The organism is Prevotella sp. P6B4 (assembly GCF_000619985.1).
Taxonomy (GTDB): domain Bacteria; phylum Bacteroidota; class Bacteroidia; order Bacteroidales; family Bacteroidaceae; genus Prevotella.
Genome location: NZ_JHVE01000012.1, coordinates 1 through 57671, shown reverse-complemented (window position 1 = coordinate 57671; position 57671 = coordinate 1). Strand labels below are relative to the sequence as shown.

Here is a 57671-nt window from a genome sequence, read left to right as displayed (position 1 = left end):
CACTTGCGGATAAGTGCCCCACCATACGGGGCCTCCAATGAAAACGGTATCGTAGCCGCTCATATCTACATCTCCTTCGTACTCTGGCAATTCGCCTTTCTTGGTCTCTTCCTTCGCCAGATTGATGAGTGGTGTATAAGCCATCCCGTCGTACTTATGCGTAACGATTTCAAACTGCTCTGCACCTGTCACTTCTGTGATGTAGTCTGCCACAATCTTCGTGTTACCTACCTCAATGTTTCCTACTGCGTAGTTGTCTCCCGCATGTGAGAAGAATACTACCAAACTTTTACCATCCTTGTTCATAACTTTCTCCTGTTTTGCGCCGCCGCTGCATGCTGTCGAGATGAGCAATACCAATGCGGCTGTGATGATACTTTTGATATTCATTTTAAATATACTTTTGAATCACGTTGCAAAGTTACGACGATTTCCTAATACTTTTGTTTCATAAATTACTTCACAATTTTCACTTTTTGCCTAAATCGTTCTTTTATATATAAAATAATGTGTAATTTTGCGCTGTAAACAGCGCGAAGTTGCTCACGCTCGGCAAAATGAGCAAGCTCTTTTGCGCTTGCTTAATCGCAACATTGCCTCATATGAAGATAGATTTTCAGTATTCCACAGACTTTTATGGGATGAATTCCCGTGAGTTGAGCCACACCTGCATGCATCTGCTTTGCTTGGCAGGTGAGGCAAGTTTTGTGTTCAACGAGCGATGCTACCATATCGTGAAGAACAACCTGGTGGTGATACCGATGCCTGATCGTGTCTGCAACCTTGCGGCACATGCAGACTTGCAGGTAGAATGGTTTGCTGCTGATTACAAGTTCCTGCAGAACCTGCTGCCGTCGAACAACTACAGCATCGGTGGCAGTATCTCGCTGAACCAAGACCCCGTTATCAAACTGACAAATGAACAAGCACGACATCTGCTTGATGACTTCCATCGTCTTCGTGACCGCAAGGACGACAACCATTTGCAGTTCTATCGCGAACTGATGGGCAGTCTCTGCCTGACGATGATGTACGACATCTTCGAGGCCCATGCCCAACGTGATGCAACAGACACCCATACCGACCGCACAGCCTACATCGTGAAACAACTGATGGCTCTGCTTGCTACTGGCATCAGCCGAACAGAGCGTGATGTGAGCTACTATGCCGAACGGCTGAACGTATCGCCCAAATATCTTTCTGCCACCATCAAACGTGTGACAGGACACAGTGTCACCTCATACATCGACCGACACACCGTACCTATATTGAAAGACTATCTGAATGATGAACGCCTGTCCCTCACCCAGATAGCCGACCTGATGAACTTCACGTCACTCTCTTACTTCAGCCGCTACTGCACCAAGCATCTTGGCCAGTCGCCCAGCGAATACCGTCTGAGTCTGCAACCAAAGCTTGATTTGTAAGACTCATTTATGTTATTCTGCAGTTAATTCGAAGAAAATTAGTAACTTTGTACCCGCAATGAAGTTGGATCTGTATATCAACGAGGCTAACGACTATGCACGTGACATTCGTGTGCCAATCCTACATCCCCACGTCGCCATTATCCATTACGACGAGGTGGGCGAGATACGCCATTCGCTGAACCGCATCGACTGCTACGGCATCTTCCTGCAACGCGAGTTCCCTGAGAACCTGACCTACGGCATAGGCATCTACCACGAGGGCGACGGCTCGCTAATTGCTTTTGCTCCGGGACAAATTGGGGGCAAGCGCGATGACGGCAGCAGGCGGCAGTATCACGGTTGGGTGCTGCTGTTCGACCCTGTATTCATCCACGGCACGGAGATTGAACGACGCATGAAGGACTACCATTTCTTCTCGTACAACAACAACGAGGCACTCTTTCTGAATACCGAAGAGAAGGACACGTTATCGGGGTTGATGGCGAACATTCGAAGGGAGCTGCAAACAACTGATGACGATAATGTACAGGACGACATCGTGCGAGACTACATCCTGCTTATTCTGGACTACTGTAACCGTTTCTATACCCGCCAATTTAAGGAGATGACAGCTGGCAGCAGCGACATCCTAGCCCGATTCCAACAGGTGCTTATCGACTACTACGACAAAGGCCGTCAGCGCACCGGGGGTCTCCCCAGCGTGAAATACTGTGCCAGCGAGCTGTGTCTGTCGCCTGGCTATTTCGGCGACATCGTGCGTGGTGCTTTGGGAGAGAGTCCGAAAGACTACATCAGAGGTTTCATCATCATGCGTGCCAAAAGTCTGATGCTTGGCGGCATGAGTATCACGCAAGTGTCCGATGCGCTTGGTTTCGAGTATCCTAACCATTTCACCCGCCTTTTCAAACAGCTAACAGGGCAGACTCCCTCACAATTTTTCGCCGAACAGCGCGAAAAATAAACAATCATCATTTTTGGTAGATTTATCCGTAATCCGTCTAAGCGGAGTATGGCTAAATCGTCGTACCTTTGCAGCGAATTTTAAAACAAACAAGAATGAGACCATACGTAATTTGCCACATGATGGCTTCGCTCGACGGCAGGATAGACTGTGCAATGACAGAGCAGATTGACGACACGAACCACTACTACGAGGCACTAAAACAACTCGATTGCCCTTCGACGCTGGAGGGCAAGACAACGCTGGCGATGCACTATGCACAGACTGGCGAATTCCAACCGCAGAAAGCGCATGAGAATGCCGGGCAACAGATTCATCGGGCCACAGAGGCCAACGGTTATGCCATCGGCGTTGATACTCGCGGCACGCTACTTTGGGACGACGACACCACGGAGCTGTTCGGGCGTCCGCTGCTGATGATACTATCGGAGCAGGCCAGTCAGGAGTATCTGAACTATCTGAAGCAGAAACACATATCTTATATTACCACGGGGCGCGATGGCATCGACCTAGCATCGGCTTTAGAGACGTTGCGCACAGTGTTCGGCGTGAACCGTCTGGCCGTGTTGGGTGGCGGACACATCAATGGATCGCTGCTCGACCAGGGTTTGATCGACGAGGTGAGCATAATGTACGGCTACGGCATCGACGGGCGCGAGGGCATGGCTGCTGCCTTCGACGGTAGAACGATGGAGCGGAACCCCGTCCGACTGGCCTTCAAGAGCGTGGAGGAGCAGGACGGAATCGTGTGGATGAGATACCAGGTCGTGAATTCATAATTGAAATTTGATAATTGCGATGAAACAGATTTTTATGATTTTAGCTGCGTTGCTTGTCATGTCATGCAGCAGAGACGAGATTCAAGCACAGACAACGAACTACGAGACAATGACAACAAAGATGTACATCACTATCGATGGAAGGACTGAGGCCGTCACGCTGACCAATAATAGTGCCACGCAGGCATTGGTCGCCAAATTGCAAGAGGCACCTGTCAGTATAACGCTCAACAGCAGCGGCGGCTTTGAGATATGGGGGGCACTGGGATTCTCGCTGCCTGAGAACGATCAGCAAACGACAGCCCAGCCGGGCGATGTCATCCTCTACAACGGCAGTAACCTCTGTCTCTTCTATGGCACCAATTCGTGGAGCTACACCCGCTTGGGCAAGATTGACGGCCTTTCGGAGAGCGAATTGCGCACTTTCCTGAAAGCTGGGGAAAGTAATATTGGCGTAGTTTTGTCGCTGGATAATTCCGTTGCCATCAAGGAGGTGAAGAGCAATGGGTCGGAAGATGGAACCTATTACTCGGTGAATGGTCAGCGGGTACAGAACCCTACACATGGCATCTATTTCAAGAACCATAAAAAAGTTATCTTATGAACGTCAACAAACCTATCAGTCGAAGAAAAGCACTCAAGGTCATGGGCCTTGGAATGCTTGCAGCCTGCGTTCCGACGCTTCCGTCGTTTGGAGAGTCCCCAAAGGAAAATGAGAAGAAGATCAAACGTCTGATCTTCTATTTCTCTGCAACCGGCAATAGCCTTTATATAGCCAGGCAGTTGGGCGGAGATGAAGCGACCTTGCTGAGCATCTCACAGGAAATTCACAACGAGCATCCTGATTATGAGGCAGAAGAAATAGGATTCGTGTGTCCCGTCTACTGTTTCATTCCTCCTGCCATTGTCCAGGATTTCATTGCTCGTTCATCTTTCAAGGCCGATTATTTCTTTACAGTGGGCACTTATGGAGCCCATAGCACGATATTCCCAGAGTTCGTTGATGACCTTGCCAAGAAGCACGGTTTTCAGATGAATTATATCTCCACCATCCAGATGGTCGATACTTACCTGCCGTATTTCGACATGGAAAGGGAATTGGCCGACCCCAAGCTTCAGCGTATTCCCGAAAGAGTTGCCACAGTTCTTGCTTCTATCAACAATCGCGAAAACTATATTCAGGAGGTTACAGAGCAGGACAGGATGATATGTGACGGATATTACCGCATGTCGGGACGCGACCGCCAGCGCCCGACTGTGACAAGATCGGAGAAGATTGTCTTTGCCACGGATGACTGCATCGGATGTGGAGTTTGTACTTCGGTTTGTCCGCATGGCTCCTGGAAAGTGATTGATGGTCATTCGGTTGCCAATGGGGAATGCGAAAATTGTCTGGCATGTGTTCACAACTGCCCGAAGAAAGCAATTTCAATCATTCCCACGCCTCCGGAACCCGAAGAGGCAAACAGGAATGCACGATATCGTAATCCGAATGTCAGCTTAGCTGATCTCATCAAGGCCAATAGTCAAAAATAATATGAAAGTAATTTTAGCCGCAGTACTGATGGGCGGATTGCTCACAGCCTGCACAAACCAAGAACAAAATAAAAAAGAAGAGAATATGACAACATTGAATCTGACACAGGAGTGGGACAAGGTGTTCCCGCTGAGCGAGAAAGTGAACCACAAGAAAGTGACGTTTGAAACCCAATATGGCCTGACGCTGGCGGCAGACCTCTACGAGCCGAAAGATGCAGAGGGGAAACTTGCAGCCATCGCTGTGAGCGGCCCGTTTGGAGCCACAAAAGAGCAATCGAGCGGACTCTATGCCATGCGGATGGCTGAGCGCGGATTTGTGACGCTGGCCTTCGACCCGTCGTACACTGGCGAGAGCAGTGGTGAGCCACATCGTACGGCATCGCCCGACATCAACACCGAGGACTTCATGGCAGCTGTCGATTATCTGTCGCAGTTGGAGAACGTCGATGCCGAGAAGATTGGCATCATCGGCATATGCGGATGGGGAGGCATCGCCCTCAATGCTGCAGCTGCAGATACCCGTATCAAGGCAACCGTTGCGAGTACGATGTACGACATGACACGTGTGAGCGGCAACGGCTATTATGATGCCAACGACAACGAGCCTGACCGTCATGCCGCACGCGAGGCACTTTCCAAACAGCGCCTTTCAGATCCGAAGGAAATGGCAGGTGGAGTCATCGACCCACTGCCTGATGATGCGCCACAATTTGTTAAGGACTACTATGATTATTATAAAACAGAAAGAGGCTATCATGCACGCAGCGGCAACTCCAACGATGGCTGGCGTGTCATCGGCACCCAGGCCTACGCCAATAGCCGCTTCCTATATTATATCAACGAGATTCGTTCGGCAGTCCTTGTGATGCATGGTGAGAAGGCTCACTCGCGCTATTTCGGCGAAGCTGCCTACAAATATATGGTCGAAGGGAAGGCCGAAGGTTACAACACCGTCGGCAAACCTAATCCTAATCCTGAGAACAAGCAGCTGCTCATCATCCCCGGTGCCTCGCACTGCGACCTCTACGACGGCGGATATACTGAACTCGTAGGTAAGGGCGAACCCAAGAATATGATTCCTTGGGATAAACTGGAGGAGTTTTTCAAAACGTATTTGAGATAGGCTTAGGTACAAGCCACACCAATAAGCATCTCCCAAATCGAAAAGATTTGGGAGATGTTTCGATATTTGTCCTTCAGAAATTTTGAGGCTGTTATTTCCAAATTGTTCTCAAATAGGGTTTTAGGCTTCTGTGAAGGTTAATCGTATCAATGTTTATATGTCAGTCACTTTAATATTCTCTGATATAATCGCGTTTGCTTCTTGTCAAGATTCGATATCTTTATCTGAACCTTGGTTGGGCGTGGCACGTCTTCATGTAAAGACGAAAGGAGTCTCGTTATAACCTGTTCGACGTTTGTAAATCCTGAGTCCTCGATTGTAGACACACGTTCACCACAGACGAATGCCTCTACGCGGATAAGATTGTACTTCGACATGCTCTCAAATGAGATATAAAAAAGAGACCTGTCCATTAGGGCAGGTCTCTCAGCAAATTATGTAAGAGTGATTATTACTCCTCAACGGCAGCCTGGGCGGCGGCGAGACGTGCGATGGGCACACGGAATGGAGAGCAGCTGGCGTAGTTCATGCCAATCTTGGCGCAGAACTTCACAGAGCTGGGCTCACCGCCATGCTCACCACAGATACCACAACGGAGGTCAGGACGTACCTCACGGCCTTCCTTAACGGCAAACTTGATGAGACGGCCTACACCCTTCTGGTCGAGTACCTGGAATGGGTCAACCTTCAGAATCTTCTTGTCGAGGTATACAGGCAGGAACGAAGCGATATCGTCACGGCTGTAACCGAAGGTCATCTGAGTAAGGTCGTTAGTACCGAATGAGAAGTACTGAGCCTCTGAAGCAATCAGATCAGCTGTCAGGGCAGCACGTGGAATCTCAATCATTGTACCAATCTCGAACTCAACCTCGATACCATACTCAGCGAATACCTCCTTAGCGGCATACTGGATGATCTCCTTCTGCTGCTTGAGCTCGTTGATAGTACCAATCAGAGGAACCATGATCTCTGGCATTGGGTTCTTACCCTCCTTCTTCAGCTCGCAAGCTGCAGAGAGGATAGCCTTGGTCTGCATAGCGGTAATCTCAGGGAATGTGATACCCAGACGGCAACCACGGTGACCCAGCATTGGGTTGTTCTCAGCGAGTGAGTCAACACGACGCTTAATCTCATCCAAGCTTACGCCCATCTCCTTAGCCATGGTCTGCTGACCAGCCAGATCGTGGGGAACGAACTCGTGGAGAGGTGGATCGAGCAAACGGATGTTAACTGGCAGACCGTCCATAGCCTCGAGGATACCCTTGAAGTCAGCCTTCTGATAAGGCAGCAGCTTAGCAAGAGCCTTCTCACGTCCGGCAACGCTGTCGGCCAGAATCATCTCACGCATAGCAACGATCTTCTGATCCTCGAAGAACATGTGCTCGGTACGTGTAAGACCGATACCCTTAGCACCGAAAGCGCGAGCTACCTGTGCATCGTGTGGTGTATCAGCATTGGTACGAACCTGCAGCTTAGTGTACTTGTCGCAGAGGTCCATCAGCTCCTTGAAGTCGCCAGAAAGCTCGGCAGCCTTTGTTGGAACCTCGCCAGCATATACCTGACCAGTTGTACCGTTCAGGGAGATGAAGTCGCCCTCCTTATATACTACGCCGTCGATCTCAACGGTCTTATCCTTATAGCTTACATTCAGAGCACCTACACCCGATACGCAGCACTTACCCATACCACGAGCCACAACGGCAGCGTGAGATGTCATACCACCACGAGCTGTGAGGATACCCTCGGCAGCAGCCATACCAGCCAGATCCTCAGGAGAGGTCTCGATACGTACGAGTACTACCTTGTGTCCGTTCTCGTGCCACTCCTTAGCGTCGTCAGCGTGGAATACAATCTGACCACAAGCAGCACCAGGAGATGCGGGCAGACCCTGAGCGATAACCTTAGCAGCAGCCAGAGCCTTCTTATCGAATACTGGGTGCAGCAGCTCGTCGAGCTTCTGAGGCTCGCAACGCTGGATGGCAGTCTTCTCGTCGATCATACCCTCGTGGAGCAGGTCGATAGCAATCTTAACCATAGCAGCACCAGTACGCTTACCGTTACGTGTCTGGAGGAACCAGAGCTTGCCCTCCTGTACGGTGAACTCCATATCCTGCATATCGTGATAGTGGTGCTCCAGCTTATCCTGGATACCATTCAGCTCAGCATAGATCTCTGGCATTGCCTCCTCCATTGAAGGATACTTGGCTACGCGCTCCTCCTCAGAGATACCAGCGCGCTCAGCCCAACGCTGAGAACCAATCTTTGTGATCTGCTGTGGAGTACGGATACCAGCCACAACGTCCTCACCCTGAGCGTTAACCAGATACTCACCGTTGAACAGGTTCTCACCATTAGCGGCATCACGGCTGAAGCATACACCAGTAGCTGATGTGTCGCCCATGTTACCGAATACCATGGCCATAACTGATACGGCTGTACCCCACTCGTCGGGGATTCCTTCCATCTTACGATACAGGATAGCGCGCTCGTTCATCCAAGAACGGAACACAGCACAGATAGCGCCCCAGAGCTGCTCGATAGGATCATTTGGGAAGTCCTTACCTGTGCGCTCCTTGATAGCAGCCTTGAACAGCTTAACCAGCTTCTTCAGGTCCTCTACTGAGAGGTCCTTATCCAGAACAACACCGCTCTCCTTCTTAACCTTTTCGATAATCTCCTCGAATGGATCGATATCAGTTTTATTTACGGGCTTCATCTCGAGCACAACATCGCCGTACATCTGTACGAAACGACGATAAGAGTCGTACACGAAGTGAGGATTGTTTGTCTTCTTAGCCATACCCTCGGCAACCTCGTCGTTCAAACCAAGGTTCAGGATGGTGTCCATCATACCAGGCATTGAGGCACGGGCACCAGAACGAACAGATACCAGCAGAGGATTCTGGGCATCGCCGAACTTACAGTTCATCAAATCTTCAATGTGCTTCACGGCAGCCATCACGTCGTCGTTCAGAAGCTCCATAATCTTCTGCTGACCAACCTGATAGTACTCATTACAACAATCTGTGGTGATTGTGAAACCTGGAGGAACAGGAACACCAATGTGGTTCATCTCAGCAAGGTTAGCACCCTTACCACCAAGTTCCTCACGCATCTTTGCGTTTCCTTCGGCCTTACCATTACCGAAGAGGTAAACTCTTTTCTGACTCATACGTAATTATTGTTTTGTTGATGATAAATTATTTTCGATTAGATTTTGCAAAATTACTAAAATTCCATCAAACCTACAAGAAAAATCGGCAAAATTTGCAAAGTCGACGTTACATTTTCACTTTTTTGGCATAGTTTTACTACAGGAAACATGGAATACAACGGATTTTTGATAGATTTTTTGTACCTTTGTGCCCAAAATCAAGAATAATATGGCAAGAAACAAGAAACCATTACCACTCCTCGAGGGTGTTGTAATAGAGGCTGCGGCTGCTGAAGGTAAGTGTCTGTTCCACTGGGACGACCTGGTGGTATTCGTACCTTTCTGCGTGCCTGGCGATGTGTGCGATGTACAGATCCGCCGCAAGAAGCACTCCTTTGCCGAGGGCGAGGTTGTAAGATTCATAGAATTAAGTAAGGTACGCGCGACCCCATTCTGCGCACACTTTGGTGTGTGTGGCGGTTGTAAATGGCAGAACCTGCCTTACGAGGAACAGCTGAAGTTTAAGCAGCAGCAGGTGTACGACCAATTACACCGTATCGGTAAAATCGAGTTGCCTGAGTTTATGCCTATTTTAGGAAGCGTACATACCCAGGCGTATCGCAACAAGCTCGACTTCGGATGCGCCAACAAGCGCTATCTGACCAAGGAGCAGATTCAGACACTGCCCAACGACGAGAGTCAGAGTCTGAAGGACGTGCCCGCTATCGGATTCCATATTACAGGTGCTTTCGATAAGATACTGCCTATCGAGAAATGCTGGTTGATGGACAATCTGCAGAACGAGATTCGCAACGAGGCACGCGACTATGCAATGGCCAACGGCTTATCGTTCTTTGACCTGCGTGCCCAAGTAGGACTGCTGCGCGATATCATCATCCGCAACAGCGCCAGTGGCGAGTGGATGGTTATCTTCCAGTTCCACTACGACCGTACATCGGCCGAGGCTCTGGCCCAGAGCGAGGAACAGGCCAAGGGACTGCTGCAGCATATCGCCGATAAGTTTCCACAGATTACCTCGCTGATGTACCTCGACAACCAGAAGTGCAACGATACCATTGGCGATCAGGAGATATTGGTATTCAAGGGTATCGACCACATCTATGAGTTGATGGAGGACCTGAAGTTTAAGGTTGGCCCCAAGAGTTTCTACCAGACCAACACCGAGCAGGCCTACCACCTGTACTCGGTAGCCCGTAATTTTGCCGGGCTTACTGGCAACGAGCTGGTTTACGACCTCTATACCGGCACAGGCACCATTGCCAACTTTGTAGCCAAGAAGGCGCGTAAAGTGATTGGTATTGAGTATGTGCCCGAAGCTATCGAGGATGCAAAGATCAACTCTGAAGTAAACAAGATCGACAACACCCTGTTCTATGCAGGCGACATGAAGGATATCCTGACAGAGGAATTCATTGCCGAGCACGGACGTCCGGATGTGATTATTACCGATCCCCCACGTGCTGGTATGCACCCCGATGTAGTGAAGACCATCCTTGGCGCTGCTCCGAAACGTATTGTTTACGTAAGCTGCAACCCTGCCACACAAGCCCGCGACCTGCACGATCTCGACGTAGATTATCGCGTGGCAGCCGTTCAGCCCGTTGATATGTTCCCCCACACACCACACGTAGAAAATGTGGTGCTACTGGAGCGCAGATAAAAGAATTTGGGGCAAATACTTGGAAGTTTCAATATTTTTTCATATATTTGCCCCAAGTTTAACTAAAAATATTTTTACAGATAACTACATTTACTAATTTTTTAATTCATACCACAATGAGAAAATTATTTTGGATGATGGCGCTGATGGCGTCGATGACAATGACTGCAAATGCAGAAACATTGCCAGAAGTAGAAGAGACACAGGCTACTCAGGAGAAGGCCACCGTTGAGGTACCTGCCTGGGTAAAGAACATTAAATTCAGTGGCTATGGTATGCTGCAGTATCAGGGTCAGGACAAAGAAGGCGATCATACTAACACCTTTAACCTCCGCTTGGCTCGTTTTATTCTCGATGGCAAGATTGGCGACTTCGACTGGCGTGCTCAGATTCAGGGCACCAACGCTAAGGGGCCAGGCGAGCCCACAGTACAGCTGGTTGACCTTTATGCTGAGTGGCGCAAATATCCTGAGTTCAAGATTCGTGCAGGTCAGTTCAAGCGTGCCTTCACATTCGAGAACCCCACACACCCCATCACCCAGGGTTGGAGAGGATATGCTGATGTAATCAACAACCTTTCTGGTTTCGGCGATCGTACTGGCGAGAAATCTTCAGGTGGTCGCGACCTTGGTATCCAGGTGGCTGGTGATATTCTGCCAAACGCAAGCGGACGCAAGTTGCTGCACTATCAGGTTGGTATTTACAATGGTGAAGGTATCAACATGAAGGACAAGGACAACAAGAAGGATATCATCGGTGGCATGTGGGTAATGCCTATCAAGGGGCTTCGTATTGGTGCCTTCGGATGGACTGGTACACGCGGTGAGATGGCAACTACTTATGTAGATCCCATCCTCGGCAGACAAACCATTACCCTTAAGAGTGTTCGTAAGAACCGTTACTGTCTCTCAGCTGAGTACGACAAGGATGAATACACCTTCCGTGCAGAGTATATCCATAACCAGGGATGGGGTTCTAATCTCGAATACGGCGACAAGGCTGATGGTTGGTACGCATTTGGTATTGTGCCACTCATCAAGGGCAAGCTCCACGCAAAGGCTCGCTACCAGACTTATCGCGTAGCTAAGGAATGGAATTCATCTGTAAACCAGGTAGAGTGCGGTTTGAACTACTTCTTCACCAAAAATCTGGAGATGCACGTAGAATACTCTCACGTTAACGACCGCAAGTTGGCTGAAGGAAAGCACAACTACAATCTGGTTGACGTAGAACTCGACTTCCGTTTCTAACTTTTGCGGAACCTGCGGGTAAGGGCCTGCCACAGATGTGTCTTCTGACGAAGAATCTGCAATGAATACAGGCCACTCGCCAAAACCACCAATAGTTCTACTACCCAGTAGACAATGCCAGTAAGCAGAATGGTGCAAGCGTAGGCGAGCCCACCTAAGGTAAACAAAACAAACGCATATTGAGATACGGTTACCGTCATTCGGTAGCCGTATTTTTTGTAGGCATAGACATGAATCATCATAAACTCGAAAGCGTGTGCCAGCGCGATGGCGAGACCTGTCCCCCACAAGCCCCACTGCTCGTAACCAATCACAATCAGCAACACCAGTGCCACGTAATAGGCCGACTCGAACGCCAGATAAGAGAGCGAATAGCCACGCGCCAACGTGATATAAGCCACAGGCAGCGTCAGCACCTTGAAAAACATAGCCAGCGCGGCCACTTGCGCCATAGGCACCACAGGCAGGAATTCGCTGGTGAACAGCTGCGGAATGAATACTGGCAACAGGGCTATCAGGGCAGTGAGCATAGGTGCCACAATGAGTAGTGAAACCTCCATCTGACGGTTAACAGTGAAGTTTGTAGCCTCTACATCCTGATTCACACCAGAGAGTCGTGGATAGTAATCCGTATCCATCGCAGAGAACACCAAACCAGCATAGGTGATAGTAAGCATATAGCCCGCATTATAGAAGCCCAGCATATCGAGATCGCCAACCACATTGAGGTAGGAACGGATGACCATCTCAGCTGCACTGCCCACAATACCCGCCAACGTAAAAGCCACGCCTAAGCGCACCATCTCCATTCCCTCGCCCAAGATACCACACATACCCCTTAACTGCAAAGGATAGAGGCGCAAGGAGAAGCGCAACGTAGCGCACATGGTGACAAACGCCATCAACACGATGACAGGCACAATACCTGCCTGCCAGAAGAAATAATAGATGGGTATTGATATCACCAGCGACGCCAAAGCCGAACATATCTGCACCAATGCCAACGCCCCCAGACGGCGCTGACCTTTTAGGATAGCCGTTTCGCCACCAGTAATCGCCAACATGCCGATGGCTGGCGACAAGAGGATGAAATGCAACGTATGGTCGCCCCATGCGAAAGTGGTATTACTAAGAAACGGACCTACCACTATACACAACAGCATGCCCAACAGGGCTGTAAGCAGGCACCAGCCACGCACCACTCTGACAAAATGAGCTGCGCGTTCAGTATCACCAGCATCGTAGCATTCTGAAATATGTCGGACCGCACTGAACGAAACACCCAAGTTCGTAGCCTGCGACAACAACTGAACGGTAGTAGTGAAGAGGGATACCAAGCCCATACCGCCAGGACCTAACAGCATGGCCACAAACTTATTGCGCACAAGACCTATCAACACATTCAGGCCCTGTACGCCTCCGAATACTCCCGTGTATTTCAACACGTGACTGTAAACTTCGTCGCGTTCCTGGTTCATATCTATATCATAAAACGCAATATTCAGGAAAATATTACGTTTATATAAACAAATATGGAAATAAGACATCAAGCACCAGCTCCGTTGGTCAGTTTCATCCTGACCTACTACAATCTGCCTGTCGAACTGCTCTGCACATGTATCGACAGTATTCTTGCTCTCTCGCTGCAACCCGGAGAGCGGGAGATTATCGTAGTGGACGACGGCTCAGAAACAAGTCCGATGAACGACCTTCTGAAGTATGGCGACGAGATTATCTACATCAGACAGAAGAATAGCGGTGTTAGCGTAGCGAGAAATACAGCAATGGCTATGGCCAAAGGCCAGTACATCCAGCTTATCGACGGTGATGACTATCTGCTGACAGAGCCCTACGAGCACTGTCTGGATATCCTACGCAATAACAGCGATGCCGATATAGTGATGTTTGATTTTACCCATCGACATGATCAGCCAGCCAGTGCCATCTGCTCCCCCATAAAAAAGAACGGCATCGAACTGATGCGCACAACAAACATTCATGGTTCAACCTGTTGCTGCCTGTTCCGCCAGGCTGTCAGAGGACAATTAGCCTTCACCCCAGACATTACATACGGCGAAGACGAGGAATTTACCCCCCAACTGCTGATTCGAGCTGAAACGGTCTATATCACAGAGGAAAAAGCCTATTTCTATCGTGAGCGTGCCACTTCTGCCATACACCAGAATGACGAGGCAAGCATCCAAAAACGACTCGATGATACCAAGAAAGTTATTCTTCATCTAAATCGATTAGCCGACACCAGTCCGCAGAGTGACAAAGTGGCCCTGCAACGCCGTGTGTCCCAACTGACGATGGATTATATCTACAACACGATTATGCTGACACGGTCGGAGGATAAACTGAAGGAAACGCTGGAAGAACTAAGCAAGGACGGACTGCTCCCCCTACCCAATCATCCATATAGCAAGAAATACATCTTGTTCCGCCGACTGATCAACAATACCATCGGGCGTAAGATTCTGCTATCCACACTTCCATTGATAAAAAAAGAAAGATGATGGAAAATATGATATCGGTTGTAGTAACCACCTATAATCAGGAGAATACGATAGCACGAACACTCGATTCTATCCTGTCGCAGAAGTGCCATCTGCCCATCGAAATCGTGATTGGCGAAGACTGCTCTACTGACAACACCCGCGCTATCTGTCAAACCTATGCCGACAAGTATCCTGTCATCATCCGTCTGCTGGCAAACGAACAAAACAAAGGGATTGTAGATAATTATTTCGACAGCCTGCTGCAATGCCGAGGCAGGTACATAGCCGATTGCGCAGGCGATGACTTCTGGATTGACACAGAGAAATTGGAAAAGGAAGTCAGGGTCATGGAAGCGCATCCCAACGTGACGATGGTCATCACCAACTGGCAGTTCTACGACGAACTGACCCGTACTACCTATCCCAGCCACCAAAGGCTGCACGCCCCTATCACAGCGGGCAATAAGCTGCTCAAAGATATCATCACACAGCGCAACATGAGTGTGTTTCACCTCTGCACATCACTCTATAAGGCCGAGGTGTTCAGAAAAGCCTATGAGGAGGATGCTGGCCTGTTTCGCCAAACAAACTACGTCAGCGAAGACATGCAGATAGCTTTCGTGATGGCTCAGCATGGCGACATTGCCTATCTGCAAGACATCACACTCAACTACAGTTGCGGAGGAGTATCGAACGCCACTGACGACATCAAACTCTTCGATTTTGTATACAAAACCACCCAGCAGATCCGTTATATGGCCAACAAAGCGCATCTCGATATACAGACTTTTCTTGCAGAACGTATCTTTGTATTAGGCATGCATGCCTTCCGTTCGCATCAGGCACCACTCTTCCACCAGACACTAAACTACGAACGGGAATGGCTGACTGACAGAGATTGGAAAATCAAGCTATTGTTTACTGTCATGCAGCACGAATGGCTGTGGCGGTTAGGACTCATGATACGTCACAGCTTTGTGGCTACTAAACGATTATTCCGTTAAACAAGTTTACCAGTTGCTGTCCTACCACTTTGGGCGAAGCCATCCGTTTAACAGCATCCGAAATGGCTTTACCATCCGTATTTCTTTCCTGTGCCACATGCTGCATTGCTGCTGCCAAGGCTTCAACATCGTCTATTGGCACAACTGTACAACCACCAGCTATCCGCTGGTTCTGGGGGGTACACTCAGTACCAATCACGGGAATACCTGTCGACATCGCTTCGAGCAGTACCAATGGCTGTACCTCGCTCCTACTGGCCAGCACCAGTGCATCGCTCTGGTAGAGCAATGTGCGGACACCTTCACGATCTATTTGTCCATGAGTAACGATCTGCGTCAGGCCTCTCTCTGCGATTGCCTGTTGGCAGGCTTTCCTATCTGTCAATCGACCTGCGATATGTAGTTCTATATCACAGCCTTGATCCTGTAACAGTCGGCAGGCATCCAACAGTACATCATAACCTTTCCGATAAGAGTAGTCAGCCACACAGCAGAATCGGAAGGGGCTGTCCGTTCTATAATCCCGCTCTGCATAATGGAAGAAATCGGTATCTATCACATTCGACAGATGCTGCCATCGGTAGTCTGTACCATAATAACAAGCGGTCTCAGCCACCAGTTCCTCAGATACCGGCAGCACCATCGCCGCCTGTTGATAAGCTTGTTTAAGCAGAGGTATCTGCCAGGCATCGCTGGGAGCCTTACCAAACTCATCCTCCAGACTCATCAGCGACAGATGTTCTGTAATCACATAGGGAATACCATATTGCCTGCAAATCTGCATCGCAGCATAGCCTGCCCATTTGGCGCAGTGAGCGTGGATGATATCGGGCTTACCATATCTGTAGACATAGGTGCGGAACATCGACTCTACGATGCTTACCCAGCGCATCGCATTATGATGCAACATGCGTGGGCAACCACGCTGGTACGACTGATAGATGGTGATACCCTCACGCTCGTGCTCAAAACGAGTGAAGGGAAGGACCATATAGTCCTTCCCTCCGATAGTAAATCCTAATTGTACATTACTCAATATACGAACCTCATGCCCCAAAGCCTTTAAAGCTTTGGCCTGTTCCAAACAGAATTCACCTCCATACGGGGTAAAGAACGAGGGTATCTCGAGTATATGCATAGCCAGCTTTATGCCTCAGCAGGAGCAGCCTCCTCAGCAGGAGTCTCTGCAGCAGCCTCAGCAGCGGCAGCAGCCTCGGCCTCAGCCTTAGCAGCAGCCTCAGCAGCCTTCTTGTCAGCTACCTTCTTGGCGATGGCCTCATTAACGGCCTTCTCTGCCTTCAGTGCGTTAGCAGCAGCATCCTTCTTAGCCTTAGCCTCAGCCTCAGCGATCTTGTTCAGACCGTTCTGCTTGTCAGCCTTCCAGGCGTCGAACTTCTTCTGTGCAGCAGCCTCATCGAAAGCGCCCTTCTTTACGCCACCACGCAGGTGCTTCATCAGGTAAACGCCCTCACGGCTCAGGATGTTACGTACAGTGTCTGTGGGCTGAGCACCTGTCTCTACCCAGTACAGTGCACGCTCGAAATTCAGGTCTACTGTGGCAGGATTGGTGTTAGGGTTATAAGTACCAATCTTTTCAGTGAAACGACCATCACGTGGTGCACGAGCGTCGGCGATAACGATGCTGTAGAAAGCATAACCTTTGCGACCACCGCGCTGCAATCTGATTTTTGTTGCCATTTTTTAATCTTTAATTTGTTGTTAATAATTTGAATTTCATGCTCTTATCTCGTAAAAGCGGGTGCAAAATTACGACTTTTCTATCAATCCACAAAATATTTTCATCTTTTTTTTGTATTTTTGCATCCAAAATGAGTGATATAACGTTATCGATACTGATTCCCACCTATCAGCAGGTGTGTGTAGAACTGGTGAACCGATTGCACAAGCAAGCGGTTGCTTTGGGATTACCCTTCGAGATTCTGGTGGCTGATGATGGCTCAACCGACCAGACATGTATTGCAGCTAACCGTCAGATTTCCACCCTCGCCCACTGCCGCTATATCGAGCGCAAGCAGAACACCGGGCGTGCCGCTATCCGCAACTTTCTTGCTCAAGAGGCTACGTACGCGTACCTATTATATATAGATAGCGATATGACGCTCATTCGCCCCGATTTTCTGCAACGTTATCTCGACTGTCTGCCTGCTCAGGTGGTTGATGGCGGCGTCAGTATCACTGCCGATTCTATAGAACAGCAGCAACTGCTGCGCTATCGTTACGAAAAGGCCGAAGAACCCCACCATACAGCCAGCGAGCGACAGAAAAAGCCCTACCAGCATCTGCATACCGCCAATCTGCTTATCGCCCGAGAAGTGATGCTCCAGCATCCATTCGACGAGCGCCTGCGCTATTACGGCTACGAGGATGTGCTATTGGGCAAGGCGCTGCAGCGCCATCGCATCCCCATCATACATATCGACAATCCGATGGGGTTCTGCACCTTCGAGTCGAATGCCGACTTTGTGGCTAAGACAGAGGAAGGACTACACACACTCTGCTCTTTCCGTCATGATCTGCGTGGCTATTCGCGCCTGCTCACCCTGGTATCGGGCATCCACATTCCAGCCATTCTGTGGCTCATCCGTCTGTGGCACCGATTATTTGGAAAAATAGAAAGGCGGAATCTCTGTGGATCCCGCCCTTATCTCTCTCTTTTTAAATTGTATCGCTTGGGGTATTACCTCAACTTACTCCACCTCGAGTGCAGAGAAGGTTAATTTCTCGTAACCTTCAAAGTCGTCGAACTGAATCTGGAAGTTAGCATACTGGTAATAGTTACCACCTGTATTGTGCGTATCCTTCAGCGAATTGCTCTTAGCCAGTGTATTCAGAATCTGATTGTAAACCACCTTATCGTTGTTGTCATCAGGAATCTGAATAGCCATAGAGGTTACGACACCGCCTACTACTTTATAGGTATAGTCACCTGCAGCGTAGAGCTGGAAATCGTCAGTCTCCAGAATCGTCTCAAGTTCGCCAACTTTCTCTACGAGTTCGTCGTATGTCAGGTTCACATGCGTGATGGGCACACGGTTCTCATCGAGTTTGATATAAGTGGTGTCACACTCGCTGGTGACTTGGTTCTCTTCAGCATAGCTCATGATTGGACCCATCATCAGGGCCATCAGCAAAATTGTTACTTTTTCTCTCATCTTCATATCAATTCATCTCCTTTTAACGCTGCAAAGGTAACAATTTATCATGTACCAGCCAAGGCTTTTTGGCTAAAAATTCATAAAATAACCACCTAAGGCCTACTTTTTGACTGAAATCAAGCCTTAGGTGGTTACATTTTGTTCTAAAAACGCCTAAATTCCGCTCATTTTATTTTTATCGGACGGATAGCGAATGTAAAATCATAGTCCTTATAAGGCATCAGATACTCCTCACGAGGCCATGCACCCCATGAGTTCACACAGCCCAGTCCCATCTGTCGCTGCTGGATGTGCACCTGTGTCTGGGCACGCTCCACGAGGTCGCCCGAGTGGCGGCCTATCTTCTTATCCTTGGTCACGCCGTCGTCCAGGTCTTCAGTCAGGAACTTCAGCGCACTGGCCTCCATAGGTGCATTGCTGTAAAACTCCAGTCCTTCGCCCTGGGTATTCATCACGCGGAACCAGCGTACATCGGTGTGGTTGCCCGACTCCTGCGGACGCACATATGGATAGTACTCCTGCTCTACCTTATTATTATAGATGCCCAAGAACTCACTCGAGTTACGGTCGATATAGTTCTCAACAGGGCCACGACCATAATAGCTGACAGCATCAAACTCCTTCGGCATCTGCAGCTGCATACCGTAGCGGAACATCGGACTCACCTGAGCCTCCTTGTCGGCCTTCAACTGCTCGCGTACAATCACCTCGCCTTCCTCGGTCAGCGTGTAAGTCATGGTCAGCGTAGCCTTTACCTCTGGCATGTCGAAAGTCGAGATAACAGTGTTGCCATCAATCTTCACATCCTTCACTATCATCTGTGGGTTCTTCCACACGCCAAACTTCTGCTGCATGCCAGCACCATAGTCATTGTCAGTAGGTGCGCGCCAGAACTCTGGCATAATCGACTCACGATCCTGCAGCATCTCCTTACCATCCACGTCGAGGTAGTCAATCCATCCACTCCATTTGCCAATGGTCAGTGTGGTACCAGCAACCTCTAATTTCACATAACTCTCAGTTTCCTCCTTCTGCACATTGGCTTTTTCGGCCTTCAGCTCAGGGTACTGGTAGCTGTTCAGGGCAAACTGCTGACGTGCCATCACCTGTCCCTTCTCAATCAGTGGCTGAGCCTCCTTGCTCTTGAACTGGAAGATGACAAACACTTCCATATCGCCGTGATGTCCTAACACACGCTCGATAGTCTTCTTCATGGCCTCGTCGGTAATCACCTTACGCTGCTGTGGAGCAATGCCACTGATATCGATCTTGCCACCATGTCCGAAGGTCATACCTGCAGGACGGTTGCCACCATGATGGTGTGCCTTACCAGCAGTAGCACCACCAACAAACCACTCCAACTCCAAGTCGTCGAGCGTCTTGAAGAAGTTCTCGTTGTACACCTCGAATCGGCCTTCCTTCAGTCCTTTGTCGCTCACCCATACGTTCTGGTAGTAGTAGCCCACCTCGTAGGCATGCGGGTTCAGTCTACGGTCGGGTGCGATGAGTCCGTTGCAGTTAAAGTTGTGGTCGCTGGCAGGATAGCGTCCGTAGTCACCACCATAGGTAAAGATCTCCTTGCCAGTGGTGCTGTTCTTGTCGCGCAGTCCCTGGTCCACAAAGTCCCAGATATAACCACCCTGGTATTTCGGATACTTGCGGATGATATCCCAGTACTCCTTGAATCCGCCCATCGAGTTACCCATGGCGTGCGCATACTCACACTGTATCAGCGGACGTGGATTGTCGCCCTTGGCATAGCGCTCGCAGTCCTCGTAGCCATAGTACATAGGACAGAAGATATCCGTCTTGCCGTTCTGTCGGGCCTGCTCAAACTGGCAGGGACGTGTCTTGTCATACGCCTTCACCCAGTCATAGGCCTTCTCAAAGTTAGGACCGTAGCCAGCCTCGTTACCCAGGCTCCACACAATGATGCTGGGGTGGTTCTTATAGGTAATCATATTACCCTCCTGTCGCTCAATGTGCATCTTCTCAAAGTCAGCACGCTTGGCGAGTGTGCCCTCACCATAGCCCATGCCGTGACTCTCCAGGTTGCTCTCTGCTGTCAGGTAGATACCATACTCATCGCACAGGTCGTACCAGCGTGGGTCGTCAGGATAGTGGCAGGTGCGCACCGCGTTGATGTTCAACTGCTTCATGATCTTGATATCCTGTATCATACGGTCCACGCTCACGATATAGCCACCGTCGGGGTCCAGCTCATGGCGGTCGGCACCCTTGATCAGGATGGGCTGTCCGTTAATGAGCAGCTGTCCACCTTTGATCTCGATATGACGGAATCCCACTTTCTTCTTCACCACCTCGAGGGTTTTGCCAGCCTGCTTCAGTGTCAGCTGCAGTGTGTAGAGGTTTGGTGTCTCAGCCGTCCAGGCCTTGGCGCCAGGCACGGTAGCCTTCAGTCCCTCAGCCACCAGGTTGCCGGCAGCGTCGAAGAGCTTTGCCTGCACCTGTGCCTTGCCGGCCAGCTTCACGTCCACGTTCAGCAAGCCGTTGCCCTGCACGTAGTCCTGTCCGATGGTGATATCCTGGATGTGCACCTTTGGTGTGGCATAGAGATACACCTCACGTGCGATACCTGTGAATCGCCAGAAATCCTGGTCCTCCAGGTAGCTGCCGTCACACCAGCGCATCACCTGCATGGCTATCAGGTTCTTACCGGCCTTCAGGTACTTGGTGATATCGAACTCAGCAGCCACCTTCGAGTCCTCGCTGTAGCCCACGTATTTGCCGTTTACCCATACTGCCAGGTTGCTGGTGGCACTACCCACGTGGAAGAACACCTGCTGTCCCTTCCAGTCCTTGGGCAGTTCGAAGGTACGTCGGTACGAGCCCGTATAGTTGTTCGTCTCACCGATATAGGGCGGTTCGCTCTTAAAGGTGGTACTCCAGGCATAGCCCATATTCTTGTAGATCTTGTCGCCGTAGCCTTCAATCTCAAAGAGTCCTGGCACGGGGAAATCCACCCATTCCGAGTCGTCGTACTTCAGGGCATAGAATCCCTGAGGTGCATCCTGATGATTCTTCACAAAATTGAATTTCCATTTTCCCTCCATTGAGAGATAGCGTGAGCTCTGAGCCTTGTCGCCATTAGCCTTGTCCTCGTCTTCAAAGGCAAAGAAGTGGGCTCTGCGCGGCTCGCGGTTCTGTTGGTTCACGCTGGCATCTTTCCAGACTGGTGTCTTCTGTGCATTCGCCATTGTGAACGCACCACACACCATACATAACAATAGTTTCCTAATCATACGGTCGTAATATAATAATTGATTTAATTAATAATCCGTGCAAAGATACGATATTTTTTATATTTCTCTAAGTACTTTTCACAAAAAAAGTACTTAGCGCGCAAAAAAACTGTAGGTACTTTTCAAAAAAACACAAATTTAAGGAAAACCATTAACAGAAAATGGAGAGTTTGCGCTTGCAAACCCTCCATGAATCTTTTGTGGAAAGAGGTAAATATTACTCCTTCTCGGCTGCAGGAGCCTCTGTAGCAGGAGCCTCTGTAGCAGGAGCAGCGGCAGCAGGAGCAGCAGCGTCCTTCTGCTGACTGGCACCGAAACCAGGCAGGTTGTTAGGATTGGTAGCAGGAGCCTGATAGTTCTCCATCACAGAAGTGGCACCATCGGCCTGAGGAGCTACGTAAGCGCAGCATACGCTAACCAACACCATGAAACCAGCGAGGAACCATGTGGCCTTCTCGATGAAGTCGGTAGTCTTGCGAACACCGCCAATCTGGTTATAACCTGAGAACTGAGAAGCCAGACCGCCTCCCTTTGATTCCTGGATGAGCACAATGCTAATCATAAGAAATGCTGCAACCACGATGAGAATTACAAATAATGTGTACATTTTTTTATTTATTTTTTTTGTTACTATTTACTATTAATTTCTCTAAGAAACGTATTTGATCTGCAAAGTAAGCATTTTTTTTCGGAATTTGCAAACTTAATCGCTGAATAATTTCCAAAGCTTTCGAATATCTACCTTGTTTGATATAAATTCGTGCCAAAGTTTCGGTAAAATACTCACTTTCAACCTCATTTTCATCATTTTGAGGCTCGGGAGCGGGCTCAGGATGGTACTCGGGGACCTCACGCAACTGGAAGCCGCCATTGTCATCATTTATGAATGAATCAATAAGTTCCTGACCAGGCATCTGTGGAACCTCTCCTGGCATCTCCTGACCACCATCGGGCTCGATATCCATCAGGTAGGCGACATAGTCGACAGCAGCATCAGCGGGTGTGGGACGACGCTTGGACTTACGCGTAGGCTCGTCGTCAGACTCTTTAGGGATGCTCTCAAGGAAATTATCAATGAGTGAGATGGTACGATCAACAGCAGGTTCTGGGGCTGCAACAGGCTTGGCCTTGGCTGTAGCGGCCACAGGGTGATACTCGTAGTGACGCCCCTCAATCATCTGGAACAGCACACGACGATTGGTAATATAGGCCGAGGCACGACGCAACTCCTCGTCGAAGGTGGCGTCGTGGAGCAGATAGAGGTTCTGCAGCAGGAGCAGACGGGCTGTCTGGAAATAAGGATAAAGTGCCAGCAGGGAACGCAACTCGTAGAGCGAGTCACGATCCATCCGCTCAGGATGTTGGATCAGTTCAGTGATTCTATCCATAAGGCATTACCAGTTAGCTACTGCTCTATTAAAAATCTGATCACAGAGGTCCTTCACCATCTTGGTAACAAGCTCCTCCTGCACGCTATTGAGCGACTGAGTGGTCTCGTAACTCTGTGAAGCGGTGAACTGCTCCTCGAAATCTTCATTATGGTTCTTGTTATTCGTAAATCGCACGTTGACAGTCATAGAGAGCTCGGTCATGGCCGAATAGCCCTCGGCACTCACCGACTTGTTGCGCTGTTCGTAGCGCGTAATCTCTCCTTCGAGCTTCAAATCACCATTACGCTTGACGAGCTCCAGACGGGTATGGTCGGCAAACTGGTCCTTCAACTGATTGTTGAACAGTGGTCCCATCGGTCCCCATACATAACTGCTGCGGATGGGGAACTCGGCTATTTGGATAGACTTGGTCTGCGAATAGTCGATGCTGGCGCCGTTGAACTTATAGCTCACGGTGCAACTTGTTACTACTGCGAGGACAGAAACAAACACGATTGTTCTTATCTTATTGATCCAGCCCATACTGTTTCAGTCTGCGATAAAGGGTTCGGTCACTAATGCCCAGTTCCTGGGCGGCTTTCTTGCGGTTGCCATGATTACGCTCCAAGGCCTTCTCAAGCATCTGCTTGCCTATATCGTTCAGGTTCAGGCTCTCCATCTCCTGAGCGGGCTCTATATACTCTTCGGCAATGGCATCCTCTACAGATGCCACGGGTGCAGGGTGCGGAGTGATAGGCGTTGGGAATGTTGTAGCAGGCATATGCTCTACCTGAGGTACAACAGGCGATGCTGTCTGCACATCGTCCAACTGCTTTTTCAGCGCACTCATCTCACGGCGCATATCGTTCACGTTGCCACGCAACTCGAACAGAATCTTATACAGGATCTCGCGCTCGTTCTCAAAGCTATGGTCGCCACTACCCTCGCGGTGGATGGTTGCCAACTGGGTTGACTCCTGATCCTGGGGAATGAACTGACTGAGCACCTGAGCAGTGATGGTACGCTCGGGCGAGAGCACGCTGATCTGTTCGGTGATATTCTTCAACTGGCGCACATTGCCAGGCCACTTATAATGCATCAGGAGCTGCTTGGCGCCCTCGTCGAGCACCACGCGGTCCATCTTGTACTTCTCGGCCATCTGCAAGGCGAACAAACGGAACAACAGGATGATATCCTCACCACGCTCACGCAGAGGCGGCATCTGGATGGGTATCGAGTTGAGGCGATAGTAGAGGTCCTCGCGGAAACGACCTTCGCTGATGGCCTGACGGATATTCACATTGGTAGCAGCCACAATACGTACATCGGTCTTGCGGATCTCGGTGCCACCCACAGGGATATACTCGCCTGTTTCGAGCACACGCAACAATCTGGCCTGGGTAGCCAATGGCAGCTCGCCTACCTCGTCGAGGAACAACGTACCCTTGTTGGCCACGCCAAAATAACCTGGCGAGTCGTTGATAGCACCTGTATAAGAACCTTTGACATGACCAAAGAGTTCGCTATCGATGGTTCCCTCGGGAATTGAGCCACAGTTGATGGCAAAATACTTTTCACGGCGACGTGGCGAGTTGTCGTGGATGACGCGGGGGATAATCTCCTTACCCACACCACTCTCGCCTACAATGAGCACACTAAGGTCTGTCGGCGCAACCTGAAGGGCTACGTCGAGTACGTGGTTCAATGCGTCGCAATTGCCAACGATATTGTACCGCTGCTTGATATTTTGAAGTTCACTTGTCTTCATTGAGCTGACAAAATTACATAATTTTTCCGAAACATCTGCAATTTTGGCAGAATTTTTAACGCAAATTACTTTTCTTTCCTATCCAACTTGATCAAAAGCAAGCCAATGGCAGTCCAAATCAGTTCGCGCAGACGGACCAGCAGTGCCACGAAGATACCCGCGTTAGCCGTCATACTCAAACCCTCGGTCGACATCAGGAAACCACCCTCGCGACCACCTAACTGCAGCGGCATGAAGAACAGCATATTAGCAAATAGTGTGGTGAATGCATAGATGAGGATACACTGTGGAATGGTGACATCAGGCATGATGACCAGCAGGATGAAATAGATTTCAAGCGTAGAAGCCAGTCGGCACAGCAGTTCGAGCACCACAGCCAACTTGAACGTACGCGGGTTCTGATTGTGCAGGGCGGCTATCTGCTGGTCGATCTCTGCCAGCTTTTCGCGGTTGCGCTCAATGAATGGCTGTGCCCACTTCTTTACCATGGGAAAATGGCTCAGGACGTTCATACCCGTCATGGCGATACCACGCTTGTAGCCACGCAGAAAGAACCAGATGGCCAACAGAGCTACACCGGCGATGATGGGCAACAGGATATAAGTGAGCGGCGTCATCTTCTGGGTAATGATATACAATGGCACGCTGAGCAGCCAGAACCAGAAGTGACTGTAGATATGCGTCATAACATAGAGGATGACTGACGACGAGGCACGCTGAGTACCCACCTTGGGCGAGAGCGACATGATACGGTAAGGCTCACCGCCCATCAATCCGCCAGGCGTCGCATAATTCAAGGCGAAGGCCGAGATGGTAATCTTATAGAGCCACCAGAAACCCACCTTGCACTTGCGGCACACGCCCTGCTCATTGCCAATGGTATTAATGATGAGATACCATGAAGCGGTATTCATCATATAGAGGAACGCCCACAATACGAGTACGCCCACAAACCAATAGCCAGCATGCAGTATACCCTCCCAGGCCTGACGGAAATCAAGCTGCGAGGCCATAATGATAAGAACGAGCAGTCCAAACAGGAAAAAGCCGTTCTGATAATTCTTTTTCATCAGCAGAAGAGACGATTACTTAAAGATATCCTTGGCACGGGGCATAGCAAAACGGGCCTTGTCACCATCCTCACGTTTCTCGTGATAGAGCTTAGGCAGCGGATTAGCCAATGGCTCGTCGTACTCCTGACGATGGCGGAACATATCAACTGCTGTATAGATGGCCTGGCGCAACGAAGTTGGATCGGCCTCACCCTTACCGGCTTTCTCAAATAATGGTCCATGGTCGGTGGTAATACAGATGGCGCTGATACCCGCCTTGAATTTCACACCAAACTCGGGTGCCAGAGCACGGAAAGGCAGCAGTCCCTGATCGTCGTACATAGCCAGTACACCATCGAAAGCCTCATGCTGGTTGTTAGCAAAGAAATCCTCAGCCGTATAAGGACCATAAGCCTGCACATTCTGTTTCTCGAGTTCCTCGATGGCAGGGGCGATGATCTTCTCCTCCTCAGTGCCAGCCTGCGGATTAAGTGCCAGCACAGCGATACGGGGATTATTGATACGGAAATCGCGCTTCAAGCTCTTCCAGAATATCTGTCCCTTCTCCACAATCTTCTCCGTACTGATGCTCTGAGCCACCTCATTGATAGGCAGACGATTGGTGAGCAGACCTATGCGCACACGATCGCTCAGCATGACAGTGAGCGCCTTATCATCGCGATTAGGGTTGGGATTGGGCACCACAGGACCTAACACCAGCACATCATACAGATGCTTCTGCATATCCTCCTTGGCGCGTGCCATCGCCTGTCTGGCGGCACGGTTGCTCTCCTCGGTGGGTTCGCCGAACTCTACCTTCACCTCTTCATCAAAGCAGGCGAGCAGGTTCACCTTGCCATCCTTGGCCTCAGCGGCGTCGTTAATCGTGATAAACTGGGTTTCTATGCCTGTAGCCTTACGATGGAAGGCTGCGGCCTTTGGCGAACCATATATGATAGGTGTACACATATCGAGCATCATAGGATCCTCGAAAGCACGGAGGATAACCTCATAGCCGATGCCGTTGGTATCGCCATGCGTGATAGCCACGCGAATTTTCTTATTATCCATTCTCTTGTTGTTTTTTAGCTGTCGAAAGTAGACCGCACGCGGCAAAGATATCTTGTCCTCGACTGGCACGGATGGTAGTAAATACGCCATGAGCGGTCAGATAGTCACGCAGGGCTTCCATACGCTTCTCGTCGGCACCAGGCAGATCAACATCCGGAATCTCATGGAAACGGATGAGGTTTACACGGCAGTCGAGCCCCTTGAGCAGTTTTACAATCTCGCGGGCATGGGTGGGCGTATCGTTAAGACCTGCAAAGCAGATATATTCGAACGAGCAACGACGCTGGTGAGCGAAGTCGTACTGCTTCAACAGATCAACCACCTCAGTGATCGACATCTGTCGCTCAGCGGGCATCAACATGCGACGCTGTTCTGGCAGCGGCGAGTGCATGGAGATAGCCACATGGCACTCGCTCTCATCGAGGAAACGCTTCAACTTATTCTTAACGCCCACACTCGACACGGTGATACGACGCGGACTCCAGGCATAGCCATAATCCGCTGTCAGCACCTCGGTAGCACGCAACACGGCGTCGAGATTATCCATGGGCTCGCCCTGACCCATAAACACAATATTGGTCAGCGACTCGCGCTCTGGCAGCGAGTATATCTGATTCAGGATATCGCCTGGTGTCAGACTGCCCTCATAGCCCTGTTTACCCGTCTGACAGAACAGACAGTTCATCTTACACCCCACCTGACACGACACACACAGCGTAGCACGGTCACCATCGGGGATATAAACCGTCTCCACGAAATGGCCACTGGCCACAGGAAACAGATATTTGATCGTTCCATCGACCGAGCGTTGACAGTCAAGAGGTGCCATATTGCCGATGGTATAGGATGCAGAGAGTTTCTCACGATTAGCCTTCGAGAGATTGGTCATCTCGTCGATACTGCTCACGTGCTGCTGGTAGAGCCACTTCGCTATCTGGCCGGCAGTAAACTTGGGCATTCCCAACGTTGTTACCACCTGCTGCAATTCGCTAAGCGACATACCTATTAATACCTTCTTTTCGTCGTACATCTTTACTTTTTGGCTGCAAAGTTAGAAAATTTTCTTGAATTATTTGGTTTTCTCGGAAAATATTACGAAATTTGCGCTTTAATAAATTACTAATTTCAGAGAATGAGAGAAAAAATAGACTGTTTTTTGCCTTGCAATGATCTCAAGTCGGCACGCGACGTGGTGGCACAGATCAAAGGCAGCAAAACGATTCAGCATATATGTTTGCTGGTAAGTCAACCCATCGAAGCGGATGACGAAGCGTTGAAAGACTGTCAGCAAATAGTAGTAAACGACCTGACAAGCAGCCAAACTCTGACGGCCATCGCCGATATGGCGAAAGCCGAATATGCCTTGCTGCAGATACGTCCCCGAGAATTACAATTAGGCAAGGGCTCACTCGACCGCATGCTACGCATCGCCACCGATTCGGATGCAGCCATGATCTATGCCGACCACTATGACTTGATCGACAGCAAGCTGCAGCCCCACCCCGTTATCGACTACCAGGTGGGCAGTATCCGCGACGATTTCGACTTCGGATCGCTGATACTCGTCAAGACCTCGCTGCTGCGTTCCTTTGTTCAGCAGCATTGCTGCTATAAGTTTGCAGCTATTTATGCCCTCCGTCTGTTCCTGAGTCGCGAGGGACGTATTTTCCACATCAACGAGAAACTCTACACGGAGCAGGAGACCGACACCCGTACCTCAGGCGAAAAACAGTTCGACTACGTGAACCCACGTAACCGTGAGGTACAGGTAGAGATGGAGCATGCCGCCACCTCCCATCTGGCTGCTATTGGTGCTAAAATCGACCCCTCCTTCTACCGCACCCCCGACTTCAACGAGCAGGAGTTCGACGTCGAGGCATCGGTGGTCATCCCCGTCTATAACCGTGAAAAGACTATCTGCGACGCCGTAAACAGCGCCCTGAGTCAGAAAACGAAATTCAAATACAATGTCATCGTGGTGGATAACCACTCGACTGACAAGACCACAGAGTTGCTGCGCGGTTTTCACGACGAGCGACTCATCCATATCATCCCTGAGCGCCACGATTTGGGCATCGGCGGCTGTTGGAACACAGCCATTCACGACGATCGTTGCGGACGCTTCGCCGTACAGTTGGACAGCGACGACCTCTACTCGTCGCCCAAGACGCTACAGCAGATAGTGGATGCCTTCTATAAGCAAAATGCTGCCATGGTCATCGGCTCGTATCGTATGTGCGACTTCGATCTGAACACCCTGCCGCCAGGACTTATCGACCACGCGGAGTGGACTGACGAGAACGGCCCTAACAATGCCCTGCGCATCAACGGTCTAGGCGCGCCACGCGCCTTCTTCACCCCCCTATTGCGCCAGATAGGTTTCCCCAACACCAGCTATGGTGAGGACTACGCTTTAGGATTGATCTTCTCGCGCCACTATCGCATCGGACGTATCTTTACTGAGCTTTATCTCTGTCGCCGCTGGGGTGGCAACAGCGATGCAGCCCTCTCTATCGATAAGGTAAACGCTAACAATCTCTACAAGGACCAGTTGCGCTCATTGGAGATTATGGCCCGTCAGCAGATGCTACAGGGTAAGCAGGAACTGATGAACGACTCACCTCTGATGCGATTCTTCAACCGTCAGCTCGAGAAGTGGGACGATGCCCGCAAGCGCTACCACGACCTGCGCAATGTGAAGACACGCGAGTTATCGTTGGGTGCCTCGACCATGAAGGTGCAGTGGAACCCTGCCCGCATCGTATCGACAGGTGCCAAGATCGACAAGCAGACACTGGCTGAGCGCCCCTGTTTCCTCTGCGAGCAGAACCGTCCGAAGGAGCAGGTCAAGAAGCCCTTCGACGCTCAGTACGACCTCTTGGTAAACCCCTTTCCCATCCTGCCCATCCACTTCACCATTCCATCGGTGAAGCATGAGCCACAGCTGATTCGAAACACGTATGATGAAATCCATAAACTGCTAAGCGAGTACCCCCAGATGATGGTATTCTACAATGGTCCGAAATGTGGTGCTTCAGCGCCCGACCATGCCCACTTCCAGGGTGGCACTTCGGGTGTATTACCCCTACAGATGTCGTGGGGACGCCTTTCACGTAACCTGAAGCCCATCATCAACCTGAACGACGAAGAGGGTATCTCGCTCATCGAGGAGTACCCATGTCCTGCGCTGTTGATTCACAGTAAGTCGGAGTATGGCGACGAGCAGCTCTTCCTGCGACTCTACGAATCGCTGCCTGTGCCAGAGGGTGAGCCAGAGCCCATGATGAACATCGTGAGTTGGCGACACGATACCGACTACTATTCGGTGGTATTCCCCCGCGAAAAACACCGTCCCGACTGTTATTACAAGGAGGGCGACGAACAGTTCATCATCTCGCCAGGCGCCCTCGACATGTCTGGTCTCATCGTCACCCCACGTCAACAGGACTTTGAGCGACTGACGCCTGAGATTGCTATCGATATTCTTAACGAGGTATCGCTGCCAGCCGACCAGCTCCAGCAGGTTATCGACCGTCTGAGAGCTACCCAAAGCTCAATGGTCAATGATCAATGTTCAATGAAAAAGGAGCCCAACGTCACTGTTGGCATCGTCAGTGGCGAGAAGATATCCTTCAGCCTCAACAAGCCTTACGTAGCCAAGGGCGAAGTGATTACCGGCAACCAGGTGGTAGAGTTCAGCGAGGGTGGTATCCTATGGCGTGGCACCCAGTATCGTAACCTCACCTTCACACCACAAGCCGACGATGCCTCGTTCTCACTCAACGATGTGACCATCGGCGTTAATTTCCACTGGGAGCGCAAGGAGACCCAGACCTTCGAAGGCACCCTACGCATCGTGGTAGAGGCCGACAAGATTGTAGCCATCAACGAACTGCCTGTCGAGAAATATCTCACCAGCGTCATATCGAGCGAGATGAGCTCAACATCAAGTCTTGAGTTCCTGAAGGCCCATGCCGTCATCTCACGTTCGTGGCTATTGGCACAGATTGAGAAGCGCAAGCAGCACGAGAGTGGTGGCGATAACTTCTTCTCGTTCACCAAGAGCGACACCGAGTTTATCCGCTGGTACGATCGCGAGGATCACACTATCTTCGATGTATGTGCCGACGACCACTGCCAGCGTTATCAGGGTATCACCCGTGCCAACAATACCCATGTGGAGGAGGCTATCAGCGAAACGCGCGGACAGGTACTGATGTACGATGACGAGATTTGCGACGCTCGTTTCTCGAAGTGTTGCGGTGGCGTGACAGAAGAGTTCCAGTACTGCTGGGAAGACACGCCGAAGCCCTACTTGGTATCATTCCAGGATCCCTACTGCAATACCAGCGACAAGCATATCCTCTCGCAGGTACTCAACGACTTTGATCAGGAGACGCCCGACTTCTACCGTTGGACTGTCAGCTACACCAAGGCCGAGGTATCAGATCTCATCAACCGCAAGCTGAAGATCGACTTCGGCGAGATTATCGACCTCATCCCCGTGGAGCGTGGCAAGAGCGGACGTATCTGGAAACTCAAGATTGTAGGTACAAAGAAAACCCTCACCATTGGTAAGGAACTCGAGATTCGTCGTGCCCTGAGCGAGAGCCACCTCTACTCTTCGGCTTTCGACGTAGAGAAGACTGCCGAAGGCTTCACCCTTCATGGCAAGGGCTGGGGCCACGGTGTAGGTCTCTGTCAGATAGGTGCCGCTGTGATGGGCGAACAGGGTCATCCGTACAATGATATCCTGCTGTTCTACTATCGCGGTGCCCAAATCAAGCGTCTCTACGATTAATGGTCAATGTTCAATGGTCAATGTTCAATAAAAAATGAGAAATAAGAATCCCTGGGCCTGGGTGCCCTCCCTTTACTTTGCCGAAGGCGTGCCCTACGTGGCAGTGATGACCATCTCGGTGATCATCTACAAGCGTCTTGGTTTGTCGAATACCGACATCACGCTCTACACCTCATGGCTCTATCTACCATGGGTCATCAAACCCCTATGGAGTCCGTTTGTAGACATGTTACGGACCAAACGCTGGTGGATCCTGGCCATGCAGATACTCATCGCAGCCGCCCTGGCTGGTGTGGCCTTCACCATTCCCGGGCCGTTATGGTTACAGGGCTCGTTGGGATTCTTCTGGCTGCTGGCTTTCAGCAGCGCTACCCACGATATTGCAGCCGACGGTTTCTATATGTTAGGTTTGGAGCAGCACGAGCAGGCCTACTTCGTGGGCATCCGCTCTACGTTCTACCGCATTGCCACCATTTTCTCATCAGGTTTGTTAGTAGGCTTGGCAGGAGCGCTGCAAGTGCTCACGCGCAACATTGCCTACGCCTGGAGCTTGGTGTTCTACCTCGTTGCGGGTCTGTTCATCGCCCTGTGGCTCTACCACAACTGGGCACTGCCACGCCCCAGCGAAGATACCCATCGCATCCAGAAAACCGCAGGCGATATCATCACCGAGTTTTGGAACACACTCGTCACCTTCTTCCACAAGCCACAGGTCTGGGTGGGCATCTGTTTCATGTTGTTCTACCGCATGCCTGAGGGATTACTGGCCAAGGTATCGGCACTGTTCTTAGTGGATAAAGGCAGCAACGGCGGACTGGGCTTGAGCGATGGCGAATTCGGACTGGTGCAGGGCACCGTGGGTGTTATCGGTCTCACCTTAGGTGGCATCTTAGGCGGTATCGCAGCCAGCAAGGACGGCTTGAAGCGTTGGCTCTGGCCTATGGTGATGGCAATTACCATCCCTGATCTGGTTTACGTCTATCTGTCGTACGCCCTACCCTCGAGTCTGCTCGTCATCAATATCTGCATCTTCCTCGAACAGTTCGGCTATGGCTTTGGTTTCTCGGCCTACATGCTCTACCTGATTTACTACAGCCAGGGCGAACACAAAACCGCCCACTACGCCCTCTGTACCGCTTTCATGGCGCTGTCGATGATGATTCCTGGTCTCTTTGCAGGTGCCCTGCAGGAGGCTGTTGGCTATCAGATATTCTTCCTCATCGTGGTAGGTTGCTGTGCCATGACGTATATCGTCTCCGCACTACTGAAGATCGATCCGGAGTTCGGTAAGAAAAAAGCATAAGAAAAGGCTTCCACATCTGGAAGCCTTTTTTCTTATATTCCTGCGCCATCTTGGAAAGCCACATCCACGGCTTTACTCTGCTGTATGCGCGAGTAAGGCGGCACGCTGTGCGTTACCCAGATGTTACCACCAATCACCGAATGGTGTCCGATGGTGATACGTCCCAGGATCGAGGCATTCGAATATACCGTTACGTTATCCTCCAGTATCGGGTGTCGTGGTATGTTCAGCATATTTCCATTCTCATCGTACTTAAAGCTCTTGGCACCTAACGTCACGCCCTGATACAGCGTCACATGGTTGCCGATGATAGCGGTCTCGCCTATCACCACACCTGTACCATGGTCGATAGCGAAATACTCGCCAATCTTCGCTCCTGGATGGATGTCGATACCCGTTTTGGAGTGTGCCTGTTCGGTGATGATACGTGGAATAACGGGCACCTGCAACTCGTGCAGCTTGTGGGCAATGCGATAGTGCGTCATCGTGTTCATCGATGGGTAGCAGAATATCACCTCGCCATAGTTGGGCGCAGCAGGGTCATTGTCGAACATAGCTTGGATATCGGTATATAACAGACGTTTGATTTCGGGCAGGGCATCGATAAACGCCAGCGCCTTCTCCTCGGCAATGGCATATACCTGTGCCTTGGTACTGTTTGCCTCGCAGTCCTCACAGAACTGCAAGCCGTGGGCTATCTGCTTGGTGAGTAGTGTACAAAGTTCCTCCATTGCCACACCGATATGATAAGCGCGGATAGCCTCATCGGGCTGTCGTTTCTCAAAATAATCGGGGAAGATGATGTTCTTTACCAGCGCCACAATACGCTTCACCTGCTCTACCGATGGCAGTGGAGCTACGGTGGCAGGCATCATGCTCACCTCATGGGCTGATTGTTTCGACAACTCAGCCACATTGCGCTGCAATGTCTCGTTTATTCTCGATTTGTCCATTTCTCTTCTTTTTCCTAAGTTTCGCGGCAAAAGTACGAATAATATCCCACACAACCAAATTTTACGCAGAAAATTTTTCTGCGAGCAGGTATTGGGTGTCGATGATGAAAAACTGGTTAGTCAGTAACTGCCCCACACCCAGGATATACTTCAGCGCCTCGGTAGCCAGCATGCTACCCACGATTCCAGGTAGTGTGGCCAGCAGTCCGAACCTGCTGCAGTCCACCTCATCGGCATCGGGTTGTTCCGGAAACAGGTCACGCAGCTGGGCGGTATCGGGCAGAATGGTCATCAACTGACCGCTGTAGCGGAACACACTGCCGATAGCGAGCGGCTTGCGCAGACGTACACAGGCATCGTTCACCAGATACTTGGTAGCGAAATTATCCGAGGCCTCGATCATGAAATCATAGTCGGCCAGCAGGTCATCAACATTCTCTTCGCTCAGTCGCACGGCATATCGTCTCACTTCCACATCCGGGTTCTGGGCATGTATCTTCTCATAGGCGCTCTCCACCTTGGGTTTACCGATATCGGCCACCGTATGGATAATCTGGCGCTGCAGATTACTGATCTCTACCACATCGCTGTCTATCAGTCCGATGGTACCTACACCAGCAGCAGCGAGGTACAAGGCCACCGGCGAGCCTAAACCGCCAGTTCCCACAATCAGTACCTTACTCTTCATCAGGCGTTCCTGACCTGCCCATCTTACTTCGTCCAGTTTCATCTGGCGCTCATATCTTGCTTTCTGCATTTCGTTCATACGCTTTTCCATATATGTCCTAACATGGCAGCACCCCCAAAATGCCACTGTGCCAACTGATCGAATCGATGGGGCGTCACACCGCCTAAGGCTATCACGCGCTGGTCGATGATACCCATCTGTCCCGCCTTACACATCACCTCGGGTGCAAAGGCGGCATAATAGCCAGGCTTGGAGATGCTGTCGAAGACCGGACTCAGAAACAGATAGTCCATCAAGGGGTTACCCTCGAAGTCCACACGTGCCTTCTGCGCCACCAACTCGCTAATGGTATGACAACCACACGACACCCTATACGCACTGGTGATATACGATGGGATATCAGGATGCCGCCCATTGAGATGGATGCCGCGCAGACCGAAGTCGGGCACCAACGCAAAGAAGTCGTGTATCATGAGATGTTTCCGCACCTCGGGCGACAGTTCTTGCAATAGTGCTGCCACCTGCTCGGGTTTTGCCTGTGGCTTGCGCAGGTGGATGATATCCACCCGGCAAGTCTCCAGCAGTTCGGTTATTTGTCGGGCCTCGCCCGCATAGAAATCCGGTCGTGTAATACCTATTACTCTGAACATGACTTCAACGAGTGACTGATTCGGGCAGCGCAGAACTCCGGACCACACATGGTGCAATAGTTGCCCTCAGTGTGGTTCGACAGTTTGTAGTACTCCAAAGCACGTTCGGGGTCGAGCGAGAGGTTGAACTGGTCTTTCCAGCGGAAGTCATAGCGCGCCTTACTCAGGGCGTTGTCACGAATCATGGCAGCAGGATGTCCCTTGGCCAGGTCGGCAGCATGGGCGGCAATCTTATAGGCCACCACGCCATTGCGCACATCCTCGCGGTCGGGCAGTCCGAGGTGCTCCTTGGGGGTGACGTAGCACAGCATGGCGGTGCCATACCAGCCGATATTGGCGGCACCGATGGCGCTGGTGATATGATCGTAGCCGGGGGCGATATCGGTGACCAGCGGACCCAGGGTGTAGAAGGGGGCGCCGTGGCACTTCTCGATCTGACGGTCCATGTTCTCACGGATCTTGTGCAAGGGCACATGACCGGGGCCCTCGATAAACACCTGCACATCCTTGTCCCAGGCACGCTGCACCAGCTCGCCCATGGTGTCGAGCTCGGCAAACTGGGCGGCATCGTTGGCATCGTGGATACAGCCGGGGCGCAAGCCATCGCCCAGCGACAGTGCCACATCGTAGCGACGACAGATATCGCAGATATCATCGAAATGCTCGTACAGGAAACTCTCCTGCTGGTGATGCTGGCACCACTGGGCAATGATACTGCCACCACGACTCACGATACCCGTCAGACGATTATCAGACAAGTGTACGTTCTTCAGTCGGATACCGCAGTGAATGGTGAAATAATCCACGCCCTGCTCGCATTGCTCCACCAGCGTGTCGCGATACACCTCCCAGCTCAGCTGCTCTACGTGTCCGTCCACCTTCTTCAGCGCCTGATACATAGGCACCGTGCCCACAGGCACCGGACTGTTGCGGAGAATCCACTCACGGGTAGTGTGGATATCCTCGCCTGTCGAGAGGTCCATGATGGTGTCGCCACCCCATTTACAGCTCCAGATGGCTTTCTCTACCTCCTCCTCGATACCCGAGTTGTCGCGCGAGTTACCGATATTGGTGTTGATCTTCACCAGGAAGTCGGTACCGATAATCATGGGCTCCGCCTCGGGGTGCTTCTTGTTGGCAGGAATCACCGCCTTACCCGCAGCCACCTGCTGACGCACGAACTCGGGGGTGATATAGCTCTCAATGCCCATGGCCTCACAGTTCATATTCTCACGGATGGCCACATACTCCATCTCATGGGTGATGATACCACGCTTGGCCAGCGACATCTGGGTGTCGACCTCGTTTCTGCTCTCAATCCAGGGGGCACGCAGTTTGGGCAGTCCCTTCTCCAGATCCACCTCGTAGTCGGGATCGCTATATACACCGCTGGTGTCGTAGATGGTCACACGGCCATTATCCTCAAGCACGCGCTGACCGTCCACATGCTTCACGGTGGGCGTCAGCGTTACCTCGCGCATGGCCACACGGAGGTCGGGATGGATACTACCCTCTACATAGATCTTTTTCGACGAGGGATATGTAATACGTTGATTAATATGTATGGTCTTCATTATGTTGCTTTACTTTGTTAATGATTACTTTCATTTGTTCTTTCGGCTGCTCGGCACGCAGCACCGTTCCACTCACGGCCACGCCCTGCACACCACTATCCAACAGCAGTTTCACATCGTCGGGCTCTATCCCGCCAATAGCCACCATCGGCACGCTGATACCCTCCTGACGCATCTGTCGGGTAATCCTCAGATAGCCCTCTGCACCGAGTATGGGCGAGAGATTGGCCTTGGTGGTGGTGTAACGGTAAGGCCCGCAACCGATATAGTCGACACCGGCTGCAGCCAGCAGGCGCACATCATCGATGGTGTTAGCCGTTCCACCGATGATGCTGTCATCGCCCAACAGCTTCCTTGCTTCAACAGGCGACATGTCATGACGGCCCAGATGTACGCCATCGGCACCGATGGCATCTACCAGCTCCACATGGTCGTCGACAATGAACACGGCACCAAAGCGATGACACAGCTCACTCACCTCGCGACCTGTAGCCACTATCTGTTCGGCAGTAGCCTCCTTCATGCGCAGCTGTATCCAACGGCAGCCTCCCAGCAGTGCCTGCTCTATGCCACGCACCTGTGAGTACTCACTCGTTGCATGCGAGATGAACTGTACACGCATGCGACCTAAACCATAGCTCATGCCTACCGATGCACGAAGGTCGGATTGCAGATACTCAATGCCTCCACGCACAGCATCGGTCAGCGATTGTCCTTGCGCCAACAGCGTAGCGATGGCCGACGAGAGTCGGCAGCCAGTGCCATGCATGCCTTGGGTATAGACAGCCTCGTGACTGAACGTCAGCACATGACCATCCATATAGAGCCGGTCGCACTTTTTGTCACCCTCGGCATGACCGCCTTTCAGCAGCCAGGCATGCTGATCCTTACCAGGCCCCAAGCCATAGCCAGCCAGCACTTTCGCCTCGGGCAGATTCGGTGTGATCAGGGTAGCCAACGGATAAAGACGCTTTACAAATGTGCCAATGGCATCGGCATCCATGAGGGGCATGCCCGAGGTGGACACCATCACGGGGTCGAGCACGATGCACACATCGGGATGCGATTGGCGGTAGGCGGTGAGCTCCTGAGCCACCACCTCTACCACCTCGCGCGTGGGCAGCATGCCCGTTTTGATGGCCAGTGGCTGCAGGTCGTTCAACACGGCACGCAGCTGCTGACGCACCAGCGTGGCTGACACGGATTCACTGTGTAGTACCCCCATGCTGTTCTGAACGGTGAGCGCCGTGACCACCGAGGCGGCATGGCCACCCAGTTGTCCGATGGTACGGATATCGGCCTGCAGGCCTGCGCCGCCAGAGCAGTCGCTACCAGCAATGGTGAGTACGGTTGTCAGTTGTCTCATACAGCCACACAAGGGTTCATGGTTGGAATATCGAAACTGCGATCCCAACTCTTCCACACGGGCTGCACGCCCATGCGCTTAAGGTCGGCCACCACCTCGGGGGTGGTACGGCTGTCGGCCACATGGAACTGCTCCAGGGCGTTGGGATAGCAGGCATAGCCGCCTGGGTCGGTATGACTCTCGGCACTCATGGTGGTGACACCCAGCGTGGCCATGTGGTTACGCATGTCGCTGGTTTCACGGGTAGAGTAAGAGATATCGACATCGTGATCGAAGATACGCATGGCAAAGGTGACCTGTGCCAACTCGCGGTCGCTCATCACCACGTTGGGCTGGAAACCGCCATTCTCCGACGGACGCATACGGGGGAAGTTCACACTATAGTGTGTCTGCCAGTAGGTCTTCTCTAAATAGCGCAGATGATAGCCCAGCATGGCTATCTCCGTGCGCCAGTCCTCCAGACCGATGAGGGCGCCCATGCCGATGCGCTGCACGCCGGCCTGTCCCATACGGTCGTAGCCATTGAGTCGCCACTCGTAGTTCGACTTCATGCCACGGGGATGGTACACCTTGTAGCGGGCCTCGTTATAGGTCTCCTGGAAACAGATCACGCCATTGAGTCCGTGCTGTCGCAACAGGGCGTAGTCCTCCATCTTGAGGGGCATCACCTCGATCTGCAGGTTGTTGAAATAGGGTTTGGCCAGGTCGAGGGCGCGGGCGATATAGTCCACATTAGCCAGTACCGGATTCTCACCTGTCAGTATCAGCAGATTATCAAACGGTCCCAAGGCTTTGATGGCCTGGTACTCGCGCTTGATCTCATCCTCGGTCAGCACAATGCGCTTCATCTTGTTCTCAACATGGAAGCCACAGTACACACACGAGTTGGTGCAGGCATTGGTGATATACACGGGTATGAACATGTTGACCGTATTACCGAAACGCTCCCGGGTGTACTTCCTGCTCAGCGCTGCCATGGGCTCCAGATATTTGGCGCCGGCAGGCGATATCATGGCCATCAGGTCGTCGACATCGCAATGCGATTTGTTCAGGGCACGTACCACATCGGCATCGGTCTTGCTCATGATGCGCTCCGTAGTAGCGTCCCAGCCTATCTTTCTGATTTCGTCTATAAACATGATGCGTTATCCTCCACAAAAAGCTTTAATGATAATAATGTCGTCTTGCGGGCTGATGGTGGTCTTCTCCCAGTCAGCAGCGTGAACGATGGCGCCGTTCACGGCTATCGCCACTCCTTTGGTGCCGATGTTACGCGCCTCGGCCAACTGGGCCAGTGTGGTACCATCGTTCAGTGTGGCAGGTTGGTGATTGATTGTTACTTCCATCGTTCAGTCCTCCGCTAAGAATGATGTGAGTGGCGATGTGGCCGAAGCCTCCATGCGCGCTGTCGGTGTGGCTACACCTGCTTCGAAAGCCTCGCGTCCAGCCTCAACAGCCAGTCGGAAGGCGTGTGCCATCCGCACGGGATCGACAGCTACGGCAATGGCGGTATTCACCATCACGGCATCGGCACCTATCTCCATGGCCTTGGCGGCATCGCTGGGAGCACCGATACCGGCATCCACCACTACGGGCACCTGAGCCTCGTCGATGATGATGTGCAGGAAATCGATGGTACGCAGTCCCTGGTTACTGCCGATGGGCGAGCCCAAGGGCATGACCGTAGCGGCACCAGCCTCCTGCAACCTGCGACACAACACGGGATCGGCCTGACAGTAAGGCAGCACCGTGAATCCCATCTTCACCAGTTGCTCGGTAGCCTTCAGTGTCTCCACAGGGTCGGGCAACAGGTAGCGTGGGTCGGGATGAATCTCCAGCTTCACCCATTTGGTACCAAACGCCTCCTCAGCCATCTGACAGGCAAACACCGCCTCTTCGGCATTGCGACAGCCCGATGTGTTAGGCAGAATCTGAATGCTGGGATGCTCGATGAAGGGCAGCATGTCGTCGCTACGCTCATCGTCGTCGATACGCTTCATGGCCATAGTCACCATCTCAGTACCCGATGCCTCTATGGCCTTCTGCATCAGGTTGTTCGAACCGAATTTTCCTGTACCCATAATGATACGGGAGGAGAATTCCTTTCCGTTAATCCACAATCTTTCCATTGTTAATAATACACTATTAGTGGAGCTTTTATAAGAAGACCTCATCAAACTATCCCTTCGGCAGCATTACCTGCATCAGGTTATATGGGTATCATCTCAGCACTGCCAAACAGCAGGCACCCCGTGTTTAAATCGGCTGCAAAGATAAACAAATCTGCCGAAACGTCCAAACATTTCGGCAGATATTTTTTTATAATCCTTTCTTCATGTGGCGCATGGCACACGGTAGCCACACTGTGACCGTGGTGCCCTTGGCAGGCTCGGAGTTCAGAGTGATCTGACCATTCAGACTATCGACAATAGCCTTACAGATACTGAGCCCAAGACCGGAACTCTGATTGAAGAGATTCAGCGAGTCGCCCATCTGGAACATCGACGAGAGATTGTTCTGCAGCTTCTGCGGCATACCGTCGCCAGTATCAGTGACGGTTATCTTCAAACCGCGGCGCTCATATTCATAATTCAGCGTGATGAGCCCCTCCTTGGTATGCTGCGTGGCGTTATGCAGCAGGTGCATCATGAGCTGATACATCAGATTGGTATCGAGCGTAGCCTTGCAATGGGGCGAAAGCGGACTGCGCACCACAATCGACACCTCGGAATTGACATCGCGCAACGCCTCACGACGATACGACGCCATAAGCTCGGCCAGATTCACTTCAATCATCGTAAAGGTACCCATACTACTCTCGAAATTAGAGAGCTCGAGCAACTGCGAGATAAAATAAAGCAGCTGATGACCATTCTTGTTGATATGCTTAGCCTGATTGATGACTCTGACGGCATCCATATCATCTACACTCTGAGTAGAAAGCTCGTCGCTGGTCTTGATAATGGTATTAAGCGGCGAACGGAGCGCATGACTGACATTGGCCAGAAACACCGTCTTGATACGCTCACTACGCTGAGCACGACTTATCTCCTTATTCAAACGTTTCCGATAGTAGTGATGCCCCAGAAACAGACTTACCAACAATACTACAATAATGACAATGTTTATAATCCAATACCAATCCATATAGCTATATTTTAGGTTTCTGATTGCAAAGATAAGCAAATAAGACGAAAAAAAGAAGCAGTTAACAATCGTTAACTGCTTCTCCTTATACGTTAGGCGATGTCTATCTGACGTGAGAGCTTAACCTTCTCCTCGACCATCTTCGGCAACTCTACGGTGAGCACACCATCCTCCACACGTGCCTTGATGTCCTCCTTCTTCACATCATCAGGCAGGATCAGGGTCTGCTCATACTTAGAGTAAGAGAACTCGCGACGCAGGTAGCGGCTGTTCTTATCCTCCTCCTTGTGCTCGTGTTTCTTCTCCATCTTGATGATCAGGTTACCCTCATCGTTGATGTGCACATTAAAATCCTCCTTCTTCATGCCCGGTGCGGCCAGCTCTACGGTGTAGGCCTTCTCGCTTTCTTTCACATTGATGGCTGGTGCGGTGCAATTGGCGCGCGGCATAAAATCCGTGTCAAACAAATCACCAAACACGCTTGGAATCCAACTGTTACTTCTCATTACTGGCATCATAATCTTTACCTCCTAATTCTATTTTTTTAAATTGTTAAACCATGTTGATGAGCGCCTCGTGGCGTTCACCAACCAAGGATGCAAAACAGATACCAGCGAGAAAATATGCGTCAGATTGACAGAATTTCCTGACAAACTGACAGAGCAGCCGCTACGGTAGGTATCTCAGAAATCACAACAGAGTGCTTGCCTTTACCCTCGCGGAAGTTGCACCTGCGGGGATAGCGCGATACGTACTGCAGAATGCGCCCGAAGGCTTCGCTCTGGAAGTAAGGACTATCGTCGCGACTCACAAAGTAGAAGTACATCTTCTGCTGTTTGAGCATGATCTTTTCGATACCCAACTGCTTGCCAGCCACACGCAGAGGCACCACGGTGATGAGCTCTTCGCTGACGGCAGGGATAGGTCCGAAACGGTCGATCAGGCGCTTGCGATAGGCATCGAGCTGCAGTTCGAGCTGGGTGCTGTTGGCCAGATTGTCGAGCTCGCGATACAGCAGCATACGTTCGGAGTCGCTGGGCACATACTGGTCGGGATAGTACATCTCGATATCCGAATCCAGCGCACAGTCGTCCACCCAGGCTATTTGAGCATGAAGCGCTGACTGTTGATCGTTTTTGGCATCGGCCTTTTCTACAGCTGCAAACTCGGGTTCCTCGTTCTTCAGCTCTGCCATCGCCTGGTTTAGTATCTTCTGATAGGTCTCGTAGCCCAGGTCGGCAATAAAGCCGCTCTGCTCCGATCCCAACAGGTTGCCGGCACCACGGATGTCGAGGTCCTGCATGGCGATATTGATGCCCGAGCCGAGGTCGGAGAAATTCTCGAGGGCCTCCAGTCTTCGGCGGCTCTCAGGATTGAGTGCCGAGAGCGGCGGTGCCAACAGGTAGCAGAAGGCCTTGCGGTTGCCACGTCCCACACGACCACGCATCTGGTGCAGGTCGGAGAGTCCGAAGTTATGGGCACCGTTGATGATGATGGTGTTGGCATTAGGTATGTCGATACCGTTCTCGACGATGGTGGTCGATAGCAGTATGTCGAAATCGTAGTTCGAGAAGTCGAGGATGATCTTCTCGAGTTCCTCGGGCTTCATCTGTCCGTGACCGATACAGATACGGGCATCGGGCACGTACTTCTGGATAATCTCGGCGATATGTGGCAGGTCGGCTATACGGTTGTTCACAAAGTACACCTGTCCGTTCCTGCTCATCTCGTAGTTCACCGCCTCGGCGATGATCTCTGGCGAGAATGTGTGTATCTCGGTCTGTATGGGATAGCGGTTAGGCGGTGGCGTCTGGATCACGCTCAGGTCGCGCGCACCTACCAGCGAGAACTGCAGGGTGCGGGGGATAGGCGTGGCACTCATGGTGAGCGTGTCGACCGATGTCTTCATCTGGCGCAGCTTCTCCTTGGTCGATACACCGAACTTCTGCTCCTCGTCGATGATGAGCAGTCCCAGGTCCTTGAACTTCACACTCTTGCTGATGAGTCGGTGGGTACCGATGATGATATCTATCTTACCCTCGGCCAGATCCTTCTGGATGCGGGTAGTATCCTTAGTGGTACGCGCACGCGTGAGGTAGTCGACCGTCACAGGCATATCCTTCAGTCGCTTACTGAAGGTACGGAAGTGCTGATAGGCCAGCACCGTGGTGGGCACCAGCACCGCCACCTGCTTACCATCCACAGCAGCCTTGAAGGCAGCACGCACAGCCACCTCGGTCTTACCGAAGCCCACATCGCCACACACCAGTCGGTCCATGGGGCGTGCTTTCTCCATGTCGGCCTTCACATCCTGCGTGGCCTTCAGCTGGTCGGGGGTGTCCTCATAGAGGAACGAGGCCTCGAGCTCGTGCTGCAGATATGAATCATGACTGAAGGCGAACCCTTTCTCGCGGCGACGCTTGGCGTAGAGTTTGATCAGGTCGCGCGCTATCTCCTTGATATGCGCCTTGGTGCGCTCCTTCAGACGCTCCCACTGACCAGTGCCTAAGGTAGAGAGTCGTGGTGCCTCGCCACCGTCCTGCGACTTGTATTTAGCCACCTTGTAGAGCGAGTGGATCGATACGTAGATGGCGTCGCCATGCTGATAGGTGAGCTTGATCATCTCCTGATAGCCATCACCCTGCGGCATGCGCACCAGACCGCCGAACTTGCCCACGCCATGGTCCACATGCACCACGTAGTCGCCAATCTCAAACTGCTGTATCTCCTTCAGCGTCAGCGCCATCTTACCGCTACGGGCCTTGTCGCTCTTCAGGTTGTATTTATGGAAACGGTCGAATATCTGGTGGTCGGTAAAGAAACACACCTTCAGGTCGTCGTCGATAAAGCCCTCGTGCAGGGTCTTATCCACGGGCGTGAAACGGATATCGGCCTGTTCGCCCTCGGTAGCGGCACGCTGGGCAAAGATATCCTTCAGTCGTTCGTTCTGCTTCGGACTGTCGGCGAGGATATACAGCTGGTAGCCCTGGTCTATATAGTTATCAAACGCCTGGAACAGCAACTCGAAGTTCTTGTGGAACAGGGGCTGGATGGTGATATTGAATCGGATGATGCTGCAATCGGATACCGAGGCACGATGCCCGAACTCTATTCTGCGGAAGCCCTCTGCCTGATGCATGAACTGCGGACCAGTGACCAGTGGCATACCTTCCTGGAAGGCGGCATCGATGGCATCGCGCACATACAGATAGTCCTTCGTGGCGATGATGGTATCGGCAGGCAACAGCGAGAGGAACGGCTCCTGGGCAGTATCGCTGGCCTCGAGTTCCGGCACTATCTCTACCCTATCGCGGGCATCGAGCGAGAGCTGGTCCTCCACCTGGAAGGTACGTACTGAATCCACATCGTCGCCAAAGAAATCCACACGGTAGGGATACTCGCAGCTGTAGCTATACACGTCGAGGATAGAGCCACGCAGGGCAAACTGTCCGGGCTCATACACGTAGTCCACCTCGCTGAATCCCAGCTCGCGCAGCTGCTTCACGATATCGCCCACAGCCACCTGCTGCCCACGCTCAATGGTGAGTGTGCGGGCGTTCAGCGTCTGCTTGGGCACTACCATCTCGGCGAGCGCCTCGGGATAGGTAACAATGTAAAGCTGACAGTTGTCTGTCGACAGTTGCGTCATCACCTCGGTGCGGAGTATCTGCGAGGCAGCATCCAGCTGACCGTACTTGATGGCGCGCCTGTAGCTGCTCGGGAAGAACAGCACGCGGCGCTGCCCCAGCAACTGTGTCAGGTCGTGGTAGAAATAGCCCGCCTCCTCGGCATCCTGCAGGATGAAAAGGATGGGCGATGAACACTTGGCAGCCAGACTGCCGAACAACATCGGCGCACTGGAGGCCAACAAACCCTCGAGGAAAATCCGCTTGGAGGCGGACGTTCCTATCTCATGAGCCAGCGCCGACACCTGCGGCAACTTGGCATATACCTTCTCTAAATCTTCTATCTTCATCGCGTAATCGGTGCAAAGATAAACAAAAAAAACGAAACTCATGAATGTTTCGTTTTTTTTATTCTCTGGCATCATGCCAGACAGATTCACCTGACCATAGACCGGCATCGCTCCAGATAGCGTGCTGCTCTATCATTTGCTCAAAGATGTCTGACATGCTTGATATACTTAATTAACGTGTTTATACTTGATTGCTTGCGGCTTGCTAATGCACATCGTTCAAGAATTTCGATATCGAAATTCTCAAGTGCGTCAGTATCAAAACGGATGTCTTCCTCAAGATATATCTCTATATCCTTCATGAAGCGTAGATTCAGACACTTGCTAAAGTTAATCACATCGCAAAGTGCCTTCTCGGGTGTTGCTATCAAGAAGCTGACACCATCGGCCTGTTCTATTCTTATGCCAACTGCGAAGTATTCTGGCGAGCAATTCTGATAACTAAAACGACCAACAGCATTCTCAAAATCTCTGGAATGTTTGGTGGTGATTGATGTTACCTGGTACACACGTTCTGGTATCAACCCATAATAGCGCAAGGCATATTCACATCCCACATACGATGGACCGTAAATATGATTGGCTATCAGTTCCTTCGACAGTTCCTTACCGGTTTCCATCTTGCTGGCCACATACATTCCCTTCTTTAAACGAATAAGCTGACCACTCTTTTCGAGCGCACGCGCCTTCTCGTTAATATGCTTATGGTCCGGAAAAACCGCACTTAGCACATTAACGTCAAAGGGGATATTGCCTATGTTCTCAAATGGTGTCATCTCAATACAATTAGTGTTTGCATGGTGCAAAAATAGTTATATTTCGTACACAAAACAAATATTTTCTTTGTTTTCTGTGCAAAATATGACTATTTTAACTTTATTTCAAGGGAAAAGGCCGATTCCAAAAGAATCTGCCCTATGCAGTTAGCCAAAATAAATGAAGTAGAATTTTTCTGCATAATAATTTGGCGGAATAAAAATTAGTCTGTATCTTTGCAATCGAATAAATAAGCAATGCATAAACAACCATTTAATGGAGGTAACATAATTATGAAGAAAATAGTATCTCTATTTGCTATCATCATATCGTTGATGGCGTGCACTAAAGAGGAGGTTAGAGAGGCGGATCAATATTCGCTTCCAAGTGTAACAATGGATTCATGTGTGATAACCTCAGATAATTCGTTAACAGCCTACATGACTGTAGACAAAGGTGAGTCGTTCCGCAATCATAGTCTACAGATGCTGGTATATGATGCGAAGAATCTGCAACAGGCACAGTCGACCATCAACGTGGATCTGACAGGCGAACGTGTGCAGAAGATTCAGAAAGCATTTTCCGTACCTGCTACAGGAACCGAATATCTGGTGAGCGCCGTACTGAAGACGACTAAGAACGCGTTTAAGTCGAACCCGATAATGGTGAGTATGGGCAAGATGACTGCCGAGAGTTATCTGCGCATTTGGGGGCAGCCTCGCTATCTGGACGAAGTGACCTACGAAGGAAGATGCACCCCTGCGAAATTCGAAACCGACGAAGTGGCGCTACACTTCTCGGCAAGAAGGCGTTTTGGCATCGTTGTGAGGGCAGCTGTAACAGGTATGCCTGTAGAGGTTAGAGTGGGCAACCGACTCTACTCTATTAACAAGCAGGCATGGTATTATGACTCATATTGGAACCCGGAAGCCGATGCGCCATTTGAGGTAAATTTGGACGACGATATGGAACCCGGCATATACGATGTGGCACTGCACTGGGGCGACATAGAACTGCCCCTACCCAAGAAAATCCGCATTCTGCCATTGAAGGCGGAGGAAGAGGAAACCATTTCGTTTACCGAATTTAACGACCAGCCTTATAATGCCAAAGCTGCTTTTAGAATAGCCGACAAGATGTATTATTACACATGGGCTGACCCCTGTTTGCTTGTATCGTACGACCTGAACACCCAGACATGGACCAAATACAAGGAGGTGCCCGAAAATATTAAGGAAATGGTGGCAGTAGGCTCGAAGGCGTATGGCATTACTGAGGAATATACATGGCTCTACGAAGATAAGTATCTGTTAGAGAACAAGTTGTACGAGTATGATTCGCTGACCGACAGCTGGAAGAAACTCTCGGATGTGCCTACAGAGAAAGGTGTGAGCCAGATGAAGATGTTCGCTGCCGGTGGAAATGTGTATTTATGTGGCGGAAACTATCTCGACCAGAGATATAACACGAGTGACTCGCGCAACATAAACCAGCGTTGTATGGAGACCTGGAAGTACGACGTGTCAACAGGACAATGGACGAAGGTGGCCGACAAGCCTACTAAACAGGTTGTAATACAAACGGGCAATGGTGATACTAACGGCTACGTGATGACGGCCGAGGGAAACCTGTGGGTGTATGATTCAAGCAGAGACACATGGACCAAAGAGACGCAGTTGACATCGGTTTACGAAACAATCAATCAGGCACAATGCCTTCTGGAATATAACGGCAAGCTCATCTATGCTGGTAACAACGAGAATTCGGCCATTTACAACTACGACTTCAATACCGGCAAATGGGAGCTGTTAGGACTTTATGAAACAGCGATATTAAGTCCGAATATATTGGCCGGTACGTTCCATAACGGAAAGCTCGTGCTGGGGCCGGTATTGAAATATGCCGACACGCCTAACGCTACAAATATGAAGTTTATAACCTTTGAAATGAAATGAACATGAAATCGATCATAACAACAGCACTATTAGTAGTAGCACTGGCGATGACGACCAGTTGTAGTACAGAAACGATTCTGGAAGAGGCTACCTACGGTCAGCAAGAGCCATCGTATGTCAATGGTGAGCTTCCTGCTAATGTGAGCATCTATAGGAATCGAGCTGAGATAAAACTCTATAAGCCCGTGATGCATTATGTATATTTGGACGGTGCGCTCATAACGCAGAAGAAGCCTACTGAGGACGACGATGTGGTAGTATTGCGTGCTCTGACGCCTAATACAGAATACCATTTGTATATCACGGCTCTGGATGGCGAGAAAGTACTAACAAAAGACATGACATTCACTACAACGAAGCCGTATGCCACGTTGGTAGATGCATTCGACCTGAATTACTACGACGGCGAGGAAGAGCTGGGATTTGTTCATCAGATGCCAGGAGGCGACTTCCTTATACAGACTCACAAACAAAGCGAGTGGGATGATCTTGATTATCGCATAAGCCGAATAGATGCCGATGGACATGTAAAGTGGCGAAGCAATATACCATATATTAATGCCCATGTATCGGAAGATGGAGAAATAGCTGCGTGGACATACAACAAGGTGTGCAGACTGAATCCTGAATCAGGCTCAGTAATGTACGAATATTCATCGAAACTCAATAATGGTTTATTCAATAGCGCTTGTGTATGCAACGACGGCGGAATGGCCATTGTGGGCAGAGGTAACACTGGGAGTAAGTGTTACTTTGCACGCCTTGATGCCAATGGGCAACTCATTCATGAAGCAGAAAGCGAACAGGCCGACGAATTGTTTGCTGTTCATCCTACAGCCGACGGCCATCTTGTTGCAATCGGCAGGCGCGGTTTGGAGACATTTGTGACTATCACCTTCGATGCAGAGGGCAATGTGGTTGGAGAGTCGACCGACTATGAAGAGAATAGAGACCTGGGATACAGAGGATACATGAAAAACTCTTTAAGAGACAATCAGGGTAACATCTACTTCCTTGGCGGCTCTGAGGTAAATACCGAAAGAGGATACGCAGCGGCTGTTGATGTCATCAAGGTGGATGCGCAGGGAAAAATTGCATGGACGCGCACATTGGTATATGAGTATGATGAGTACTATTCTACATACATGAACTTTACGGACGACGATAAGTTGTGCGTGCTTTATCATGGCGATAGTGCCAACAGATTAGCATTGTTGACGACAGAGAATGAGTTGCTGCACGACATCACGCTCAATGGTAATTACGGTGCCGTAAATGGATGGATGGCGAACGAAGCATTCACTCAGTTCTATCTCATAGACAAGTACGGCCGGTTCATTTTCATCAACACCAAGGGAGAGTAAATAGTCACCCCGTCAGCTTGTGAAAGTCGCACTTCTCGTAGCCCACATTGTTGTATGCCAGGTACCATGTATGCCAGGTACCAGGTTCCTGGCATATTCTTGTTCCTGTAATAAAATAAGGGTAAAAAACAATTTTAGTCTGAAAAGTTGGCACATGTGCCACTTTTTTAGCCTAAAAGTATTGTTTAATCAGTATTTATTTATATCTTTGCACTGAAAAATTGGCACATGTGCCATAAATTAATTGTAAGATGGAGATAAAAAGAGACAGCTATCTGAACCAACTGGTCAACGCGAGACAGAATGGATTCATTAAAGTAGTAACCGGACCGCGCAGGTGTGGGAAGTCATACTTGCTGAAAACCTTGTTCCACAACCACCTGCTTTCAGAAGGGGTAGACGAGAGCTGTATCATTGAAGTGGACTTAGAGGACAGGGCCAATAAGGAGTTGAGAGATCCTGATACATTGCTGGCATACGTCAAGTCCAGGATAGCCAGCCAACAATTGCATTTCATAATTCTGGATGAGGTGCAGAAGGTTGATGAGTTTGTGGATGTGCTCAACAGCCTACTGCATATAAAGAACGCAGATGTATACGTAACTGGCAGTAACTCGCACTTCCTTTCTACCGATATTGCAACAGAGTTCAGGGGACGTGACCATCAGATAAGGGTTTATCCATTGAGTTTCACAGAATACTTCTCAGCTGTAGGTGGAGACAAGAGCGATGCTTGGAAAGACTATTATACTTTTGGCGGTCTTCCGTTGATTTTGTCATTCACTTCTGACCATGAAAAGGCAGACTATCTTCAAAAGCTGTTTCAGACCGTCTATATGGCGGATATCCTTGAGAGATATAAGATCAAGAATGACAAAGAACTGCGTGAACTGGTCAACATCTTGGCTTCCTCTATCGGCTCGCCAAATAATCCTTCGAAGATTGCAAATACGTTCAAGAGTGTTGAGAACTCAAATATCACGAGCCAGACCATCGACAAGTATCTACTTTATCTTAAAGAGGCCTTTGTCATCAATAAAGCAGAGCGTTTTGATGTAAAGGGAAGGAAGTACATTGGTACGCTGTCGAAATATTACTTTGAGGACTTGGGCATCCGTAATGCGCTGATAAACTTCCGTCAGCAGGAAGAGAACCACATTATGGAGAACGTCATCTATAACGAACTCTGCATGCGTGGCTATCAAGTGGATGTCGGTCAGGTGGAAATCCGGAAGAGGACCGAAGACGGGAAGCAGGAGAGAGTACGGTTGGAAGTGGACTTCGTGGTCAATCAGGCAAGTCAGCGCTACTATATACAATCAGCCTTGGCTATCCCGGATAGAGAGAAAGAATATCAGGAAACTCAATCTCTGGTTAATATTGATGACTCTTTCAAGAAGATTGTCATTGTGAAAGACAATATCAAGCCCTGGCGCAATGAAAAGGGCATCTTGGTGATGGGACTGATGGACTTCCTGCTGAATAAGAATAGTTTGGAGATATAAAGTTCTTTATAATTCAAAAATCCCAAAGCGATGCTATTTTGCCTTGGGATTTAGGATTTTTTATTGTTTACTCCGGCTGGAGATCGGCGTACTCGCGGGCTACGTTGGCTATGCAGGGACAGAATGCCAGTGGGACAATGCCAGTGGGACAGTCCCGTGACAGATGATATGCAAAGTCCAATGATTTTTTTATAATTCTGTTTCATTATATGAGCATCTTATAGAGAAATAGGGGGCGGAGAAAGTAATCAGATTCTCAGTCCCTTTGATCCTTTTTGACTTATTTAAGAGTTTCATCTTCTGTTACCATTTCGTCTACTATTATCTTCGGCAGGAATAATGTATCTGGGCGGTTGTTTACCATGAGAACTGAATCATTGTAATACATGTATACCGAATGTCGGGGTGCCAGGGGACAGGTACATGGCACCTTGTCAATATACGCACGATTTCTCTATCAGCCAAATAATCACGCCAGAATTTAACAAGATTAACACATTCGAAGATAGGTATTTAGCACATTTACTATTCATTCAACATCATAAGTTTGCATTCAATCTCTTTACAAAACACTTGTAGATATTCACTATTTTGTACCGAACTTGATATAAGATTCTTGAAATCTGTTATAGTGTAATCATTATAATACAATTCCGCTGCTATTAATGTAATATATTCGCTTGCTATTTTACGGTTTTTACTGAGGTATGCTAATACATAGTCTGGGGCGTTAACAACAAATCTGTAACAATATCCTCCTAACATTTCAGATAAAGCTCCATCTGCATGCTTGATAATATCATTCATTAAGTAAAAATATAGCATTCTTTTGTTCCCTTCTGATAACACACATAACGTGTCAAGGATAACTACTGATAAACTATCATCAGACAACGATATTTGATGCAAATAAAGTTTCTCTATATTTACATCAACATTCAAGGACTTGATAGTTTCTGATTTCGAAGAATCACATAGTTCTTCCCAATACAGATAATTCCCCGCATAAGAGAAACAACAGCTTAAGAAAGCCAAAACTAATCCAAATAATAGTTTACTCATTTATATATTGTTTGAGATCATCTTTGATTATAACCTTTCCAGGTACTTCTTGTAATCCGATGCAAAGATAATCAATAGTTCAGAAACAAACAAAGATTTATCAAGAAAAAAACAGATAATTTCTCGCGAATAATCAGAAGCACTCTGCTATGCCGTTTTGCAAAGAGCCCTCGTGATTCTCCTATCCCTTTATTTCCTCTGCATCTGAATTGGTATCGTATATAATGATGGTCCTTATTTTTCCACGCCAGACCCATACCTGTAATCCCGATTTGTCGAAAACATACACATGCTGGTTCTGTCCCCAATTGTCTTTACATGGAATATAACATATTTCATGATTAGAAGGCTCCTCTTTAATAACATTTAGAAAATCTTCAAATTTCATTTTTATGAGTTCAATTCCATTATAAAAACACGATTCACGACAACAAATATTGACTATATGGGAATCTTCACACCATAATTCGATATTATACCCATGAATTTTTATTTCGTAATCATCAAACCTACTTGAATCATCATATTGATTATTAGAATGAACTAAATTATCGTATCTTGAGATACTTTTACCTAAGTAAAAGATGTCATATGATTTATTAAGAACTAATCCTTTCTCCATGTCTTTATCGTTTATTTCATACATAACACTTCTTTCTCTTTATTGAGACTACACTTCTGTATAATCTCTGGAATATAATGATTTATACATTCCTGCAAATCCGAATTACAGAAAGTAATTCTATTAAGTTCTATTTTCATGTTCTGCTTGACACTCTGTCCCTGACAAAATGTACAAACTACTAGCAATAAGCATATCAGCTTAATTCTATTTCTTACGGCTTCCATTGACTGTTATTCCTTTAAGTTCTGTTTATCTTCCACCATATGTCATCTTCATTCCTTCATAATATCCATGTTCTTTTATGAGTCATTTTAGCGCGTATTACTCCTTCATCTTTTTGACACACAGATACAGGTTGAGCATACAAAGACAGATGTGTAGAGCAAAAAGTGAATAATAAAGACTGGTGATAGTTATAAAGGATGAGAACAACTCCTTTCCAAATAGCCAGATTGGAAACCTAAACAATGTATTATATTCATCTATGACGCCGTCGGATGCTCTTGTCGAAATATAACGGTATCCTGTTATCATGCAAAACAATACAATAATAAAATATCCAGACAGAATTAACCAATGGCTTCTCTTAAATTCACTAATACTATCAATTCTCAACTCATAAATCAATGCAACTATATTGAGAATAATTGTAATGATTATTGTATTATAGACTTCTGGATGCAATGGTAGTTTCATTGCACTTAAATTAGAACTATAATCTAATAATGGTTCATATTGTATTTGCATTTCAAACCATACAATCCAGAAGACAATAATAATATCAAATATTCCTAGAATTGCGATTCTATTCTTTATCATACACCTAAGGATTAATTTCATATTAAAAAACTCCAGTATTACCATTACTTAACCATTCATCACGGTGCCAAGGGACATGGTGCCAGGGGACAGGTACCTCTTCAATTATTCAGTAAATTCGCCACTCCACAGATTCACATTAGGATCATCTTCACTATAGTACACATCAATAGAATCTCCCTTTTGGGGATATGGTGGATTTAATAGAGTGTATCTGGATATTCCTGAGTATTTCACACCATTCACCATAAACTCATAAAAAATTTTAGTCTTACGATGCGTTATGGAATTAATAGATGCCTTAGTTACACTATGACTGATACTTAACCTCTCTCTATATTCGTTAATTTTAGTACGTTCTGGGTAAACCAAAATACGAATCAAAACGATGACAACTATTATTGCCAAAATATATCTCCACGCAAATTTTAGAAAATCTAACTTAATCATAATTCTTTATTTTTTATCATAATACTGATATGAATTATACATAATTTCTGCGGTTTTATTTTTTACTGCATTTCCACGTTCTATAGATTTATTCTTTTTTGCAGCATTTTTCTTGTCCATCGCATTCTTTCTTCTTATAACGTTCTTCTGTTCAATACTTAATGACCTTCCACTATTCTCAGCTCTCTCCGTTGCAGCTTTTACTGCTTTTTTGTTCGATGTAGGATGAACGGTCTTTCTATCAAACGCTTTCACTGTCTTTCCAACAGTATAATCTATCGTAGCATTAGCAAGGTCACCGCCATTAGCGACTACATCTGCCGCATATCTTGTTCCTTCTGCTACAACCTTTCCCGCTATTTTTCCCGCTATTTTGCTTCCTGTTCTTGTGACAATAGCTCTTCCTGCCGCAGTTTCTACTGCAGATGCGCCACTTGAAATAAAGCCAGCTACAGCTGACAATGCTATTGCTTTCTCATCGATATCCGTAAGACAATCTGTTGAGAATCCTCCACTGGCTGCAACATTTGCTGTAACCTGACACACATAATCAGTTACTGCACCTATAATACCACCTGCAATATTAGTCCAAATTCGTCCGTCCGGGTCAATATTCTTAATAGGGCTATTCCCACAATAGTTATACGGACTAAACGGATAGAACTTTTCACACAATGGATCCATCCTATCCCATCTTAGCAGGATTGGGTCATACAGTCTGGCACCATAGTCATACCAGTTCAGACCATGCACATGATCGAGTTCCTTGCCGTTATATTTGTAGGGCTGGAAATCTGCAACCGATGCCTGGGCATAGCCGCCATCGAACAAGTACTTATCAACCTTGCTATTCTTCATTGTCAGACCGCTACCATGCTGATAGTCATTCTTTTATCATTCTATTCTGCCTCCCAAAACCACCAGTCACTATATCATTCCCCAATAGTTTCTGATAGTTTTAGTTTTTAGGGATATACTTATAATCTTTTAACACATGGAGTGTATCATCATTTAGAACAATCGTCTCTTTATTAATGATCTTTACATGATATTCTATGTCATAATACATAATTATAGTAGAATCATTTATGGGTTTCCATGTGGTCGACATTTCAAAGTCCGGCATCAAAATTTCCATAAAATCCCCTGATCTTGAAACACAAAAGTTCTCCTTTCTTCCATTGACATCAAAATAATGATATCGATTAGGAGCTCCTTGTTTATACCAATACCTAAAATTACCGCCACATATAACATCCTCTATATGTGGAGCTTTATTCTCACATGACATAAAGAATGCAAGAACAATCATCATTAAGATGTAGTTACTTCTCATAGCTAAAAACTTATTGAGTTACCCCCATCATGATAAATAGGAGTACCATGTCCCCTGGCACCCTAGACTTAATCCTCCTGTTCATAATAGTAAGAATAATCAATACCCTTCATGAAAGTCTCACGGTCGTTGATCTTATCTGTAAGTGCTTGTTTGAGCAGCTTTTTGACATGGGTGCTATCCATCTGGCTTTCTATCATAGCATTCAGATACTCTTTCTTACCCACCTTACTCCAATCTACGCACAGTCCCAATTGTTTCTTCAGAATAAGGTCGAGCCATATACGCGTTGAACGACCATTGCCCTCCATAAACGGATGAGCCGCGTTCATCTCAACATACTTATCGATGATTTCGTCGAAAGTATTCTCTGGCATTTTCTCAACAGTCTGAAGATAGTTGTACAAATGTTCTGCCAAACAGAAAATTGTATTTCCCTTAGAAATGGTTTTGGTACGAATTTTACCAGCAAAGTCGTAAAGACCTCCAAACAGATAGGCATGAATTTGCTGTAAGGCTTTAACTGTACCAGGCTTTAAGTTCTCTAATAGTCCACTTCCAAAAAGTGTATAGGCCTTCTTCTGGCTTTGGCCATCGATAGTAGTATCACTGTAGGTAAACCAATCCAAAAATGCGTTAGCACGGTTGTTAGGGTAATTTTTTGCCAATGTCTGTACGCATTCACTATCCAGTGCGTCTGCCAATCGCTGCTTGCCATCAGGAGCTTCGAATTTGAAGTGGTTAGTGATACTAACCAGTTCAACACCATCCTTAGCCATCTTGCCTTTAAGGTATTTCCAGTAGTTTCGACATTTCTTGTAATCGTCCTCATCATTGATGGCACGCACGATGTCAGTTGCCGAGAACCACCACTTTGAGTTGTCCTCGTCCCAGGCAGCTCGAACCTCTCTGTCGTTAAAAAAGCGTATTGATTTCTTGCTCATCGTCCCATGATTTTAGCCATCAACTCTGTTTTCTGTTTATTTTCGTTTTTATACTATTCACTTACTGTTTATACGGATAGTTGATTTTTCAGCTATTGTGCCGCAATTGGCTACAAATTTAACTAAAATCCCACAAACAAACTAAAAAGTAAGCACTATTTTAAATAAAATTTTGATATGTGGTGGAAATGTGCTTGCTGTTGATGGAGGTAATAGGGATGGATGGTAATTATTTGATTTACACAATTATCGCCAATAGAGTAGGTAATGCATATTGTCAATGTCGTTCTTGATGGTGTTCAGACAGACCGGTGGGAAAGTTTCAAACTCTAGTTCCTGATTGACAATTTCCCAAACGTGGCATCTCCTTTCCGCGAGGGTGGTGGTGCCATGTACTGTCCCCTGGCACCTTCTGATCACTCTCTCCGACCCCTCACCCCTCTTTTCTTGCCCTCCATTTCTTGGCGATAGGGCCTTGTAGCGGAAGTAGGGCTCTGTCCCTTGATCCTGTAATTCTGTCAGCCATTATGTGTTTTCTTGTATCACGGTCAAATCGCATGTCACGAAATAGCGTTTTTTAACCTCTGATACAATTAATTCCCAGTTATTTAAGGGATAATGTTCATCATCTGGTTGTGCCTCATTATTTACAATCAACTCATATTCACTATCAATGTAGAGATGTAAATCGTAGGTATGAGTATTTAATTCAATTCTATTTATTATTCTTCCCTCCAATTGTTTGGCAGCAATAGCAACTTTACCTATATTAGCAGTTGTTTCATCATCTGCTGTTGCTATTATACTGCCAAAATGTAAAATTTCCCAATAGCACCATATCCAGATAGAATTATTCCCCTCTGTCTCTATAAGCAAAATACTACCCGCACCACCTCCTGCTCTTGAATAATTAATTCTGTTGCCTTGTAGCTTTTGCAAAGCTTCATTAATTGGTAATGTGTTCATTTTACAAATAATTCCTTTATTAAAGAAATGGGGTGCGGAGAAAGTGATCGGATTCTCAGTCCCTTTGATCCTTTTATTCAATTCTATCTCCCCAAACCACCAGTTTTAATATCCTCCCCTAATATTTTCTGATACTCTTTGGGGATATACTTGTAATCCTTCAGAAGACATAGTGTGTCATCACGAAAAATAATCGTCTCATCATCAATGAATTTAATGGGAAGTTCTCTTCCTGACAATAGAATTGTTGAGTCATTTAAAGGTTTCCAAATGGTAGAAATTATAACATCTGACATCTTAAACTCTCTA

General features: G+C 49.0%; 50 protein-coding genes and 1 riboswitch (1 of these 51 running past the window's edge). Of the genes, 16 read left to right on the top strand and 34 right to left on the bottom strand.

From position 1 onward, the window contains the following. On the bottom strand, window positions 1-390 hold the 5' portion of the coding sequence (locus tag T491_RS0109240; protein WP_028903640.1) for a flavodoxin. The gene continues 216 nt to the left of window position 1, outside the view; the window shows 390 of its 606 coding nt (coding positions 1-390); it begins with the start codon at window positions 388-390; the stop codon falls past the left edge of the window. A 212-nt stretch (window positions 391-602) separates the two neighbouring features. On the opposite strand from T491_RS0109240, the gene T491_RS0109235 reads away from it, so the two are divergent. From T491_RS0109235 to T491_RS0109210, 6 genes are all read left to right on the top strand, one after another. Continuing rightward, window positions 603-1427, top strand: coding sequence for an AraC family transcriptional regulator (locus tag T491_RS0109235; protein ID WP_036915808.1), 825 nt, complete (start codon window positions 603-605; stop codon window positions 1425-1427). A 58-nt stretch (window positions 1428-1485) separates the two neighbouring features. After that, window positions 1486-2391 carry an AraC family transcriptional regulator gene (locus tag T491_RS0109230; protein ID WP_028903638.1) on the top strand — a complete coding sequence of 302 codons (906 nt, stop codon included), beginning with the start codon at window positions 1486-1488 and terminating at the stop codon, window positions 2389-2391. A 95-nt stretch (window positions 2392-2486) separates the two neighbouring features. After that, a complete protein-coding gene (locus tag T491_RS0109225; RefSeq protein WP_036915805.1) occupies window positions 2487-3170 on the top strand; it encodes a dihydrofolate reductase family protein in 684 nt (227 codons plus the stop codon). Between the two features lie 19 nt (window positions 3171-3189). Beyond that, window positions 3190-3774 (top strand): cyclophilin-like fold protein, encoded by a 585-nt coding sequence (locus T491_RS17050; RefSeq protein ID WP_051523079.1) that lies wholly within the window; start codon window positions 3190-3192, stop codon window positions 3772-3774. After that, on the top strand, window positions 3771-4706 hold the full coding sequence (locus tag T491_RS0109215) for an EFR1 family ferrodoxin (RefSeq protein WP_028903636.1): 936 nt from the start codon (window positions 3771-3773) through the stop codon (window positions 4704-4706). Before T491_RS17050 ends, T491_RS0109215 begins: the two co-directional genes overlap by 4 nt. Before the next feature lies 1 nt (window position 4707). Further along, entirely contained in the window at window positions 4708-5832 is a 1125-nt protein-coding gene (locus T491_RS0109210; RefSeq protein WP_369699753.1) for an alpha/beta hydrolase, read from the top strand. A gap of 451 nt (window positions 5833-6283) precedes the next feature. On the opposite strand, the gene ppdK is transcribed toward T491_RS0109210, so the two are convergent. After that, complete coding sequence (ppdK, locus tag T491_RS0109200) at window positions 6284-9004, bottom strand: pyruvate, phosphate dikinase (RefSeq protein ID WP_028903633.1); 2721 nt, start codon at window positions 9002-9004, stop codon at window positions 6284-6286. Between the two features lie 211 nt (window positions 9005-9215). On the opposite strand from ppdK, the gene rlmD reads away from it, so the two are divergent. Further along, window positions 9216-10667, top strand: a complete 1452-nt coding sequence (gene rlmD / locus T491_RS0109195) for a 23S rRNA (uracil(1939)-C(5))-methyltransferase RlmD (protein ID WP_028903632.1) — start codon at window positions 9216-9218, stop codon at window positions 10665-10667. A gap of 116 nt (window positions 10668-10783) precedes the next feature. After that, window positions 10784-11917 (top strand): porin, encoded by a 1134-nt coding sequence (locus tag T491_RS0109190; RefSeq protein WP_028903631.1) that lies wholly within the window; start codon window positions 10784-10786, stop codon window positions 11915-11917. Here the strand turns inward: T491_RS0109190 and T491_RS0109185 are convergent. Beyond that, window positions 11914-13395: an oligosaccharide flippase family protein gene (locus tag T491_RS0109185; RefSeq protein WP_028903630.1), complete on the bottom strand. Its 1482-nt coding sequence runs from the start codon at window positions 13393-13395 to the stop codon at window positions 11914-11916. The two genes, T491_RS0109190 and T491_RS0109185, sit on opposite strands and share 4 nt — an antisense overlap. Window positions 13396-13449: 54 nt before the next feature. On the opposite strand from T491_RS0109185, the gene T491_RS0109180 reads away from it, so the two are divergent. Beyond that, the gene (locus tag T491_RS0109180; RefSeq protein WP_028903629.1) at window positions 13450-14436 is read left to right on the top strand and encodes a glycosyltransferase family A protein; all 987 of its coding nucleotides are present in this window, start codon (window positions 13450-13452) and stop codon (window positions 14434-14436) included. Window positions 14437-14444: 8 nt separating this feature from the next. Continuing rightward, complete coding sequence (locus T491_RS17045) at window positions 14445-15422, top strand: glycosyltransferase (RefSeq protein WP_197018841.1); 978 nt, start codon at window positions 14445-14447, stop codon at window positions 15420-15422. Here the strand turns inward: T491_RS17045 and T491_RS0109170 are convergent. Together T491_RS0109170 and T491_RS0109165 are read right to left on the bottom strand one after the other, a co-directional pair. Continuing rightward, complete coding sequence (locus T491_RS0109170) at window positions 15403-16560, bottom strand: glycosyltransferase (protein WP_081773320.1); 1158 nt, start codon at window positions 16558-16560, stop codon at window positions 15403-15405. The genes T491_RS17045 and T491_RS0109170 overlap by 20 nt on opposite strands. A gap of 8 nt (window positions 16561-16568) precedes the next feature. After that, window positions 16569-17120 carry a 30S ribosomal protein S16 gene (locus T491_RS0109165; RefSeq protein WP_028903627.1) on the bottom strand — a complete coding sequence of 184 codons (552 nt, stop codon included), beginning with the start codon at window positions 17118-17120 and terminating at the stop codon, window positions 16569-16571. A gap of 131 nt (window positions 17121-17251) precedes the next feature. Between T491_RS0109165 and T491_RS0109160 the strand changes: the two genes are divergently transcribed. Beyond that, window positions 17252-18160 (top strand): glycosyltransferase family 2 protein, encoded by a 909-nt coding sequence (locus T491_RS0109160; RefSeq protein ID WP_028903626.1) that lies wholly within the window; start codon window positions 17252-17254, stop codon window positions 18158-18160. On the opposite strand, the gene T491_RS0109155 is transcribed toward T491_RS0109160, so the two are convergent. The 9 genes from T491_RS0109155 to rlmN all read right to left on the bottom strand — a co-directional run bounded on the left by T491_RS0109155 (window position 18131) and on the right by rlmN (window position 28152). After that, window positions 18131-18601 (bottom strand): hypothetical protein, encoded by a 471-nt coding sequence (locus tag T491_RS0109155; protein WP_028903625.1) that lies wholly within the window; start codon window positions 18599-18601, stop codon window positions 18131-18133. The genes T491_RS0109160 and T491_RS0109155 overlap by 30 nt on opposite strands. Window positions 18602-18762: 161 nt before the next feature. Continuing rightward, on the bottom strand, window positions 18763-21861 hold the full coding sequence (locus T491_RS0109150) for a glycoside hydrolase family 2 TIM barrel-domain containing protein (RefSeq protein ID WP_028903624.1): 3099 nt from the start codon (window positions 21859-21861) through the stop codon (window positions 18763-18765). A gap of 217 nt (window positions 21862-22078) precedes the next feature. After that, on the bottom strand, window positions 22079-22468 hold the full coding sequence (gene secG / locus T491_RS0109145) for a preprotein translocase subunit SecG (RefSeq protein ID WP_028903623.1): 390 nt from the start codon (window positions 22466-22468) through the stop codon (window positions 22079-22081). 4 nt (window positions 22469-22472) lie between these two features. Beyond that, a complete protein-coding gene (locus T491_RS0109140; RefSeq protein WP_028903622.1) occupies window positions 22473-23249 on the bottom strand; it encodes a tetratricopeptide repeat protein in 777 nt (258 codons plus the stop codon). Window positions 23250-23255: 6 nt separating this feature from the next. After that, window positions 23256-23774, bottom strand: a complete 519-nt coding sequence (locus T491_RS0109135) for an LptE family protein (RefSeq protein ID WP_028903621.1) — start codon at window positions 23772-23774, stop codon at window positions 23256-23258. Then, window positions 23758-24999 carry a sigma-54-dependent Fis family transcriptional regulator gene (locus tag T491_RS0109130; protein ID WP_028903620.1) on the bottom strand — a complete coding sequence of 414 codons (1242 nt, stop codon included), beginning with the start codon at window positions 24997-24999 and terminating at the stop codon, window positions 23758-23760. Before T491_RS0109130 ends, T491_RS0109135 begins: the two co-directional genes overlap by 17 nt. A 65-nt stretch (window positions 25000-25064) precedes the next feature. Next, window positions 25065-26069: a lysylphosphatidylglycerol synthase transmembrane domain-containing protein gene (locus T491_RS0109125; protein WP_028903619.1), complete on the bottom strand. Its 1005-nt coding sequence runs from the start codon at window positions 26067-26069 to the stop codon at window positions 25065-25067. Window positions 26070-26084: 15 nt separating this feature from the next. Further along, window positions 26085-27122 carry a PdxA family protein gene (locus tag T491_RS0109120; protein WP_028903618.1) on the bottom strand — a complete coding sequence of 346 codons (1038 nt, stop codon included), beginning with the start codon at window positions 27120-27122 and terminating at the stop codon, window positions 26085-26087. After that, complete coding sequence (gene rlmN / locus T491_RS0109115; RefSeq protein WP_028903617.1) at window positions 27115-28152, bottom strand: 23S rRNA (adenine(2503)-C(2))-methyltransferase RlmN; 1038 nt, start codon at window positions 28150-28152, stop codon at window positions 27115-27117. Before rlmN ends, T491_RS0109120 begins: the two co-directional genes overlap by 8 nt. Before the next feature lie 102 nt (window positions 28153-28254). Here rlmN and T491_RS17415 point away from each other — a divergent pair, with 102 nt between their 5' ends. Both T491_RS17415 and T491_RS0109105 read left to right on the top strand, forming a co-directional pair. Then, window positions 28255-31923 carry a DUF4922 domain-containing protein gene (locus tag T491_RS17415; RefSeq protein WP_081773318.1) on the top strand — a complete coding sequence of 1223 codons (3669 nt, stop codon included), beginning with the start codon at window positions 28255-28257 and terminating at the stop codon, window positions 31921-31923. Window positions 31924-31957: 34 nt separating this feature from the next. Continuing rightward, window positions 31958-33226 carry an MFS transporter gene (locus tag T491_RS0109105; protein WP_028903616.1) on the top strand — a complete coding sequence of 423 codons (1269 nt, stop codon included), beginning with the start codon at window positions 31958-31960 and terminating at the stop codon, window positions 33224-33226. A gap of 32 nt (window positions 33227-33258) precedes the next feature. Here T491_RS0109105 and epsC read toward each other — a convergent pair whose 3' ends face one another. The 12 genes from epsC to T491_RS0109045 all read right to left on the bottom strand — a co-directional run bounded on the left by epsC (window position 33259) and on the right by T491_RS0109045 (window position 46356). Beyond that, complete coding sequence (gene epsC / locus T491_RS0109100; protein ID WP_028903615.1) at window positions 33259-34179, bottom strand: serine O-acetyltransferase EpsC; 921 nt, start codon at window positions 34177-34179, stop codon at window positions 33259-33261. A gap of 61 nt (window positions 34180-34240) precedes the next feature. Next, window positions 34241-34936 carry a HesA/MoeB/ThiF family protein gene (locus T491_RS16135; protein ID WP_197018840.1) on the bottom strand — a complete coding sequence of 232 codons (696 nt, stop codon included), beginning with the start codon at window positions 34934-34936 and terminating at the stop codon, window positions 34241-34243. 5 nt (window positions 34937-34941) lie between these two features. Further along, window positions 34942-35517: a thiamine phosphate synthase gene (locus T491_RS16130; RefSeq protein ID WP_036915802.1), complete on the bottom strand. Its 576-nt coding sequence runs from the start codon at window positions 35515-35517 to the stop codon at window positions 34942-34944. Then, window positions 35505-37091 (bottom strand): phosphomethylpyrimidine synthase ThiC, encoded by a 1587-nt coding sequence (gene thiC, locus T491_RS0109085; protein WP_028903614.1) that lies wholly within the window; start codon window positions 37089-37091, stop codon window positions 35505-35507. The genes T491_RS16130 and thiC overlap by 13 nt, the downstream gene beginning before the upstream one ends. Then, window positions 37072-38457: a thiamine phosphate synthase gene (locus tag T491_RS17410; RefSeq protein ID WP_081773317.1), complete on the bottom strand. Its 1386-nt coding sequence runs from the start codon at window positions 38455-38457 to the stop codon at window positions 37072-37074. The genes thiC and T491_RS17410 overlap by 20 nt, the downstream gene beginning before the upstream one ends. Further along, the gene (gene thiH / locus T491_RS0109075; protein ID WP_028903612.1) at window positions 38454-39596 is read right to left on the bottom strand and encodes a 2-iminoacetate synthase ThiH; all 1143 of its coding nucleotides are present in this window, start codon (window positions 39594-39596) and stop codon (window positions 38454-38456) included. Before thiH ends, T491_RS17410 begins: the two co-directional genes overlap by 4 nt. A 6-nt stretch (window positions 39597-39602) precedes the next feature. Continuing rightward, window positions 39603-39803 carry a sulfur carrier protein ThiS gene (gene thiS, locus T491_RS0109070; protein WP_028903611.1) on the bottom strand — a complete coding sequence of 67 codons (201 nt, stop codon included), beginning with the start codon at window positions 39801-39803 and terminating at the stop codon, window positions 39603-39605. Between the two features lie 3 nt (window positions 39804-39806). Further along, complete coding sequence (locus T491_RS0109065) at window positions 39807-40586, bottom strand: thiazole synthase (protein ID WP_028903610.1); 780 nt, start codon at window positions 40584-40586, stop codon at window positions 39807-39809. A gap of 34 nt (window positions 40587-40620) precedes the next feature. Further along, window positions 40621-40720, bottom strand: a riboswitch (TPP riboswitch). Window positions 40721-40776: 56 nt separating this feature from the next. Beyond that, window positions 40777-41604, bottom strand: coding sequence for a sensor histidine kinase KdpD (locus tag T491_RS0109060; protein WP_028903609.1), 828 nt, complete (start codon window positions 41602-41604; stop codon window positions 40777-40779). 92 nt (window positions 41605-41696) lie between these two features. Further along, the gene (locus T491_RS0109055) at window positions 41697-42122 is read right to left on the bottom strand and encodes an Hsp20/alpha crystallin family protein (RefSeq protein WP_033148912.1); all 426 of its coding nucleotides are present in this window, start codon (window positions 42120-42122) and stop codon (window positions 41697-41699) included. Window positions 42123-42232: 110 nt separating this feature from the next. Next, window positions 42233-45580: a transcription-repair coupling factor gene (mfd, locus tag T491_RS0109050; protein WP_028903607.1), complete on the bottom strand. Its 3348-nt coding sequence runs from the start codon at window positions 45578-45580 to the stop codon at window positions 42233-42235. Window positions 45581-45720: 140 nt separating this feature from the next. Continuing rightward, complete coding sequence (locus T491_RS0109045) at window positions 45721-46356, bottom strand: hypothetical protein (protein ID WP_028903606.1); 636 nt, start codon at window positions 46354-46356, stop codon at window positions 45721-45723. Window positions 46357-46629: 273 nt separating this feature from the next. Between T491_RS0109045 and T491_RS0109040 the strand changes: the two genes are divergently transcribed. From T491_RS0109040 to T491_RS0109030, 3 genes are all read left to right on the top strand, one after another. Next, complete coding sequence (locus tag T491_RS0109040; protein WP_197018839.1) at window positions 46630-48291, top strand: kelch repeat-containing protein; 1662 nt, start codon at window positions 46630-46632, stop codon at window positions 48289-48291. Beyond that, a complete protein-coding gene (locus T491_RS0109035) occupies window positions 48288-49655 on the top strand; it encodes a hypothetical protein (protein ID WP_028903604.1) in 1368 nt (455 codons plus the stop codon). Before T491_RS0109040 ends, T491_RS0109035 begins: the two co-directional genes overlap by 4 nt. A 251-nt stretch (window positions 49656-49906) precedes the next feature. Then, a complete protein-coding gene (locus T491_RS0109030; protein ID WP_028903603.1) occupies window positions 49907-51160 on the top strand; it encodes an ATP-binding protein in 1254 nt (417 codons plus the stop codon). Between the two features lie 525 nt (window positions 51161-51685). Here T491_RS0109030 and T491_RS17675 read toward each other — a convergent pair. The 8 genes from T491_RS17675 to T491_RS18080 all read right to left on the bottom strand — a co-directional run. Next, window positions 51686-52222, bottom strand: coding sequence for a hypothetical protein (locus T491_RS17675; RefSeq protein ID WP_155950088.1), 537 nt, complete (start codon window positions 52220-52222; stop codon window positions 51686-51688). 181 nt (window positions 52223-52403) lie between these two features. Then, window positions 52404-52844, bottom strand: coding sequence for a hypothetical protein (locus T491_RS0109020; protein WP_028903601.1), 441 nt, complete (start codon window positions 52842-52844; stop codon window positions 52404-52406). A gap of 927 nt (window positions 52845-53771) precedes the next feature. Next, the gene (locus T491_RS0109010; protein ID WP_028903599.1) at window positions 53772-54116 is read right to left on the bottom strand and encodes a hypothetical protein; all 345 of its coding nucleotides are present in this window, start codon (window positions 54114-54116) and stop codon (window positions 53772-53774) included. Window positions 54117-54122: 6 nt separating this feature from the next. Then, window positions 54123-54974, bottom strand: a complete 852-nt coding sequence (locus T491_RS0109005) for an RHS repeat-associated core domain-containing protein (protein WP_028903598.1) — start codon at window positions 54972-54974, stop codon at window positions 54123-54125. Window positions 54975-55074: 100 nt separating this feature from the next. After that, window positions 55075-55452 (bottom strand): hypothetical protein, encoded by a 378-nt coding sequence (locus T491_RS0109000; protein WP_155950087.1) that lies wholly within the window; start codon window positions 55450-55452, stop codon window positions 55075-55077. Between the two features lie 68 nt (window positions 55453-55520). Next, a complete protein-coding gene (gene fic, locus T491_RS0108995) occupies window positions 55521-56396 on the bottom strand; it encodes a protein adenylyltransferase Fic (protein WP_028903596.1) in 876 nt (291 codons plus the stop codon). 525 nt (window positions 56397-56921) lie between these two features. After that, a complete protein-coding gene (locus tag T491_RS0108990; protein WP_028903595.1) occupies window positions 56922-57362 on the bottom strand; it encodes a hypothetical protein in 441 nt (146 codons plus the stop codon). Window positions 57363-57445: 83 nt separating this feature from the next. Next, window positions 57446-57671, bottom strand: a 226-nt coding sequence (locus tag T491_RS18080) for a hypothetical protein (protein ID WP_036915799.1), incomplete at its 5' end; no start/stop codon positions are given.

Bases quoted from the DNA above. Each gene is read 5' to 3' on its own strand.
- epsC (WP_028903615.1), bottom strand. From the start codon at position 34,179: ATGGACAAATCGAGAATAAACGAGACATTGCAGCGCAATGTGGCTGAG.
- T491_RS0109140 (WP_028903622.1), bottom strand. From the start codon at position 23,249: ATGGATAGAATCACTGAACTGATCCAACATCCTGAGCGGATGGATCGT.
- T491_RS17675 (WP_155950088.1), bottom strand. From the start codon at position 52,222: ATGAGTAAACTATTATTTGGATTAGTTTTGGCTTTCTTAAGCTGTTGT.
- T491_RS0109235 (WP_036915808.1), top strand. From the start codon at position 603: ATGAAGATAGATTTTCAGTATTCCACAGACTTTTATGGGATGAATTCC.
- T491_RS0109165 (WP_028903627.1), bottom strand. From the start codon at position 17,120: ATGGCAACAAAAATCAGATTGCAGCGCGGTGGTCGCAAAGGTTATGCT.
- T491_RS0109035 (WP_028903604.1), top strand. From the start codon at position 48,288: ATGAACATGAAATCGATCATAACAACAGCACTATTAGTAGTAGCACTG.
- T491_RS0109055 (WP_033148912.1), bottom strand. From the start codon at position 42,122: ATGATGCCAGTAATGAGAAGTAACAGTTGGATTCCAAGCGTGTTTGGT.
- T491_RS0109215 (WP_028903636.1), top strand. From the start codon at position 3,771: ATGAACGTCAACAAACCTATCAGTCGAAGAAAAGCACTCAAGGTCATG.
- T491_RS16130 (WP_036915802.1), bottom strand. From the start codon at position 35,517: ATGTTCAGAGTAATAGGTATTACACGACCGGATTTCTATGCGGGCGAG.
- T491_RS0109150 (WP_028903624.1), bottom strand. From the start codon at position 21,861: ATGATTAGGAAACTATTGTTATGTATGGTGTGTGGTGCGTTCACAATG.
- thiH (WP_028903612.1), bottom strand. From the start codon at position 39,596: ATGTTTATAGACGAAATCAGAAAGATAGGCTGGGACGCTACTACGGAG.
- T491_RS0109135 (WP_028903621.1), bottom strand. From the start codon at position 23,774: ATGGGCTGGATCAATAAGATAAGAACAATCGTGTTTGTTTCTGTCCTC.
- T491_RS0109120 (WP_028903618.1), bottom strand. From the start codon at position 27,122: ATGGATAATAAGAAAATTCGCGTGGCTATCACGCATGGCGATACCAAC.
- ppdK (WP_028903633.1), bottom strand. From the start codon at position 9,004: ATGAGTCAGAAAAGAGTTTACCTCTTCGGTAATGGTAAGGCCGAAGGA.
- T491_RS0109130 (WP_028903620.1), bottom strand. From the start codon at position 24,999: ATGAAGACAAGTGAACTTCAAAATATCAAGCAGCGGTACAATATCGTT.
- T491_RS0109065 (WP_028903610.1), bottom strand. From the start codon at position 40,586: ATGGAAAGATTGTGGATTAACGGAAAGGAATTCTCCTCCCGTATCATT.
- rlmD (WP_028903632.1), top strand. From the start codon at position 9,216: ATGGCAAGAAACAAGAAACCATTACCACTCCTCGAGGGTGTTGTAATA.
- rlmN (WP_028903617.1), bottom strand. From the start codon at position 28,152: ATGTACGACGAAAAGAAGGTATTAATAGGTATGTCGCTTAGCGAATTG.
- T491_RS0109170 (WP_081773320.1), bottom strand. From the start codon at position 16,560: ATGCATATACTCGAGATACCCTCGTTCTTTACCCCGTATGGAGGTGAA.
- mfd (WP_028903607.1), bottom strand. From the start codon at position 45,580: ATGAAGATAGAAGATTTAGAGAAGGTATATGCCAAGTTGCCGCAGGTG.
- T491_RS0109005 (WP_028903598.1), bottom strand. From the start codon at position 54,974: ATGAAGAATAGCAAGGTTGATAAGTACTTGTTCGATGGCGGCTATGCC.
- T491_RS0109185 (WP_028903630.1), bottom strand. From the start codon at position 13,395: ATGAACCAGGAACGCGACGAAGTTTACAGTCACGTGTTGAAATACACG.
- T491_RS17045 (WP_197018841.1), top strand. From the start codon at position 14,445: ATGATATCGGTTGTAGTAACCACCTATAATCAGGAGAATACGATAGCA.
- fic (WP_028903596.1), bottom strand. From the start codon at position 56,396: ATGAGCAAGAAATCAATACGCTTTTTTAACGACAGAGAGGTTCGAGCT.
- T491_RS0109230 (WP_028903638.1), top strand. From the start codon at position 1,486: ATGAAGTTGGATCTGTATATCAACGAGGCTAACGACTATGCACGTGAC.
- T491_RS0109010 (WP_028903599.1), bottom strand. From the start codon at position 54,116: ATGATTAAGTTAGATTTTCTAAAATTTGCGTGGAGATATATTTTGGCA.
- thiC (WP_028903614.1), bottom strand. From the start codon at position 37,091: ATGAAGACCATACATATTAATCAACGTATTACATATCCCTCGTCGAAA.
- T491_RS0109180 (WP_028903629.1), top strand. From the start codon at position 13,450: ATGGAAATAAGACATCAAGCACCAGCTCCGTTGGTCAGTTTCATCCTG.
- T491_RS0109030 (WP_028903603.1), top strand. From the start codon at position 49,907: ATGGAGATAAAAAGAGACAGCTATCTGAACCAACTGGTCAACGCGAGA.
- T491_RS17410 (WP_081773317.1), bottom strand. From the start codon at position 38,457: ATGAGACAACTGACAACCGTACTCACCATTGCTGGTAGCGACTGCTCT.
- T491_RS0109000 (WP_155950087.1), bottom strand. From the start codon at position 55,452: ATGAGAAGTAACTACATCTTAATGATGATTGTTCTTGCATTCTTTATG.
- T491_RS0109225 (WP_036915805.1), top strand. From the start codon at position 2,487: ATGAGACCATACGTAATTTGCCACATGATGGCTTCGCTCGACGGCAGG.
- T491_RS0109040 (WP_197018839.1), top strand. From the start codon at position 46,630: ATGAAGAAAATAGTATCTCTATTTGCTATCATCATATCGTTGATGGCG.
- T491_RS0109045 (WP_028903606.1), bottom strand. From the start codon at position 46,356: ATGACACCATTTGAGAACATAGGCAATATCCCCTTTGACGTTAATGTG.
- T491_RS0109190 (WP_028903631.1), top strand. From the start codon at position 10,784: ATGAGAAAATTATTTTGGATGATGGCGCTGATGGCGTCGATGACAATG.
- secG (WP_028903623.1), bottom strand. From the start codon at position 22,468: ATGTACACATTATTTGTAATTCTCATCGTGGTTGCAGCATTTCTTATG.
- T491_RS0109105 (WP_028903616.1), top strand. From the start codon at position 31,958: ATGAGAAATAAGAATCCCTGGGCCTGGGTGCCCTCCCTTTACTTTGCC.
- T491_RS16135 (WP_197018840.1), bottom strand. From the start codon at position 34,936: ATGCAGAAAGCAAGATATGAGCGCCAGATGAAACTGGACGAAGTAAGA.
- T491_RS0109210 (WP_369699753.1), top strand. From the start codon at position 4,708: ATGAAAGTAATTTTAGCCGCAGTACTGATGGGCGGATTGCTCACAGCC.
- T491_RS0108990 (WP_028903595.1), bottom strand. From the start codon at position 57,362: ATGAACACATTACCAATTAATGAAGCTTTGCAAAAGCTACAAGGCAAC.
- T491_RS0109020 (WP_028903601.1), bottom strand. From the start codon at position 52,844: ATGGAGAAAGGATTAGTTCTTAATAAATCATATGACATCTTTTACTTA.
- T491_RS17415 (WP_081773318.1), top strand. From the start codon at position 28,255: ATGAGAGAAAAAATAGACTGTTTTTTGCCTTGCAATGATCTCAAGTCG.
- T491_RS0109160 (WP_028903626.1), top strand. From the start codon at position 17,252: ATGAGTGATATAACGTTATCGATACTGATTCCCACCTATCAGCAGGTG.
- T491_RS0109060 (WP_028903609.1), bottom strand. From the start codon at position 41,604: ATGGATTGGTATTGGATTATAAACATTGTCATTATTGTAGTATTGTTG.
- thiS (WP_028903611.1), bottom strand. From the start codon at position 39,803: ATGGAAGTAACAATCAATCACCAACCTGCCACACTGAACGATGGTACC.
- T491_RS17050 (WP_051523079.1), top strand. From the start codon at position 3,190: ATGAAACAGATTTTTATGATTTTAGCTGCGTTGCTTGTCATGTCATGC.
- T491_RS0109155 (WP_028903625.1), bottom strand. From the start codon at position 18,601: ATGAAGATGAGAGAAAAAGTAACAATTTTGCTGATGGCCCTGATGATG.
- T491_RS0109125 (WP_028903619.1), bottom strand. From the start codon at position 26,069: ATGAAAAAGAATTATCAGAACGGCTTTTTCCTGTTTGGACTGCTCGTT.